At 59.0% G+C, this 57,304-nt stretch carries 52 protein-coding genes, 1 tRNA gene and 2 pseudogenes (1 of these 55 cut by a window edge); 26 read left to right on the top strand and 29 right to left on the bottom strand.

Annotated elements, in window-relative coordinates:
* Positions 1–562, top strand: partial view of a PfkB family carbohydrate kinase gene (locus tag G9X68_RS29040; protein WP_171605331.1) — the 3' portion only. 368 nt of this gene lie to the left of the window's left edge; the window shows 562 of its 930 coding nt (coding positions 369–930); the start codon falls outside the window, past its left edge; its stop codon occupies positions 560–562.
* The gene (locus G9X68_RS29035) at positions 559–1,632 is read left to right on the top strand and encodes an ABC transporter ATP-binding protein (RefSeq protein WP_171605330.1); all 1,074 of its coding nucleotides are present in this window, start codon (positions 559–561) and stop codon (positions 1,630–1,632) included. The genes G9X68_RS29040 and G9X68_RS29035 overlap by 4 nt, the downstream gene beginning before the upstream one ends.
* 132 nt (positions 1,633–1,764) lie before the next feature.
* On the opposite strand, the gene G9X68_RS29030 is transcribed toward G9X68_RS29035, so the two are convergent.
* The 5 genes from G9X68_RS29030 to G9X68_RS29010 all read right to left on the bottom strand — a co-directional run bounded on the left by G9X68_RS29030 (position 1,765) and on the right by G9X68_RS29010 (position 7,529).
* Positions 1,765–2,592: a glycoside hydrolase family 16 protein gene (locus G9X68_RS29030; RefSeq protein ID WP_171605329.1), complete on the bottom strand. Its 828-nt coding sequence runs from the start codon at positions 2,590–2,592 to the stop codon at positions 1,765–1,767.
* A 50-nt stretch (positions 2,593–2,642) separates the two neighbouring features.
* Positions 2,643–4,124, bottom strand: a complete 1,482-nt coding sequence (locus G9X68_RS29025) for a lipopolysaccharide biosynthesis protein (protein WP_168311728.1) — start codon at positions 4,122–4,124, stop codon at positions 2,643–2,645.
* 80 nt (positions 4,125–4,204) lie between these two features.
* A complete protein-coding gene (locus G9X68_RS29020) occupies positions 4,205–5,449 on the bottom strand; it encodes a glycosyltransferase family 4 protein (RefSeq protein WP_171605328.1) in 1,245 nt (414 codons plus the stop codon).
* Complete coding sequence (locus G9X68_RS29015) at positions 5,446–6,795, bottom strand: glycosyltransferase (protein ID WP_171605327.1); 1,350 nt, start codon at positions 6,793–6,795, stop codon at positions 5,446–5,448. Before G9X68_RS29015 ends, G9X68_RS29020 begins: the two co-directional genes overlap by 4 nt.
* Positions 6,792–7,529 (bottom strand): Crp/Fnr family transcriptional regulator, encoded by a 738-nt coding sequence (locus tag G9X68_RS29010; protein WP_171605326.1) that lies wholly within the window; start codon positions 7,527–7,529, stop codon positions 6,792–6,794. The genes G9X68_RS29015 and G9X68_RS29010 overlap by 4 nt, the downstream gene beginning before the upstream one ends.
* 469 nt (positions 7,530–7,998) lie before the next feature.
* Between G9X68_RS29010 and G9X68_RS29005 the strand changes: the two genes are divergently transcribed.
* The 5 genes from G9X68_RS29005 to G9X68_RS28985 all read left to right on the top strand — a co-directional run bounded on the left by G9X68_RS29005 (position 7,999) and on the right by G9X68_RS28985 (position 14,586).
* Positions 7,999–8,700: a sugar transferase gene (locus tag G9X68_RS29005; protein WP_171605325.1), complete on the top strand. Its 702-nt coding sequence runs from the start codon at positions 7,999–8,001 to the stop codon at positions 8,698–8,700.
* Between the two features lie 118 nt (positions 8,701–8,818).
* Entirely contained in the window at positions 8,819–10,585 is a 1,767-nt protein-coding gene (locus G9X68_RS29000) for a GumC family protein (protein WP_171605324.1), read from the top strand.
* Entirely contained in the window at positions 10,582–11,604 is a 1,023-nt protein-coding gene (locus G9X68_RS28995) for a glycosyltransferase family 2 protein (RefSeq protein WP_171605323.1), read from the top strand. Before G9X68_RS29000 ends, G9X68_RS28995 begins: the two co-directional genes overlap by 4 nt.
* A 6-nt stretch (positions 11,605–11,610) precedes the next feature.
* Entirely contained in the window at positions 11,611–12,996 is a 1,386-nt protein-coding gene (locus G9X68_RS28990) for a polysaccharide biosynthesis/export family protein (protein ID WP_171605322.1), read from the top strand.
* 123 nt (positions 12,997–13,119) lie between these two features.
* Positions 13,120–14,586 (top strand): hypothetical protein, encoded by a 1,467-nt coding sequence (locus G9X68_RS28985; protein ID WP_171605321.1) that lies wholly within the window; start codon positions 13,120–13,122, stop codon positions 14,584–14,586.
* A gap of 188 nt (positions 14,587–14,774) precedes the next feature.
* On the opposite strand, the gene G9X68_RS28980 is transcribed toward G9X68_RS28985, so the two are convergent.
* Positions 14,775–15,074, bottom strand: coding sequence for a hypothetical protein (locus tag G9X68_RS28980; protein WP_240605274.1), 300 nt, complete (start codon positions 15,072–15,074; stop codon positions 14,775–14,777).
* Between the two features lie 307 nt (positions 15,075–15,381).
* On the opposite strand from G9X68_RS28980, the gene G9X68_RS28975 reads away from it, so the two are divergent.
* Together G9X68_RS28975 and G9X68_RS28970 are read left to right on the top strand one after the other, a co-directional pair.
* A complete protein-coding gene (locus G9X68_RS28975; RefSeq protein ID WP_171605319.1) occupies positions 15,382–16,293 on the top strand; it encodes a glycosyltransferase family 8 protein in 912 nt (303 codons plus the stop codon).
* A 133-nt stretch (positions 16,294–16,426) separates the two neighbouring features.
* Complete coding sequence (locus G9X68_RS28970) at positions 16,427–17,449, top strand: glycosyltransferase family 2 protein (RefSeq protein ID WP_171605318.1); 1,023 nt, start codon at positions 16,427–16,429, stop codon at positions 17,447–17,449.
* A 287-nt stretch (positions 17,450–17,736) separates the two neighbouring features.
* Here the strand turns inward: G9X68_RS28970 and G9X68_RS28965 are convergent, their stop codons facing one another.
* The gene (locus G9X68_RS28965; protein ID WP_171605317.1) at positions 17,737–18,486 is read right to left on the bottom strand and encodes a Crp/Fnr family transcriptional regulator; all 750 of its coding nucleotides are present in this window, start codon (positions 18,484–18,486) and stop codon (positions 17,737–17,739) included.
* 452 nt (positions 18,487–18,938) lie between these two features.
* Between G9X68_RS28965 and G9X68_RS28960 the strand changes: the two genes are divergently transcribed.
* Positions 18,939–19,595: a sugar transferase gene (locus tag G9X68_RS28960; RefSeq protein WP_171605436.1), complete on the top strand. Its 657-nt coding sequence runs from the start codon at positions 18,939–18,941 to the stop codon at positions 19,593–19,595.
* A 148-nt stretch (positions 19,596–19,743) separates the two neighbouring features.
* Here G9X68_RS28960 and G9X68_RS28955 read toward each other — a convergent pair whose 3' ends face one another.
* Complete coding sequence (locus G9X68_RS28955) at positions 19,744–20,040, bottom strand: hypothetical protein (protein ID WP_168311741.1); 297 nt, start codon at positions 20,038–20,040, stop codon at positions 19,744–19,746.
* A gap of 589 nt (positions 20,041–20,629) precedes the next feature.
* Positions 20,630–21,850: an acyltransferase family protein gene (locus tag G9X68_RS28950; protein ID WP_171605316.1), complete on the bottom strand. Its 1,221-nt coding sequence runs from the start codon at positions 21,848–21,850 to the stop codon at positions 20,630–20,632.
* A 142-nt stretch (positions 21,851–21,992) separates the two neighbouring features.
* Between G9X68_RS28950 and G9X68_RS28945 the strand changes: the two genes are divergently transcribed.
* The 3 genes from G9X68_RS28945 (at position 21,993) to G9X68_RS28935 (ending at position 28,607) form a co-directional block, all read left to right on the top strand.
* The gene (locus G9X68_RS28945; protein ID WP_171605315.1) at positions 21,993–24,311 is read left to right on the top strand and encodes a membrane-bound PQQ-dependent dehydrogenase, glucose/quinate/shikimate family; all 2,319 of its coding nucleotides are present in this window, start codon (positions 21,993–21,995) and stop codon (positions 24,309–24,311) included.
* A 140-nt stretch (positions 24,312–24,451) separates the two neighbouring features.
* Positions 24,452–26,239 (top strand): tetratricopeptide repeat protein, encoded by a 1,788-nt coding sequence (locus G9X68_RS28940; RefSeq protein ID WP_171605314.1) that lies wholly within the window; start codon positions 24,452–24,454, stop codon positions 26,237–26,239.
* 196 nt (positions 26,240–26,435) lie between these two features.
* The gene (locus G9X68_RS28935; RefSeq protein ID WP_171605313.1) at positions 26,436–28,607 is read left to right on the top strand and encodes an adenylate/guanylate cyclase domain-containing protein; all 2,172 of its coding nucleotides are present in this window, start codon (positions 26,436–26,438) and stop codon (positions 28,605–28,607) included.
* Positions 28,608–28,623: 16 nt separating this feature from the next.
* Here G9X68_RS28935 and G9X68_RS28930 read toward each other — a convergent pair whose 3' ends face one another.
* From G9X68_RS28930 to G9X68_RS28910, 5 genes are all read right to left on the bottom strand, one after another.
* Positions 28,624–29,130, bottom strand: a complete 507-nt coding sequence (locus G9X68_RS28930; protein WP_276314928.1) for a YHS domain-containing (seleno)protein — start codon at positions 29,128–29,130, stop codon at positions 28,624–28,626.
* Positions 29,131–29,147: 17 nt separating this feature from the next.
* On the bottom strand, positions 29,148–29,738 hold the full coding sequence (locus G9X68_RS28925; protein WP_171605312.1) for an ankyrin repeat domain-containing protein: 591 nt from the start codon (positions 29,736–29,738) through the stop codon (positions 29,148–29,150).
* A 133-nt stretch (positions 29,739–29,871) separates the two neighbouring features.
* The gene (locus G9X68_RS28920) at positions 29,872–30,654 is read right to left on the bottom strand and encodes a FadR/GntR family transcriptional regulator (RefSeq protein WP_017961838.1); all 783 of its coding nucleotides are present in this window, start codon (positions 30,652–30,654) and stop codon (positions 29,872–29,874) included.
* Between the two features lie 194 nt (positions 30,655–30,848).
* A complete protein-coding gene (locus tag G9X68_RS28915; RefSeq protein ID WP_171605311.1) occupies positions 30,849–31,835 on the bottom strand; it encodes a substrate-binding domain-containing protein in 987 nt (328 codons plus the stop codon).
* Between the two features lie 48 nt (positions 31,836–31,883).
* Entirely contained in the window at positions 31,884–32,864 is a 981-nt protein-coding gene (locus G9X68_RS28910) for an NAD-dependent epimerase/dehydratase family protein (protein ID WP_168311747.1), read from the bottom strand.
* Between the two features lie 257 nt (positions 32,865–33,121).
* Here G9X68_RS28910 and G9X68_RS28905 point away from each other — a divergent pair, with 257 nt between their 5' ends.
* Together G9X68_RS28905 and G9X68_RS28900 are read left to right on the top strand one after the other, a co-directional pair.
* Entirely contained in the window at positions 33,122–33,862 is a 741-nt protein-coding gene (locus G9X68_RS28905) for an ATP-binding cassette domain-containing protein (RefSeq protein ID WP_012758785.1), read from the top strand.
* A gap of 40 nt (positions 33,863–33,902) precedes the next feature.
* A complete protein-coding gene (locus tag G9X68_RS28900; protein WP_171605310.1) occupies positions 33,903–34,901 on the top strand; it encodes an ABC transporter permease in 999 nt (332 codons plus the stop codon).
* A gap of 777 nt (positions 34,902–35,678) precedes the next feature.
* Here the strand turns inward: G9X68_RS28900 and G9X68_RS28895 are convergent.
* Positions 35,679–36,602 carry an AraC family transcriptional regulator gene (locus G9X68_RS28895; protein WP_171605435.1) on the bottom strand — a complete coding sequence of 308 codons (924 nt, stop codon included), beginning with the start codon at positions 36,600–36,602 and terminating at the stop codon, positions 35,679–35,681.
* 162 nt (positions 36,603–36,764) lie between these two features.
* On the opposite strand from G9X68_RS28895, the gene G9X68_RS28890 reads away from it, so the two are divergent.
* The 6 genes from G9X68_RS28890 to G9X68_RS28865 all read left to right on the top strand — a co-directional run bounded on the left by G9X68_RS28890 (position 36,765) and on the right by G9X68_RS28865 (position 42,510).
* Complete coding sequence (locus G9X68_RS28890) at positions 36,765–38,078, top strand: MFS transporter (RefSeq protein ID WP_171605309.1); 1,314 nt, start codon at positions 36,765–36,767, stop codon at positions 38,076–38,078.
* Between the two features lie 54 nt (positions 38,079–38,132).
* Complete coding sequence (locus G9X68_RS28885; protein WP_171605308.1) at positions 38,133–38,984, top strand: SDR family oxidoreductase; 852 nt, start codon at positions 38,133–38,135, stop codon at positions 38,982–38,984.
* A 71-nt stretch (positions 38,985–39,055) separates the two neighbouring features.
* Positions 39,056–40,105: an aldo/keto reductase gene (locus tag G9X68_RS28880; protein ID WP_171605434.1), complete on the top strand. Its 1,050-nt coding sequence runs from the start codon at positions 39,056–39,058 to the stop codon at positions 40,103–40,105.
* 141 nt (positions 40,106–40,246) lie between these two features.
* Entirely contained in the window at positions 40,247–41,230 is a 984-nt protein-coding gene (locus G9X68_RS28875; protein WP_171605307.1) for an oxidoreductase, read from the top strand.
* Between the two features lie 3 nt (positions 41,231–41,233).
* Positions 41,234–41,875 (top strand): DedA family protein, encoded by a 642-nt coding sequence (locus tag G9X68_RS28870; protein WP_171605306.1) that lies wholly within the window; start codon positions 41,234–41,236, stop codon positions 41,873–41,875.
* A complete protein-coding gene (locus G9X68_RS28865) occupies positions 41,872–42,510 on the top strand; it encodes a class I SAM-dependent methyltransferase (protein WP_171605305.1) in 639 nt (212 codons plus the stop codon). The genes G9X68_RS28870 and G9X68_RS28865 overlap by 4 nt, the downstream gene beginning before the upstream one ends.
* Before the next feature lie 107 nt (positions 42,511–42,617).
* Here G9X68_RS28865 and G9X68_RS28860 read toward each other — a convergent pair whose 3' ends face one another.
* Positions 42,618–43,298: a TetR/AcrR family transcriptional regulator gene (locus G9X68_RS28860; protein WP_244956264.1), complete on the bottom strand. Its 681-nt coding sequence runs from the start codon at positions 43,296–43,298 to the stop codon at positions 42,618–42,620.
* Positions 43,299–43,377: 79 nt separating this feature from the next.
* On the opposite strand from G9X68_RS28860, the gene G9X68_RS28855 reads away from it, so the two are divergent.
* A complete protein-coding gene (locus tag G9X68_RS28855; protein ID WP_171605433.1) occupies positions 43,378–44,118 on the top strand; it encodes an SDR family NAD(P)-dependent oxidoreductase in 741 nt (246 codons plus the stop codon).
* 187 nt (positions 44,119–44,305) lie between these two features.
* On the opposite strand, the gene G9X68_RS28850 is transcribed toward G9X68_RS28855, so the two are convergent.
* The 3 genes from G9X68_RS28850 to G9X68_RS28840 are packed head-to-tail and all read right to left on the bottom strand — an operon-like array spanning position 44,306 to position 47,039.
* Positions 44,306–44,890 (bottom strand): dioxygenase family protein, encoded by a 585-nt coding sequence (locus G9X68_RS28850; protein WP_171605303.1) that lies wholly within the window; start codon positions 44,888–44,890, stop codon positions 44,306–44,308.
* A gap of 48 nt (positions 44,891–44,938) precedes the next feature.
* A complete protein-coding gene (locus G9X68_RS28845) occupies positions 44,939–46,021 on the bottom strand; it encodes an aldo/keto reductase (RefSeq protein ID WP_171605302.1) in 1,083 nt (360 codons plus the stop codon).
* A gap of 25 nt (positions 46,022–46,046) precedes the next feature.
* A complete protein-coding gene (locus G9X68_RS28840) occupies positions 46,047–47,039 on the bottom strand; it encodes an MBL fold metallo-hydrolase (RefSeq protein ID WP_171605301.1) in 993 nt (330 codons plus the stop codon).
* Between the two features lie 173 nt (positions 47,040–47,212).
* On the opposite strand from G9X68_RS28840, the gene G9X68_RS28835 reads away from it, so the two are divergent.
* Entirely contained in the window at positions 47,213–48,154 is a 942-nt protein-coding gene (locus G9X68_RS28835) for a LysR family transcriptional regulator (RefSeq protein WP_171605300.1), read from the top strand.
* Positions 48,155–48,173: 19 nt separating this feature from the next.
* Here G9X68_RS28835 and G9X68_RS28830 read toward each other — a convergent pair whose 3' ends face one another.
* Entirely contained in the window at positions 48,174–48,611 is a 438-nt protein-coding gene (locus G9X68_RS28830; RefSeq protein WP_425328651.1) for a winged helix-turn-helix transcriptional regulator, read from the bottom strand.
* A 100-nt stretch (positions 48,612–48,711) separates the two neighbouring features.
* Here G9X68_RS28830 and G9X68_RS28825 point away from each other — a divergent pair, with 100 nt between their 5' ends.
* Positions 48,712–49,623 (top strand): NmrA/HSCARG family protein, encoded by a 912-nt coding sequence (locus tag G9X68_RS28825; protein ID WP_171605299.1) that lies wholly within the window; start codon positions 48,712–48,714, stop codon positions 49,621–49,623.
* 200 nt (positions 49,624–49,823) lie between these two features.
* Here the strand turns inward: G9X68_RS28825 and G9X68_RS32440 are convergent.
* The 3 genes and pseudogenes from G9X68_RS32440 to G9X68_RS28810 all read right to left on the bottom strand — a co-directional run.
* A pseudogene (locus tag G9X68_RS32440) lies at positions 49,824–49,961 on the bottom strand (MBL fold metallo-hydrolase); the annotation flags it as partial.
* 379 nt (positions 49,962–50,340) lie between these two features.
* Positions 50,341–50,835: a lipocalin-like domain-containing protein gene (locus G9X68_RS28815; RefSeq protein WP_171605298.1), complete on the bottom strand. Its 495-nt coding sequence runs from the start codon at positions 50,833–50,835 to the stop codon at positions 50,341–50,343.
* A gap of 49 nt (positions 50,836–50,884) precedes the next feature.
* Complete coding sequence (locus G9X68_RS28810) at positions 50,885–51,718, bottom strand: SDR family oxidoreductase (protein WP_171605297.1); 834 nt, start codon at positions 51,716–51,718, stop codon at positions 50,885–50,887.
* Between the two features lie 93 nt (positions 51,719–51,811).
* Here G9X68_RS28810 and G9X68_RS28805 point away from each other — a divergent pair, with 93 nt between their 5' ends.
* On the top strand, positions 51,812–52,711 hold the full coding sequence (locus G9X68_RS28805) for a LysR family transcriptional regulator (protein ID WP_171605296.1): 900 nt from the start codon (positions 51,812–51,814) through the stop codon (positions 52,709–52,711).
* A 103-nt stretch (positions 52,712–52,814) separates the two neighbouring features.
* Here the strand turns inward: G9X68_RS28805 and G9X68_RS28800 are convergent, their stop codons facing one another.
* The 3 genes from G9X68_RS28800 to G9X68_RS28790 form a co-directional block, all read right to left on the bottom strand.
* A complete protein-coding gene (locus G9X68_RS28800) occupies positions 52,815–53,144 on the bottom strand; it encodes an Atu4866 domain-containing protein (protein WP_171605295.1) in 330 nt (109 codons plus the stop codon).
* 84 nt (positions 53,145–53,228) lie between these two features.
* Positions 53,229–53,783, bottom strand: coding sequence for a nuclear transport factor 2 family protein (locus tag G9X68_RS28795; protein WP_171605294.1), 555 nt, complete (start codon positions 53,781–53,783; stop codon positions 53,229–53,231).
* A gap of 98 nt (positions 53,784–53,881) precedes the next feature.
* Positions 53,882–54,940 carry an aldo/keto reductase gene (locus G9X68_RS28790; protein WP_171605293.1) on the bottom strand — a complete coding sequence of 353 codons (1,059 nt, stop codon included), beginning with the start codon at positions 54,938–54,940 and terminating at the stop codon, positions 53,882–53,884.
* A gap of 95 nt (positions 54,941–55,035) precedes the next feature.
* Between G9X68_RS28790 and G9X68_RS28785 the strand changes: the two genes are divergently transcribed.
* Positions 55,036–55,926, top strand: coding sequence for a LysR family transcriptional regulator (locus G9X68_RS28785; protein WP_171605292.1), 891 nt, complete (start codon positions 55,036–55,038; stop codon positions 55,924–55,926).
* A 74-nt stretch (positions 55,927–56,000) separates the two neighbouring features.
* On the opposite strand, the gene G9X68_RS32250 is transcribed toward G9X68_RS28785, so the two are convergent.
* The 3 genes and pseudogenes from G9X68_RS32250 to G9X68_RS28770 all read right to left on the bottom strand — a co-directional run bounded on the left by G9X68_RS32250 (position 56,001) and on the right by G9X68_RS28770 (position 57,286).
* The gene (locus G9X68_RS32250; RefSeq protein WP_276314923.1) at positions 56,001–56,132 is read right to left on the bottom strand and encodes a hypothetical protein; all 132 of its coding nucleotides are present in this window, start codon (positions 56,130–56,132) and stop codon (positions 56,001–56,003) included.
* 96 nt (positions 56,133–56,228) lie between these two features.
* Positions 56,229–56,932 (bottom strand): annotated as a pseudogene (locus G9X68_RS28775) (IS6 family transposase).
* 277 nt (positions 56,933–57,209) lie between these two features.
* A tRNA-Met gene (locus G9X68_RS28770) sits at positions 57,210–57,286 on the bottom strand.
* Positions 57,287–57,304 lie beyond the last annotated feature (18 nt).

Below are 57,304 nucleotides of genomic sequence, written 5' to 3'. Positions count from 1 at the left end.
CGAGGGCGCAAGACTGCAGGACGGCTACGCGCTTCTTTGCGGCTCGTTCCTGACCGACGATCTGACAGAAGAATACGGCAAGTTCTTCGACTGGGCCGACAGCCATGGCATCACCGTCGCGCTCGATACCGGCTGGCCGCTCGACGGCTGGACAGACGAGAATTGCGCAGCGACACGCGCCTGGCTCTCCCGCAGCGGTGTCGCGCTGCTGAACGAGGTCGAATCGACGACGCTTGCCGGCATCGCCGATCCGATCGAGGCCGCGCGTCACATCAGGTCGCATATGCCGGCGGGTGCGATCGTCGTCGTCAAACGCGGCCCGGACGGCGCTCTCGCGATCGGGCCGGACGGCAGCTCCGTTTCGGTGGCAGCGCCCGTTGTCGAAGTCGTCGATACGATCGGCGCCGGCGATGTCTTCAACGCCGCCTTTCTCGCCGCGCTCGCAAGCGGTGAGCCGCTGGTTTCCTGCCTGATGGCGGGAACCGAGGTTGCCTCGCGCGCCATCTCCACTCTTCCCCGCAACTATGGCGGCCCGACATCTCTTCAGGAGCCCTTGCGATGAGCGCGCTCGAAATTCAAAACATCCGCAAGACCTATAGCGACGTCGAGACGCTGAAAGGCATCGACATCTCGTTGGAAAGCGGCGAATTCCTGGTGCTGCTCGGCTCCTCCGGCTGCGGCAAGTCCACGCTGCTGAACATCATCGCCGGCCTTGCCGAGGCGACGAGCGGCGATGTCAGGATCGGCAGCCGCTCGGTGCTCGGCGTGCATCCGAAGGACCGCGACATCGCCATGGTCTTTCAATCCTACGCGCTCTATCCCAATCTGACTGTGCACCGGAACATCGGTTTCGGCCTGGAAATGCGCAAGGTGCCGGCGCGGGAGCGCGACAGGGCCGTACACGATGCCGCCAAGCTCCTGCAGATCGAAAACCTCCTCGACCGCAAGCCGAGCCAGCTTTCCGGCGGCCAGCGCCAACGGGTCGCGATCGGCCGAGCGCTGGTGCGCAAACCTGAGGTATTCCTCTTCGACGAGCCGCTCTCCAACCTTGACGCCAAGCTGCGCATGGAGATGCGTACCGAGATCAAGCGGCTGCATCAGATGCTGAAGACCACGGTCGTCTATGTCACCCATGACCAGATCGAGGCGATGACCCTTGCAAGCCGCATCGCCGTCATGCGCGACGGCCGCATCGAGCAGCTGGGCACGCCAGAGGAGATCTACAACCATCCGGCAACGCTCTATGTCGCGACCTTCGTCGGCGCGCCGCCGATGAACTTGCTGCAGGCGACGGTGCGCGACGATCGCCTGGCGCTTTCCGGCTCCAATGCGATCCTGCCCCTGCCCGCTCGCTTCCGCCAGACGGCCGGCGATGGCCGCGACCTTATCCTCGGGATCCGTCCCGAGGCGCTTCGCACGGACGGTGCCGGCCCGTCGATCGAGGGATGCCTTGAGGTCGCAGAGCTGACCGGCCCGGAACTCGTCGTCACCGCCCTTGCCGGAAATCAGCGGCTGATGGCCTGCCTGCCGCCACGCACACCGATCCGCGATAACGAAAAGCTCACCCTCTTTTTCGACGAGGAAGCAATGCATCTCTTCGACCCGGAAACCGGTCTCAGCTGCGGCCGCTAGAGTATGTCGCGGGAAAAGTGTGCAGGGGTTTTGCGACAACGACATGCGTAAAAACAAGGACCTAAAGCGCGAGGAGCGAATCTGAAAGATCGCGACGCGCTTTAGCGACGGAACGCTATCCCCGACAGTTGTTCAATTCGCCGCGTCAGTAGGCTTCCGCTGGTAGACGTGAATATAGTCGACGAGCAGAATGGAAGGATTCGGCGTTTCATCGATCGGCCAACCCGAGCCAAGTGCCAGGTTCACCAGCGGATAGAACGGCATGTGGAATTCCTTCGGCGTGTCGAAGCTCCAGATGAACTGACGGTCGAGGTAGAAGCTCGTCTTGTCGGCTTGGATATCGACGCCGTAGGTGTGATATTCGCTGTTCAGAATTCCGTCCTGGACGGTTTGCCAGTGGCCGCCGGTCGTGTTCTGGCCGCCTTGGCTCTGACGCCAGATATGAAAGCCCATGCTAAATTCGTAGGGCGCGCGCCCATAATATTCCAGGACGTCGATCTCGGCGGTGTATTTCGACCGGTCGAGCCCGATAAGCCAGAAGGCCGGCCAGACGCCCCTGCCCGGCGGCAGCTTCATCCGTGCTTCGAAATAACCGAATTGCTGCGAGAATCCTTCGCCTTTCGGGTTCACCGACGACAGCAGGCCTGAGCGCCAGGTTCCATCGGCCTCCTTGCGTGCTTCGATCTTCAGAATTCCCTGATCGGTGGTAAATGGAAAGCCGGGGGCCGGATCTGTGAAACGGGCGTCACCGAAATCGCCGTTCCAGGGCGTATGGGCGATCCAGCGGGAACTTCTCTCCCCCCAGGCCGAGACGTCGAGACTGTCGAAACTCTCCTCGAACGTAAGCTGGTAGGCATTGATATTGAGTGGTTCCTGAGCCACGCTGGGCTGGCCGGGCAACGCCCCCAGACCAAGAACGATTAGCAAACCCAGAGCCTTAGAAGATATCCCGTAACGCATTCTGCTCCTCCGAAAACGCCAAACCAATCGTTGGGCTGCACTTGTTTCGATCATGAGATGAGAACTCCGTTTCGTCGCGGCATGAGCCTTTGGACGACGATGGTCTCTATGCCGTCGGGCCTTCCGACAATTTGCCACACGAGCAGCGCGAAGGCCCAGAAGATCGCCACTGCCGCCCCGCCGCAAAGCGCCAGGCTGACGATCAGGTTGAGGCCGACAGGCATGGCGGCGAGCATCGGCTCCATCCACAGCAGGAAAGCGATCATCGGCAAGCTCGCGGCCAGCGGCCGGCAAAACGAATTCAGCTGCGCGGCAAAACTCGCGCCGATGAGCCGCCGCGTGATGACCAGCGATGCGCCATAGGCGACGAGGACTGCCACGATCCGTGCGCCGATCGCACCCGCTACCTGAAAATAGGCGATGCCCAGGATGGTGACTGGAGCCCTGACGGCGAACTCGACAAACATCCTGAGGGCGACATAACGGGTATTGTTCATGACCATGGCCAATGGCGGCATCATGTTCGTGGGAAGACCGAGTAGGCTGACAAGACACAGCCATTGCAGGATCGGCGCGGACGATGCCCATTTCTCGCCGACGAGGATCCGCACGGTCGGCTCGGCGAGAAGAGCAAGCGCGATGAGAATGGGCGCCGCGACGAAGGTGATCGCATTCGTCGCCTTTAAATAGGCGACGATCAAGTTGCGGCGGTCTTCGACAGTGGAGAATGCCGCCATCAGCGGGCGCAGCAACGGGCCGACGAAGGTCTGGTATGGAATACCCGCGATATTGTCGGCAACGCTGAAGGCGCCGAAGGTCGATAAGCCCGTAAAGCGCGGCAAAAGCAGTCGGTCCAGCTGCCAATTGATCGAATTCAGCACCTGCGAGACGGTATTCCAGCTGATCATGTCCTGAAAATGCTTCCATTCGGAGAGGCTGAATGTCGGTCGCATCGGCGCGAAGACATAGGACGTGATCATCGCCGCAGTCGGGCCGGCGACCGCTCCGATCGCCAGCCCCCAATAGCTGCCTGTTGCCACAGCTACACCTACCCCGAACAGCAATGTCGATCCCTTGGCGATAAGATCGAGCGCGAACTCGCGTTTGAAGTCGAACCGCTGCATGAAAAGAACCATGCGCGGACTGATCATGCTGCGCATGGCAGGCGCGATCGAGAGAACGGCGACAAGGGCGAAAAGCCGGGAATCGTCGTAGATCAGCGCCATCGGCCAGGAGATGATCATCATCAGCAGGCTGATGGCGAGCCCCCTCAGCAGGCTGAGGGTGAAGGCCGTGGCGAACATCTCGTTCGAAGGCGAAGGCTGGCGCATCAGGGCTTGCGTCAACGGCAGGTCCAGGATCGCCTCGACGATGACCAGCACCGAGGTCGCGATGGCGACCAGGCCGAAATCCGCAGGGCTCAAAAGCCTTGCCAGCACCAGAAGGCTGACGAAATCGAGCATCCGCGCCAGGAATTTTCCGCTGATGGTCCAGATGCTCGCCGTCGCCGTCCTCTGAGATACGCTTGACATGATCTGTTTATCTATTCCTCGTCGAGGGTTTGAGACGGTTTCGGTCGCAGCGGCAAGACAGGCAGCTCCGTTCCTTGCCCTCAGCCTGGCCGTCTTCTGAAGGCCTCGGCGGGTCGGTCGCCATGGGTGGTCAGTTGCTGCTCGATCAGGCTGGACAGACGGTCGCGGAACACGGCGGAAGAGAATTTCAGCGAGTGCGCGCGGATGGCATGCGGATCGATATTGTCCTCCACCTCTTCGAACGCCGCCATCGTTTCCAACAGAGCTTCCGTGGTCTGCTGCGCGAAGCGAAACCCGACCTGCGGCGAGGAAACGGTTTCCCTGGCGCCGCCGGCGTCGAAAGCCAGGACCGGCCGCCCTGATGCCATGGCTTCCACCGGCAGGATGCCGAAATCCTCCGTCCCCGGAAACAACAGGGCGCGGCATCGCGACAGGTGGTCGCGCAGAACGTTGAAGGGCTGATGGCCGAGAAACTGAACGGTCGGTCCGGCGATCGACTTCAGATAGGCCAATTGATCGCCCTCGCCGATCACGACCAGCTTCCTGCCGGCCTCGGTGCAGGCGCGAACGGCGATATCCGGCCGCTTGTAGGTGGTCAGCTGTCCTGCATAGAGATAGAACTCGCCCTTCCCCTTCCCCACAGCAAAATCGTCGGTCGCAACCGGCGGATGGATGACGATGGATTCTCGGTCGTAGAAGCGGCGGATGCGGCTTGCGACATAATCGGAATTGGCAACGAACACATCGACCCGCGAGGAGGTCGTCACGTCCCAGGCGCGCAGCATCGGCGCGGTGATCGACATCATTGCGCGACCCACCCAGGGCAGGCCATGGCGGTAGACATGGAACTGATCCCAGATGTAGCGCATCGGCGAATGGCAGTAGCAGATATGGAGGGCGTCGGCGCGCGTGATGATGCCCTTGGCGGGTCCGGATTCGCTCGACAGCACGAGATCGTAATCCTGCAGATCGAACTGCTCGAGCGCGAAGGGCATCAGCGGCAGCATCTTGGTATAATGCCGCTGCGCACCGGGGATCTTCTGCAGGAAGGATGTGCGGATGTTCCGCGTCTTCAGAAAATCGCTGATGCGATCCCGGTTGCAGACGAGGGTGAAAATGTCGGCCTGCGGAAACATGCGGCACAGCTCTTCGACGACCTTCTCGCCGCCACGCATCGAAACGAGCCAATAATGCACGATGGCGACACGAAGCTGCTTGGTATCGCTCACGCTTCCGGCCTCGGAGACACGTCTTTTCGCCATGACAGGCGCATCGCCGAGAAATGCCCTCGCGTCGGGAAGAGAGGTTGTTGCCTTAAGGGTCAACTCAATACTCCTTGTATCGCCACACCGTCTGTCAGCTCGGGAACCGCATTCTTCGAAATCAGGCTGTGGTATTCGGAAAGAAGCGCGTCGCGCCATTCCTCGTGTGTCGACGCAAGATCCGGCGACAGCCGGAAAGCCCGCTCGCTCATGGCGCGGACCTCGTGCCTCGGCATTTGGCTAAATCTCGTCAAAGTATCGGCAAAGGCGCTTTCGTCAGCCGTATCGCAGGCGATCGCCATGCCGGCTCTTTCCATTTCCTCGGCAAGAAAGGCGCTGCGCGACATGATGACCGGCAGCCCGCTCCTGGCCGCTTCGATAGCGACGAGGCCGAATGGCTCGGGATAGCGAGACGGCATCAACAATGCACGCGCCTTGCGGATGGTCGGGCCGATCTCCGCATGCGACTGCCAGCCGAGGGCCCTGACGTGATCTCCCGAAGCCGCAACCAGCGGCATCAGCGGCCCGTCCCCGATCACGCAGAGCCTGACGCCGGCTTTGCGCGTGGCGGCCACGGCGTCCTCTATGCCCTTCTCCTCGTCCAGCCGCCCGATGAAGACGAATTCGTCGTTGGCCTCCGCCTCGATGCGCTTGATGGAGAGCGGAGCGACGGGATTGCGGATCGTCGTCAGTCGCTCGGGCCGATATCCGGCGCCGACGAGGAAGCTTGCCATCTTCTCGTGCAGCAGGATGATGCGGCCGAAATCGGCCTGATCCTTCAGCCGCCGGAGGATATTGGAGCCGCGGGCAACCCGCCACAATTTGTGCGAATAACTTCTCTTGTCGCAGGCCGTCGCAATGCAGCCTCCGCCGAGCGGGCGTCGAAGGCAGACTTCCTGCGCCTGATAATCGAAAAAGGCGCCGTTGGGGCAGGCCGTGAAGAAATCATGCGCGTGCACCGCACATCGTCTGGCGACCGGCATCAACGCCCTGAAAATCGCCGGAGACAGGATCTGGTGCCAGCCATGCACATGGTAGACGGTGTTGGCGGTGTCGTTTGCGGCAATCCAGTTCGCGACCATACGGACGGCGGCGCCATTGTGAATGCCGGTCACGAAAGCCTTCGCACGCTCGGCACTGAGCAGATCGCGGCTGTTCAGCCCGACCATTACGACCCCGAGTGCAGCGAGCTCCGCATTGGCGGCGTCATCCCCGCAAATATAAGTCACAGGGATGTCGAGGCCCCGAAAAAGCTTGGCGGACAGCACCGCCAGCGCCGTCGCACCGCCTCTGGCCACCGAATAGTCGTCGATGATGACCACGCGATCGATCTTTGTCGTGCCGGGGCCGGGAAACCGGCCGACGCTTGCGGCGGATCGGAGGGCCTCGGGAAGCGACGGGCGCATCACTTCACCGAAACCGCGCCGTTGGCACAGGCCTCCAGCGCCTTGCGGTTGAGGATGCGAATCCTGCCCTGTCCCCCGTCGATGATCTTGCCTTCCCGCAGGCGCCGCAAGCATTGATTGACCTTCTCGCGGGACGCCGGCAGCGTCGCGGCCAGGTCATTTTGCGAGATGATCAGTTCGTCGCCGCTGTTTGCCGCATCTCTTCCATAAACAGCGGAAAGCCGCAGCAGCGTGCTGGCCAGCCTCGACTGCAGGCCCGACGCCGCATTCGCAATGATCCGGAATTCAAGCTCCGAAATACGCGCCAGCGCCCTGGAGAAGACCTTTTCGCGAAAGCAGGGATCGCTGGCGTACATGTCGCGCAGCAGCCGGCCTTCGAAGAAATGCAGTTCGCAGGCGGAACCGGCGCGGTATTCGAGACTCAACGTCTGCCTGCGCAGAACCTCGAGCTCGCCGATGAGGCCGGATTTCGGAATGATCTCGACAATGAATTCCCTGCCGTCGGGCAGCATCGTGCTTGCGCTGACCACCCCCGAATGGACGCGCGCGAACGTATCGACGAGGACGCCGGCCCCGGCGATGATCTCGCCGCGCCGGAAACGCCGGACGCTCGACCGGCAGGAAAGGAATTCGTCGTCGATGACGATGCGGCTGTTCAGATGAATGCCGCCGTTAGCCGATATCGCCGCCTTGCCGATGCCGGCCCTGCGATCTGATGCCTGTGTCGCCCCATCCATGCGCATAACTCCACTCGATAACCATAGGCAATGCTGCACTGCATCATTTATATTGTCTTAATATGAGAGTCAAATAACATCACGGAGGTATGACGTAAAGATAAAGTATATATTTAGCTTCAAAACAAAAATAGACACCATAAAAAGGAATCAAAATCTCAACGAAGCCAAAAAACCGCCACGCGACCGAAGATGGATGCCTATTAAAATGGCTTACTGAATAAAAAACGGCAACAATCGAAATGATGATATCAAAACTTATAAATAAGTTTCAGCAGATAATCAGCACGAATTAGATTAGATTGTCGTTTGAAATGAAAAGAAGGCCATCAAGGTGTAATCCGAATTCTCGAATGCCCGTTAGTAGCATAAAGAATTTGTTAAGGATTATGACCTTGGTAACAGACAACCAGAGTGCGGCGCAGCAAACTTTGAACGGTTCTTAATCGGAATGTTTTGGAGACCAGCGATGACATGGGAAGCACATAGTTTCGAGGCTTGGTCGCGTGTCGGACGGTCCGCAAAAGGCGACGATCTCCATTCGTCCCGGCCTCGTGCGGCAGGCAGATCGTCCAAGCGCGCGCTAGACCTTGTCATCGCAGTCACGGCCCTGATCCTGCTTTCCCCGCTTCTGTTGATCGTCGCAATGATCGTGAAGATGAGCGACCGCGGCCCGGTCTTCTATTCCCATACGCGCATCGGCGTCGGCGGAGCGCCGTTCGGATGCCTCAAGTTTCGCACGATGAAGACCAATGCGAGTGCTCAGCTTGCCGAATTGCTGCAAAACAATCCGGCTGCGCGAAGCGAATGGGAAGCGACTCGCAAGCTGAAGGACGATCCGAGAATCACGGCTGTCGGTGATATCCTCAGGCGGTCGAGCATCGACGAGCTCCCGCAGCTGATCAATATCGTGCGTGGCGACATGAGCCTTGTCGGCCCCCGGCCGGTCACGGCCGAGGAATTGCCGCGCTACGGCGAGCATATATGGGCCTACATGGCCGTCCGCCCCGGCCTGACCGGTCACTGGCAGACCAGCGGGCGCAATGATGTCAGCTACGAGTATCGGGTTTCCCTCGACGTTCACTATCTCAACAACTGGTCGCTCGGCCGGGACTTCATCATCATTGCCAAGACCATTCCCGCTCTGTTTTCGCAGCGTGGCTCGTATTGAGCATTCATGGGGAGAGCCGCCGATCATGCCTGGAATCGGAAGACACGCCACTCCCCCGTCCCTCCAAGCTGCCACTACCCGGTTACTCCGTGATCTCGCCATTTTGGATTAGGACGACATGACCTCAAGCACGATCTTCAGCGGTGTTTCTCCGATATCTCTGCCCGCCGCAGCCGCTAGCGGGAATTCGCCGCTCACCTTGCGGGATATGCTCTTCTTTCTCAGAATGCGCTGGCTGTGGATTGCGGCGACGATTTTCGCTTTCCTGCTAATGGCAGGGAGCTACGTGCTGACCGCCGAACCGACGTTCGTTGCCAGCACACAACTTGTGATCGTCCCCCAGGTCAGCGGCTCCGAAGCGCAGAGGGCTTTCGCGGAAGACGCGTTCATCGAGGGACAGTTGGAGATCGCCAAATCCAGCGATGTCGTCGGCGGGACGGTAACGGCACTGGGTCTCGATACCGATCCCGACTTTGTCGATCAGACACCTTCGCTGCAGGATAGGGCAAAGAACTGGTTGATGGGGGTTTCTTCCGAACCGGATACGGCATCGCAGGAAGCGGCCGGCCCAGGACCGCGTGACACACAGCCGCGACAGCAGATCGAGGACGGGCGGATCCATGACCGGGCGGTCGCCACGCTGCTGAACATGATGGGAGTACGCCGGGTCGGGAGTTCGACGATCATCGAGATATCGGCTGCGGCGTCGACCCCGCAGCAGGCCGTCGATATCGCCGACACGCTGGCCAGGCAGTATATCCAGAAGAATATCGCGATGAAGGCCAATGCGTCCCGGCAATACAGCGAATGGCTGACCAGATTCGTAAGCGAGCAGCAGCGCGGACTGGCCGAAGCTGCCAGGGCCCTGGCCGGCTTCACGAGCAATCCGCGCGATCAGTTCAAGCTTGCGGAGCTGCAGAGCGCGACTGACGCCCGCCGCACCCTTTATGAAAATACCTTGAATCAGCTGACCGAAGCCAAGCAGCGCATCACCTACCCGGTGTCGGACGCTACGATCGTCTCTCGGGCCACCCTGCCTCTTTCGAAAGCCAGGCCACGCAGCACGCTCATCATCGCCTTTGCGGCGGCGGTTGGTCTTGGGGTCGGCTTCGCACTCGCCATGATACGGCACGCCGGCGATCGCCGGATCGTCCGGCCCCATCAGATCGCGGAAGCCGGTGGGCTGCCCTTTGTCACTTTGCTGGCGACATCGAGGACCCGCAATGGTCACTTTGCGCGTTTCCTCGCCGCCGGTACCGGCAGCAGCAGCACCGCAGCCGCCTATCCTGTTATTCCAGGCATGGCGGAGCTGAGCGCGACGGTCGTTGGTCTTCGGCGCAAACGTCGGGTCGTCATTGGAATCGTCGCCGTCAATCCTGGCAGCGGGGCATCGACCATAGCATGCGAACTTGCGGTGCTCTCGTCGATATCAGGAGCGCAGACGCTGCTGATCGATGCGGCTGCGCAGAAATCGTCGCTCAGCAAATCGATTGCGCCCCATAGTTCCACAGGCCTCGTCGATGTTCTCGACAATGGCGAACTGATCCAGACGGCGGCATTGCCCCTCACCCCGACGCTGAAATTCCTACCCCTCGGCAAAGTCGAAACGGTGACGCCGGCCATTCGCCTCAGTTCCCGCCGCACGCAGTTGAGCTTCGCCGACCTGAAAAAGGAGTTCGACGCCATATTCGTCGACATTTCCGCATTCTCCGCTTCGCCGGATGCCAATGCGATCGCGCCGGAACTGGACGGTGTCCTCGTGGTCACGTCGCACGGGCACACCTCGATCGACGATACCATGCACGTCATCGAGACCCTGCGGAATGTCGGCGCCGAGATCCTCGGCGCGATCATCAACTATGCACCGAAAAGAATAGAGTCATGACTTCACTTTCGGCAGAAGCAACCAGGCGGGACAGCCCGATCGGACCAGCGCCTGTTCATTGCGGCGCTGAAGCCATGGAGGGCCCCGCGCGCCGCCCATTGCGAATGGCTGTGGGAATTGCTTCGGCAGGCCGCCCCTCGATACTGCGGGAGACCGTCGATTATCTCACCGCCCTGCCGGACCAGGCCGAGCGGCTGATCGTCTGCGTGCCCGTGATCGACGACGTCGCCGGCCTCGCCGACCGCCTCGATGTGGAAGTCATCGTCGGCAGCCGTGGCCTGACCTCCCAGCGCAACAGAATCATCCAGGCAGCCGCCGCCGATACGGATATTCTGATCTTCCTGGACGACGACTTCATTCCCGCAGCGACCTTCCTGTCGCGGATGGCGGCTGTCTTTGCGGCAAACCCCGACGTGGCGATCGCCACTGGCGAAGTCCTGGCCGACGGCATCCTCGATGGCGGCCTTAGCATGCCAAAGGCCCTGCAGGTTCTTGAAACTGCGGGCGAAAGAGCCGGGCAGGTGGCGGAGGTTTATAACGCCTACGGATGCAACATGGCGGTTCGCCTATCACCCGTTGTCGAGCACGCGCTGGCCTTCGATGAACAGCTGCCGCTCTACGGCTGGCTCGAAGACGTCGATTTCAGCCGGTCCATCGCCCGTTACGGCAGGTCCGTGCGTGTCGAAGGCGCTCGCGGCGTGCATCTCGGCGTCAGATCCGGGCGCCAGCCCGGCCGAAGACTCGGCTATTCGCAAGTTGCCAATCCTGTCTACCTGATCCGGAAGGGCACGATGTCGAAGGGCCGTGCTGTCGCACAGATCGGCCGCAACATCCTGGCGAATACGCGGGGCCTATTATTCAACGACCGCTTGATCGACCGATGGGGACGTTTGAACGGCAATTTGCTGGCGTTATCCGATCTTCTTGTCGGCCGCGTCTCTCCGTCCCGCATCCTGGAATTCGGCAATCCCGCGCCGCGCGAGATGCCTTCGCCGTCGATCGCAACGAAACGGAGATAGCAGACAATGCAGCGCACATCCTTGTCCGGTCGCCTCATCTCCATCGCCCTTGCCTTGCTGGTATTTTCCGGCGTGACCGGCTGGAGCGTCGCCCATGCGGAAAACTATACCCTCGTGCCGGAAGATCAGGTGAGACTGCGTGTCGTCGAATGGCGATCGTCGGATTCCCGGTATGCCAGCTGGGAAGCCCTCGGGGGAACATATACAGTCGACGATGCTGGTAATCTGGCGATTCCGATCGCCGGCCAAGTGCAAGCGATCGGCAAGACGACGGAACAGGTTTCCGATGCGATCGCCACTGCGCTCTCCGAAAAGGCCGAACTGCCGGGAAAGCCGTTCATCGCAGTGGAAATTGCCCAGCATGCACCGATCTTCGTAACCGGGACCGTGCAGACCCCCGGGCGCTATGCTTTTGAAGCCGATATGACGGTCATGAAGGCCGTCAGCATCGCCGGCGGCTTCCTTCGGGAGCGCGAGGAGAATACCGTCTTCGAGCGCGACCGGATCCAGGCTGCCGGCGCCTACCGAACGGCCATTCTCAACCGGCGCGATCTTCTGATGCGCCAGGCGCGGTTGCGCGCCGAGATCGCCGGTGAACAGAGTTTCGATATCCCTGCCGAACTCGCCGGAACACCCGATGTGGACAAGCTGAAGGCGCAGGAATTAAACCTGATGCGGCTGCGACGCGTCGATATCGAAAGCCAGGTCGAAGCGGCGAGCGACCTCGCCCGTCTCTACGGCCAGCAGGTCCAATCACTCGAGGCCAAGATCAATTCGCAAAAGCGGCAGATCGACCTTGCGCAAAAGGAACTGGATAATGTCAACAGCCTGGTGAGCAAGGGCCTGGTCAGCAATTCCCGTCAGGTCACGGTCGACCGCGGCGTTGCGGATGCACAAGGCACCCTGATCGATCTCGAGGTCGCACTGACCACGGCTCGCCAGGGGCTCAGCGAAGCCGATCGCTCGAAGATCAATATCGTCAACCGGCAAAACAGCGAAAACCAGGAGCTGCTCAACCAGGTCAATCTCGCGATCGGCAGGGCGGCGATCGACATTCAGGTGGCCCAGCTTCTGGGCGAACAGGCTGGCTACAGCGCTCAACTCGCCCAGATGAATACGGACATGCCGGGTCTTGGCAGAACGCAGAAGAACTACAGGATCGTGCGTCGCAACGACGATGGCACTTATCGCAACATCGAGGCGGACGAGACGACCACCTTGCGGCCGCATGATGTCGTCGAAATCGGCATCGACACGGATCTCCAGACGCCGTCGCCTCCGCTGCAGCTGCAGTCCGCACCACAGCAGCAAAGCTCGGCAGTTCCGCTGTCTGATATAGCAGGCGACAATCAGACGGCTCCCGCCTGGATATCCCAGACGGGATCGAATTAGGGGGCGGTCGTGACCATTAACGACAGCTGGCGGCTTTCGCTTCGGGCATTGCGTCGGAAGGCGGATGCCGGTTTTCAGCAAACCCGATGCCTCCCGCTCTCCGTCCGGATCGGGATCTGAAGCATGTCGATAGAACCGATCGGCTTCATCGTTCTGCTGCTTGGCCTGCTCAGCATGGTCAACGGGGCGCGTTTTGCGGTCACGACCCTTTGCCTGTCGACGCTGCTCGGTGCCGCAGCGGCTCTCCAATTGCCGGCGCTTGGCGGCAGCAGCATCCAGCCAAGCCATCTTCTCGTGCTTTTTCTCGTGGTGGCCGCCCTGCTGCGTCCGGCTCAAACACAGGCGACGCTCGCCAGCATCGCCTATCCGGGTCCCGGTTTCTGGTTTGCCGCCTACATCCTGTTTTCCGTGGCATCATCTTTCTTTTTGCCGCGCATCTTTGCAGGCGCGACCCTCGTCTACTCCTCTGCGCGAGACGCCACGGGCATGATGTCGACCGTGGCCGCTCCACTGTCGCCGGGTTCATCCAATCTCAGCCAGTCTGTCTATCTGCTCGGCGACCTCGCCTGTTTTGCCGTTGTCTCGGGACTTGCCAGGCTCGGCTATGCCCGCTTCATCGCACTGCAGTTAATCGTCGCCTCGATCGCATGTTTTGCCCTGGCGTTGATTGACATCGGAACATTCCTGACCGACCAGTCCTACCTGCTCGATGTCATCCGAAATGCGAATTATACGATGCATACGGCCGAGACGATCAGCGGCTTCAAACGCATCGTCGGACCGTTCCCCGAAGCAAGCATTTATGGCGCGGTCGCATTGGCCTATTTTTCCTTCACGCTTCTGCTCTGGCTGGAGCGCGTCCAAAGCCGCATAGCGGGACTTGCAACGCTTTTCATCGGCCCGACGATCGTCCTCTGCACATCGACAACCGCCTATATCGCCGGCATTTTCGTTGTCTGCATGTTCGTTCTGTTTTGCCTGAAACGACTGATCAGCGGCCCCGCCACGACCCCGCATGTGACTTTCCTGGTGATCACGCTGTTTTTGATTCCCTGCGCCATCGTCGCACTCAGCCTTGTCCCCGATGCGTGGAATTCCCTCGCCGGTCTGATGAGCACCACCTTGTCGGACAAGCTCCAATCGCAATCCGGTGAAGAGCGCACCGCCTGGAATACACTGGCATTGATCGCATTCGTCGATACCGCCACCTTCGGCGCCGGGCTCGGCACGGTTCGGGCCTCGAGTTTTATCGCTGCGTTGCTCTCCAATGTCGGATTGACCGGCACTCTTCTCTTCGCCACGTTCCTGTACAGCCTTGCGAGGGCCTCCGGCCGGCACATGTCAGGCGATCGGGAAACGCACGCGATCGGAACCGCTGCGGTTATGGCATCCATCGCGCAGGTCGCCTCGGCGGCGATATCGGGGAGCGGCACAGATCTCGGCTTGCTGTTCAGCACCACGGCAGGTCTGGCGGCCGGCTGCCTGGCTACCAATACCTCCCCCCGGCGCGCGACCCGATCGCTTGCTAATCGAACCCCGCTGGAGACATCGACATCTCTGATGAGAGCGCCGATGTTTTCAACACGATGACGCCCGCCTTGGAACTCCGCCCCGGCGCGGGATGGCAATCTCGTCGAGCCATCGGCGTGCCCGCATTGGGCCGAAGCCGGCCGACCGCACCGCATCTTTCAAGGATCGCCTGTAAAAGCAGTCCATCGGATAAACTCCGTCCTGCGAGGCCAGCCGCAGAAGACTATGCTGCGGGTTTTATGTCGACATCAGCCTTGCGGGCGCTCCCTGGTGGTCGCGACGCTATCTGCAACGGAATTGTTTTCGCGCAGCCTGGCACTGCGCCGCAAAAGCCCCGACAGGAACACGCCTGCCAGATAGCCGATTTCCATGAGCACGAGGATGGCGATACCGGAGAGCACGGCCGCGATCACGGAAGACCCGCCGGCGAAAGCCACGCCGCCGAAGCCGATTGCCACCAGGATTGCAAAAATTGCGAAAGCCCAGGCGCGGATGGAAGCCCCGGCAGCGATCGAAATCACGGCTGCCCCGAGTGTGGTGATCAACATGACAATCCCTCTTCCGTCGGCATTCCGACAAGGGTCCCGGCACCAATCGCCGTACCGCGAAACAACATGTCGAAACATAGCCTTTTGACAGGCAAGGCACTCTTCATGGTGAATATCTCAACAATGAAACATACAAAAGCCGCCAGCAGCCAGACCCCGATCCAGCACCACCGCGCTGGATACTGGCTATATATACCGAACAGGGCCTTCATATGACAGACCCGTCGGCCCAATTCACAACTGTTCCCTCGCCTCGCAAAGACAACACCGATTCATTTGTATTGCGCACACTCGGAAAGGTGATGACATGAACAACCAGTGCATCGTCTACGTCACGGATGTCGAGTATTCATTTCCGACCATTCTCTCGGCGCTTCAGGCTCGCAAATTCGCAAGCCCTGCGACCGACGTCTGCGTTCTGATGTCGGAACATCTCGACAATTTCGAAGAGCTGAAAGCCCTGCTCGCAAGGAGTGGGGTCATATTGACCGATGCGACCGAAGCGCTGCAGGACTCGCTCGGCAAGCTCGACAGTTCGCATTTCCAGGGACGCATCAGCGTCAGCACGATGGCCAAGCTGGTCCTTTGCGAGATCCTGCCTTCCAACTATACCCAGATCATCTACCTCGATGGGGATACCCAGATCGTCAGCGATCTCGGTGCGTTCGAAAGTGCCGCTGTTCCCGAGGGCAGGTTTTTCGCGGCGCGCGACTACACGGCGATCCATGACTTCCTCGACACCGGAAAGGACAGCCACTATTTCAACGCAGGCGTCCTGAAATTCCATCGAAATGGCTGGATCGGGCAGGAGGCGCTCGAGCTCTTTGCTAGAAATCCCGAGGCCTGCGAGGGCAAACATGATCAGGGCGCATTGAATTATGTCTGCGGTTCATCGCTCATCCTGGTATCGAACCGCTGGAACTTTCCCAAACAATTCCTTCATCTGGTGAACATCTCCTCCTTGTCGATCGTCCATTATATGGCGCATCCGAAGCCATGGCATGGAACCTTCTTTCCGTGGACCGATAAGGAAAGCCAAGTATACGTCGACCTGCGCAAAGCACATCCGATTTACAACTCGTTGTATCGCGGAATAAGCCTCGATCGGAAGATGCTGTATAAATACCGGTCGATACGGGCGCGCATCGAACACGCAATCGAGAAAGAAGGACCCAATCCTAGGGTTCAGAGCTTGCTGGTTGGCGACTACGCCGTATGATGATGTATTGTTGGTCCGACTTGAATGTCCGCGTGACTGAACTCAGCGTCGCCGGTCGAGCCGTGGATTTGCAGACGGAAGCGCAAAGTATTCATCCATTCATTCCAGGAATGAATAATCTTCGGGACAGAGTATGAGTTATAGGGCTTCCGCCGCCAGTATCTCGCATTACGTGAAAGCCCGCCTGCGCCGGTCGCTCAAGGCTCGGCAGGTTCGCTATGACCTGCTGCGCAACGGGCTCAAGCAGGCGCGCCACGTCGTCATCTGCGTCATCCGTGACGAGGGCCACCGGTTGGCCTTCTTCCTTCAGTATTATCGCGATCTCGGCTTCGAGCACTTCATCTGTATCGACAACGGCTCGACCGACGGCACGGCCGAGTTGCTGTCCAGCTTCGACGATGTCTCCCTTCTTTCGGCTCATGGTTCCTACAAGGCGGCGAGGTTCGGAAACGACTGGATCAACGAAGTCATCAACCGCCACTGCCGGGAGAAGTGGGTCCTGTATGTCGATGCAGACGAGTTCCTAGTCTATCCGCATTGCGACACACGTCCGATCGATCAATTGACTTCCTATATCGATTCCATGGGCGGCCATTCCCTCCGCTCGGTCATGATCGACATGTACAGCCCGCATCCCGTTCTCGATAACATATGCGAACCCGGCCGCAACCCGCTCGAGGTCTGCAATCTCTTCGACCGGTCCGGTTATGTCGCGCATTTCGACGAACGCAACTGGACGACATGGATTAAGGGCGGCGTTCGCGGGCGCGTCTATTTCCGCGACCGGCTCTGGGACGGTCCCGCGCTCAACAAGATACCCCTCGTCTATGTGGCGGGTGAACGTCTGTTTCTTAAATCATCGCACCAGGTCTGGCCGCTCTCCCTGAATTTGGGCGACATGCGCGGAGCGCTCGGCGTATCCGGCGCCCTTCTGCATTTCAAGTTCCTGTCGACCTTCGTGCATAAGGTTGCCGATGCGGCACACCGGTCGCAACATACGGAGGAATATACCGTATACTCCTCGGGCAGAGACATGGATGACTTCGTCTATGACGATACGGGCACCTACAGAAGCTGGAAGGACCTGTCCGATCACGGGCTCATACAGGGTGAAGGCTGGAAATACTGGAGGAATGCTTCCGAGAGCGAAGTCTAGAGCAATTCCAGGAAAAGTGCGAAGCGGTTCTCCGTCCGGAATTGCGTAAAACAAAAAGGTAGAGCGGTCCTGCGTTTCCATGAAAAGCTGAACCGCTCTAAGTATGCCGGGCCAAAATGCGCAGCGATTTTGGGACCACGTGCATGAAGACAAGCGCTAACACGCCAACCTGATCTTTCAGCCTGCTTCCCCTGACTATCAATCCTACTGTCATCAAACACAAAACCCGCCGGCGACGGGTTCGGTCGGGGCATTCTGCCGTTCCGTTTTTTTATCGCGACGACGCCTCAGGCGAGACCCGCCCCCTCGGCATAAGCCTCCAACGCCTTCCGATTGAGAATGCGGATTTTGCCCTGTGTCCCATCGACCACTTTGTTCTCGCGCAAACGCCGCAGGCATTGGTTGACCTTTTCACGCGACGCCGGAAGTGTCGCGGCCAGCTCATGCTGGGAGATGATCAACTCGTCGCCGCTATTCTGCGCGTCCATTCTATAAAGGGCAGAAAGACGCAGCAGCGTCCGGGCCAGTCTCTGCCTTAGGCTCGATCCGGCATTGGAAATGATCCGCAGTTCGAGTTCGGAAACACGAGCCAGCGCCTTCGACAGTATCTTCACCTGAAATTGCGGATCGTTCGCACATAAGTCCCGCAGCAACCGACCGTCGAAGTAATGCAATTCGCAGTCCGACGAGGCCCGATATTCCAGGCTGAGAGACTGCTTGCGCAGCACCTCCAATTCGCCGATCAAGCCGCCTTTCGGAACGATTTCCACGATGAACTCTCGTCCATCGGCAAGCGGGGTGCTTGCGCTCACCATTCCGCGCTGTACGCGGGCGAACATGTCGAGGACGACGCCGGCGCCGGCAATAACCTCACCGCGGCGAAACTTTCGAACACTCGAGCGGAAAAACGGGAACTCGTGATCCAAATTCGCCCGGCCGTCGTAAACAATACCTACAGACCCGCAAGTAACCGCTTCGCTTATTCGCTCGGCGTTTCCTTTAGTCCTATTGTCTCTGGTTCTAATCGCCCCGTCCATACGCGTAACTCCACGCAGACTAATTGATCTATTGTCTTGAGCGACATTCGTAATAGGTTAAATTAGAAAGTCAAACAATAATAAAATAAAACTTTCGTGTTGAAACTATACGTAATTATGAAGATCCCTCACGTTTATATATCATAAAATTCATATTGAATTCTATCGCAAACAACGCTTTGAGGCTGCTTGACGATTTTTATACAATTTATGACAATTGCCTATCTGTAGAATACCCCCGACAAGCACAACAATAACATTACAGTTTAAAATAAAACAAAATAACATTTCTGACATATAGTCAAAAACAAAAGTAATATTTTAAATATTCTCAAGAATTTCTTAAGAGCATAAAGAATTAATTCATAATTATGACCTCGGTCACAGACATCAAACTTGCATTAAAACAAGCTTTGGCTGTGATTTCTGGAATTCGTCTAACGGAGACACGGGTGGCGGGGAAAAATCAGGGCATGAACCAAACCAAACCTTGGCGGGATTTCGCCACGACCTATCAGGGAAGGCGTCCATTCAATTCGTCACAACCCCGTCTGATCAGCAGATTTCTGAAGCGCGCATTGGACATCATCATTGCGGCAAGTTTCTTATTCCTTCTGTCGCCGCTCCTTCTGTCGGCGGCAGTCATCGTCACGCTAAGTGATTGGGGCCCTGTTTTCAATTCCCATCGCAGGATCGGTTACAAGGGAAAAGAGTTTGGTTGCCTCAAGTTTCGGACGACCGGATCCGACGCAACGACCGACGCGCACGTCACCGTCGTCGGCAATATTTTGAGGCGATCGAGCCTCGACAAGCTTCCGCAATTGATCAACGTGTTGCTGGGTCAAATGAGTCTCGTCGGCCCTCGCGCCATTACCAAAGAAGAGCTGCCGCGTTACGGTGAACATGCCTATGCCTACATGGCCGTCCGTCCCGGCCTGACGGGCCATTGGCAAACCAGCGGGCACAACGACGTGAGCTATCGGAATGGAATTTCCCTCGACGTCGAATATTTGTCCAAATGGACGCTCACGCTGGATTTCGTGATCATGGCAAAAACGCTCTCGGCGCTGCTTTCCAGGCACGCGTTGCTGCCCAAAGTCGACTCCTAAAGCATGTCGCGCAAAACTGGGTAGCGGTTTCGAGATAAAGACATGCGCAAAATCAAAGGCTAAGACGCGGCAAGCGAATCCAAAATATCGCGCGCTTTAGACACCCTGACACAGCGCAGCCGAGCATCCTGCCGCCTCGGCCATGTCACTACCCATGAGGACGCTTGCCCGTGACATGGGAGCGCTCAGTAATGGAGTTCTTTTTCCGGCGCTTTTGAATATGCCACAAAGAGAAGGCGAATAGACCCGCCAGATAGCATATCTCCATCAATACAAGCACTTCGATGCAAGAAACGACCGCCTCCGTCAAGGAGGAACCCTTCAGCAGGATCACGCCGCCCAAGGCCGTGACCACCAGAAATGCAAAAATTGCAAAGGCCGAGGCGCGAATGGTCGCTCCGGCGGCGATAGAGACGGCAACCACGACGAGCGTGCTCTTCAGCATTATTCTGATCCTCTCTTCACACCTCCTTCAAGCCACCGTCAGCCCTCGATGACATGACAAAACCCAAAGTCGAAACGAAGTCCGATCAAAGTATTTTACCTATTGCGGTTAAAATATTGCTAATGCCAGCCCAGCAAGTCGACGGAACAATGCCGGAGAATATTCGACTATTCATCCAGCGGGGCCGTTCTACCGATTAAACCCAAGAAATCCTTGGATATTGCGACCAAGAAAGATCTAGGTGTCGGAGGCTTATACAGGAGAGAGCAATGCAGCTACGGCGTTCTCTCGCAGAACTGAACGTTTATTTGTTGTTCCTGAAAGATGATTTTGGCCATAGGCTTACGCTCGAGCGCATGTGCGCCGGCAACGATCGGGCTTACGCTCGTCCGGCAAGCGTGACATCGACCGCATCAGGGTTGCTCACGGGCCTTCGGAAAATTCAGCCCCTGCGATGGACCCGGATATCTATCTGAGATCGGTCAGCCGACAACGAAACAGGGCCCGCCGCTATGGCGAACCCTGCTGATGTCCTTGCCGGTTGAGCACCTGCGATGGAATTGCCAGCCCGAGGCCGATATCGACAAACCTATTTCGAAACCGCGCCGGCCAGTTGCCGTTTTGCGCCGAGTTGGAGACCGAGGTTTTCCAGCCAGGTGACTTGTTTCCTCAATTTCAACGCCGGCTTTTCGATGAATCTCCACGAGAAGGCGGCAAAGCAAGCGGCAACAATGCTGCAGACGATGCCGTTCAACCACCAATTATGCGCCCAGGGGCCGAGCGCTACGAACGCCTGTTGGATCGGATAGCCATAGAGGAAGACGCCGTAGGAGTAGTCGGCCCCACGCAGGACGCCGAGCTTGCGGGGCGAGGTGAGACCAAGGAAGACCGTGACATACCCCATGGCCGGAATGGCAATGAAGTCCCCAAAGGAGGTGAACCAGTATGCCCACAATATCACGGCCACAGAGGCGAGGAAAATTCGGATATCCCACAGAACCTTGTCCTTGTAGAGATAGAAGGTCACCCCCACAAGAAAAGCACAAATGAGCAGATTGCCCGACGCGGTCGTCGGCATAGTTGCCCAATTACTTTCATGTTTCCAATATCTTGCGATACCGAAGGCTATGATCAAAGCCGGCGTGGCGATAAGGGCAATCACCCGCCGCCTGACCACGCCGAGCAGGAAGAGAACGGCGATCACAGCATAGCACTCAAGCTCGAAGGGCACCGTCCAGAGCTGCCCGTTCACCATTGCGGCGTCAGGATTATCCAGGAATACCCCGGGGAGATTGAAGTGAATGTGCCCTGTGACATTCATCAGATAGGTAAAGAACTGAGGATCGGTGAAATAGTCACGCAGGTCATACTCAGTGTAGATCGCTCCGAGTATAAAGGCAGCCAACAATACCTCTACCGCGAGAGCGGGGTAGATCCGGATAAATCGATTACCGAGAAAGGAGATCAATGTCTTCGATCGTTCAAGACTGCCAGCCACCAGGAACCCGCTCAGGACAAAGAACATGGGCAGCACTGATTTGATAAAAGGACGGAATGGCGATTCCCAGAGAAACAGGTCGTCGCCATAGGTGACGCGGGCCGTATGTATCCAAAGCACTGAAAAGGCTAACAGTAATCGCATATAGTCGAATCCTGTCGGTCGCCCGTTCGCTAGATTAAGCTTTTCGCCGAGAACCATCTGTGCCCCTTTCAGAAGTATTGACTCGATTTGGAATGGCAAGCCGTTGCCGCAGAGCGGCGGCGGCATCATTGCCGGGTCGGGGCCGCGTGTCAGTGACCACAGGTACATCAGGTAAAAATTGAACGAGAGAGCAGCCCTCTCCCGAAGACGCGTCTCTGACCATCAACCCATGGCCCTGTGCTTCCCGAGGGCCATGCGACGGTCGGAGTTGAAATCCAGGTGATCGGGCGGCGGATTGGATGAGGAGACTATGAAATTTCTGGCTACCCTGTTCTGTGTTGTTCTCGCCCTTATCGGATTGGGGCTGATCGGAGGCGGCGCCTGGCTGCTCAGCCTCGGCGGATCGCCCTATTACGCGATCGTCGGGCTTGCCTATCTGGTTGCGGCGCTTCTGCTGTGGCGCCGGAAGACGTTAGGCGGGCTCATCGTTCTGCTTGTCGCCGTTTTTACCCTTCCCTGGGCGCTATGGGAGTCGGGTCTCAATTTCTGGGCGCTGTTTGCCCGCTTGATGTCCCCCATCGCGCTGGCGGGCTTTGCCCTTCTCTTTGCACCATCGCTTTCCCCGGCCGCCAACCGGAAGCTCCTTTATGGCGGCGCCTTGGTGGCCGCTCTCATCTTTGTCGCGGGTTTCGGTCTCAGCTTCGTGCCGCATGGGATCATCCACCCCTCCGCCGACATCACCGCCTATCAAGCCGCCAAGGGCGACAACTCTCCCTCCGACTGGACATCCTATGGCCGCACCACGGCAGGAGATCGTTATTCCCCATTCGATCAGATCAACCGCGGCAATGTTTCCAAGCTCGATCTCGCCTGGACATATCGCACCGGAAAGAGTGATGGCGCCGATCAGAACACGCCTCTGCAGATCGGCGATACGATCTACACCTGCACGCCGACAGATGTGATCGCAGCGCTCGATGCAGATACCGGCAAACCCCGCTGGACTTTCGATCCGAAGGCGACGGCGCCTTATTGGCAACGCTGCCGCGGCCTCGGTTACTACGAGGTGCCGACGGAAGCCCAGTCCGCCGATGGTCTCTGCAATGAGCGCCTGGTGCAGACGACGATCGACGCCCGTCTCCTGGAGATCGACAGCGAGACCGGCGCGCCCTGCAAGGACTTCGGGGACAATGGCACCGTGCAGCTTTCCCAGGGCATGGGCGAAGTCAAGACGGGCTATTATTTCCAGACATCGGCGCCGCTGATTGCCCGCAACCTGATCGTCGTCGGAGGCTGGGTGACGGACAATCAGGAGGTCGGCGAACCCTCTGGCGTTATTCGTGCGTTCAACGTCGTCACCGGCGAGCTCGAATGGGCATGGGATCTCGGCAATCCGGAGATCACCAAACTCCCGCCGGAAGGCCAGACTTATACGCGGGCCACGCCCAACATGTGGACGACGGCCGCATTCGACGACAAGCTTGGCCTGATCTATGCACCGCTCGGCAATACCACGCCGGATTATTACGGCGTCAATCGCCCTGCTTTCGCCGATCAATACAATGCGACATTGGTAGCACTCGATGTGACGACCGGTCGGGAGAAATGGAAATTCCAGACCGTGCATCACGATATCTGGGACTATGATCTGCCGGCCCAACCGGTTCTGATCGACCTGCCTGACGGCAATGGCGCCACCGTGCCTGCTCTGCTGCAGACCACCAAACGCGGGCAGCTTTTCCTGCTCAACCGTCAGACCGGCGCACCGCTTGCCGAGGTTCAGGAGAAGCCGGTGCCGCAGCATGGCGGCGCGCCGGAAGAGAAACTCTCCCCCACGCAGCCCTATTCCGTCGGCATGCCGACAATCGGTGCGGACCGCGTGACGGAGCAGACGGCCTGGGGCCTGACGATGTTCGATCAGCTGGCCTGCCGCATCGCCTTTCGCAAGATGCGCTATGACGGCGATTTCACCCCGATCGGCACGCAATATGCGATCCAGCAGCCGGGAAATCTGGGTGGTCTCAATTGGGGAAGCGTATCGGTCGATCTGCCCAACAACAGGGTCTTCATGAATGACATCCGCGTCCCCAGCCTCTTCGCACTCATCCCACGCGAGGAGTATGTCGACTTTGCCCTCACCACGACCGCGCACGGCCCCTCCGCCCCGCAGCGCGGTACGCCTTACGCCATGGCCACCGAGATGTGGACATCGAGGCTCCGCGTTCCCTGCACGCAACCGCCCTTCGGCACCGTCACTGCAGTGGATCTGAAGACGCGCAAGATCGCATGGCAGGTTCCGGCCGGCACGGCCGAAGAGCTCGGGCCATTCAAGATCAAAACCAAGCTGCCTATGCCGATGGGCCTGCCGAGCTACGCCGGCACGTCTGCAACCGCCGGCGGCGTCGTCTTCTTCGCCGGCTTCCAGGATTATTATATTCGTGCCTATGACGCCGAGAACGGTGCCGAGCTCTGGAGGTATCCCCTGCCGGTCGGCTCGAGCGCGACACCGATGACCTACGTCTCACCGAAAACAGGCAAGCAATATGTCTTGATATCGGTTGGCGGCGCACCCTATTCGAAGGATATCGGCGACTACGTCCTTGCCTTCTCGCTGAAAGACGGAACTTAGCCGCGGATATCGCATAAGCTTCACCGACCATCTTCAAGCCCACGGCCACGGACCGCTTCTCAGCGGAGGCAATCGGATTTGGCGGCGCTGCCGGTCACACTGTGTTATTTTGATCCGACGAGGAATTGGGACTTACGAGCGTGACGCGAAAACTGGCGGCGATCCTGGTCGCAGATGTGGTCGGCTACAGCCGCCTCGCCGGTGCGGACGAGGATCGCATCCTGGCGCGGCTGAGAACGCTCCGCAGCGACCTGGTCGATCCGACCATCGCCGTGCACAATGGCCGTGTGGTCAAGCGTACCGGTGACGGAAGCCTCATCGAGTTTCGCAGCGTCGTGGACGCCGTGCGCTGTGCGATCGAAGTGCAGACTGCCATGGTCGAGCGCAATATCGGCGTGCCGCCCGAGCATCGCATCGAGTTCCGGGTCGGGATCCATCTGGGAGATGTGGTCGAGGAGAACGACGGCGATTTGATGGGCGACGGCGTCAATATCGCCGCGCGGTTGGAGGGAATTGCCAAGCCCGGCGCCATTTGTCTTTCCGAAGATGCCTACCGCCAGGTGAGAGCGAGACTGGATCTTGCCGTGACCGATCTCGGCAAGATCCAGCTCAAGAATATTGCTGAACCGATGCAGGTCTATTCGCTTCAGATCGGAACTCCGCAGCCAAGCCCGGCACGACAGGCGCGGCCCGCAATCAAAATGCCGTCAGTTCCGGCCGTTCCCGACAAGCCGTCCATCGCCGTACTGGCGTTCAACAACATGAGCGGCGATGCCGAACAGGAGTATTTCTCCGACGGTATCAGCGAGGACATCATCACCGATCTCTCGAAGCTGTCCGAATTGCACGTGATCGCCCGCAACTCATCCTTTGTCTACAAGAATGTCACAGCCTCCGTACCTGAAATGGCCAAGGCGCTCGGCGTCCGCTATGTCCTAGAAGGCAGCGTGCGCAAGGCTGGCAACCGCGTGCGTGTCACCGCCCAATTGATCGACGCGAGCAATGGCGGGCATATCTGGGCCAGCCGGTTTGATCGGGACCTCACCGACATTTTCGCGGTTCAGGATGAGCTCACGCAGGAGATCGTGGCCGCGCTCAGGCTGAACCTCACGCATGGCGACCAGGATCGATTAGCCCAAGGGCGCGCACTCAATGTCGACGCTTACGAGTTGCTATTGCGTGGCCGCGAGCAGGCGTCGGCCCATACCCGAGCCGGAAATATGGCCGCCCGCAGCCTGGCGACCGACGCCCTCGCCATTGATCCGCAATATGCGGCCGCCCAGGCACTCATTTCCTTCACCCATGTGCTCGACTACGTCAACGCCTGGAGCACCGATCCGGAAGGCTCGCTGCGAATCGGCATGGATCTCGCGCAGCAGGCCGTGGAAATGGCCGAGGAACAGCCCAACGGCCGCTTCGCACTGGGCATGGCTTGCATGTGGAACCGGGAACTGGACCGGGCGCGGGCAGAAGTGCAGCGGGGCCTCGCACTTTCCCCCAACTCCGCAGATCTCCTGATACTGCTGGCCCATATCCAGATATTCTCCGGCGATCCCGCCGGCGCCCTGGAAACACTCGATGCATCGATGCGGCTCGACCCGCACCATCCTGAAATTCTCTTCCAATTTCGCGCCGATGCGCACTTTTCTCTTGGCGAGTACGAACAAGCGATTGTCGCGATCGAGCAGCGGCTCCAACAAAACTCCCAGTCGGAGACCGCCTACGCCCTGCTTGCCTCATGTTATGGGCACCTCGGCCGGCCGGAGGAGAGCCGGCAGGCCTGGGAGAAGGCACTTCGGATCAATCCTGATTTTTCTGTCGAGCGCCGCCGGCGGGTTCTTCCATTCCGAAACCCCGAGGACTTTAACCGCCGTGTGGAAGGGCTACGTAAGGCAGGACTTACAACGGCGGATCTTGGCCCTTGCTGAGGGAACCTGCCGTCGAGCCGATACGGCAAACAGCTCATTTTATGGGCGGACGCGCGAGAAGCCTCTCAGATCACGCCTTCTCCACGGGGGAATGTGGCCGGCGAACATGATGCCACCTTGGACAACTGTAATGGCAACGGCACGGCACCTGCTGTAAGATATCGGTTAGCGGATCGGACACCGGGAAAGAGCTGGTATGGAGCGCCGTCTTGCAGCAGTCCTGATTGCGGATGTGGTCGGTTACAGCCGCATGAGCGAGATCGACGAAGAGGGAACGCGTATCCGCTTCCACTCCGACCTCCACGAGCTCTTCGAACCGAAAATCGCCACGCATCACGGCCGCCTGATCAAGACTATGGGCGACGGGATTCTGGTTGAGTTCCATAGCGTGGTGGATGCTTTGCGCTGCGCCGTCAAAATCCAGCAACAAAAGGCGGAACGCAATGCGGCCCTGCGGCCCGAGCAGCGGATGCTTTTCCGCATCGGCGTCAATCTCGGCGATGTCATCGTCGAAGGGGAGGACAATCACGGAGACGGCGTCAACATAGCCGCGCGGCTGGAGAGCCTTGCCCCACCCGGTGGAATTTGCATATCCGGCACCGCATTCGATCACACTGTACACAAGGCTGAGGTCGGCTTCTCGGCTCTCGGTGAGCAGCAACTGAAGAACATAGCCGATCCGGTTCGCGTCTATCGTGTTCTGTTAGATCCCTCTGAGGCAGGCAAGGTCGTCGCCTCTCGTCGGCCGCGCCGCCGGTCGATCATTCTGGCCACGCTTGCAGCCCTGTTGATCGCGACCACTGCGATTGTCTTCACATGGCCATGGTCGTTTGTGCCGCAACGTCCATCTGTCGCGGTGATTCCTTTTGCCAATTTGAGCAGCGACGCCGGCCAGGATTATTTCACCGATGGCATTACAGACAGCCTGATTGCCGATCTGACCATGCTTTCGGATCTTGACGTCATCGGCCATAATTCGGTGTTTGCCTACAAAGGCAAGCCTCTCGTTTTGGCCGACATCGGACGCGATCTCGGCGTGCGTTTTGTCGTTGAGGGCAGCGTACAACGGATCGGCGATCAAATCCGCGTCAATGCACAACTGAGCGATGCCGCAACCGGCGACCACCTGTGGGCAAACCGATTTAACCGCGCCGCGGCGGATGTCATGGCTGTGCAGGATGAGCTCAGTCGGCAGATCGCCGAAGCGCTCGGCCTGAAACTCACTCAATCTGAGACGGAACGGATTACCCGTCCGCCGACCGCCAATCTCGAGGCATACGACTACTACCTTCGCGCCGAGCAGGCGACGCGTACCGGCCGCCGTTCCCGGCTGCTCGAGGCACTGGCGCTCTTTGACAAGGCGGAGGCGCTCGACCCCGGTTTTGCAGAGGCCTTCGCCGCCGACGCGCACGCGACCGCCTATGTCTGGCGAAGCGCTTACGACGACGTTCTCCAGAGCGCGCTGGCGCGAAAAAGGGCCTACGAGAAGGCTAGTCGCGCGCTGGCGCTCGACCCGGCTCTTTCATCGCCATACGCCGTTCTTGCCGTCATGCAAGTCGTGGACCGCCGCTACGAGCAGGCGGTTGCCTCGGCGCAGCAGGCGGTGTCGCTTGGGTCTGCCGATGCCGAAGCTCATATGGCATTGGCATACGTTCAACTGTTCTCCGGCAATCATGCCGAGGCCGGCGCGGCCGTCGAGGCGGCGATCAGGCACGATCCGAACCTCTCAGCCATCAATCGATACACGGCTGGCCTGGTGTTTTATTTGCAGCGCGACTACACGAAGGCCATCGAAAACTTCGAACGCGCGCGCGATGGTTCTCCGGGAAATGGCGATTTCGTTACCCCACTCGCTATGGCCTATGCCCGTGCCGGTCGCCTCGATGCTGCTCGTGCGACTGTCGCCGAAGGACTTCGCTTTCTAGCTGGGCGCGATTCCCTGGCGGCCTGGCGTATCAGCAATGCCCATTTCCGCAACGAGCAGGATTTGGCGTTTATCCTCGATGCTCTGCGCGAGGCCGGCCTGCCGGAATGGCCGTTCGGTTTCAGGGGCAATGAGCAGGATCGGCTGCACGGTGACGAAATCGCAAGCGCCGTCATGGGCAAGCTCCTCCGGGGCAAGACCGAGCCCTCAGGAAGCCCTGCACTCATGCAAATCGAACGCGACGGCAAGGCAGCCTTCCGCTCGGCGACGCAGATGATCACCGGAACGGTTTTCGTCAATGGGGACATGCTCTGCGAGCAGAGCGAAAACGCATTTGGACGAGCCGATTGCGGACCGGTCTACAGACCTGAAAACTTGCCCGCTGAAACCAGCTATGCTTATGTGAACTCCACCAAGGTCTTCTATTTTTCGCCCGTCAAATAGCCGCGCTCCACTTGCGTCAGTGATACTGATCCCGCTCGAGATCGGCTGCGACCTTCGGCCAGTTTCTATCGGCTTTCGGCACTGCTTCGGCCACGTGAGCGGCAAACCCCTCCGCCGATCCCTTGTCGTAGATCAGGTAAAGCTTGCCGTCGATGATCTTGAATGCCTCTGGGTCGACGTTGATCGTCACCGATCCGAGAGCCACCTCGCCCGCGCAGTAGCCGCCATACTGAGGCGCATATTTGATCGGCTCGCTGATGAACATTTCGCGGTGTTTGGCATTGGCGAAAAGCCACGGTGTCCCCAGCCATTCGTGGGAGAATTCCTCGGAGCCTTTCACAGCCTTGCCTTCGGTGAAATAAGCAACGGGGTCGTATCCCATGATTGCCACGCCGCCGAAGTACCCCGTGTTTACCGAGTCGTCGGCGAAAGCCCGCGATCCACCGACAGCGGCCAAAGCCAGAAGGAACACCGCCATAGAGCGACCAATTCCTCGCGCACCGCTTCTGGTCCCTGCATACATCCGTGCCTCCTGTTCAATCATTGGATTTCCATGCACGTCGCGTATTCTTTCTCCCCGATGCGGCTGGCCGGAGGGCAAGGCGCGCCATGCCGCTTGAAAAGCCGCACGATGTCCGTGTTGCCCTTCCAGATCGCTCGCGTGATTGGCGTGTAGCCGTGAACCTCGGCATGACCGACGTCAGCCCCCTCAGCCAGAAGAAACGTGGCGAGAGCGACGTGGTTTTCCTCACCGGCTACCATCAGCGGCGTTACACCCGCTTTATTGGCCGCGTCGTCGAGCGTTGCGCCATGGTGGAGCAGCAGCTTGCTGATCGGCACGCTGCCGGAAAAGGCTGCCGCATGAAGCGGCGTAAAGCCGCCCGAGTTCCGAGCCATGACGTCGGCGCCTTTGCCGATCAGCAATTCGGCTATGGCAAGCTGGGCTCCGAGCGCGGCGTTGATAAGAGGTGTTGCCTGATCGCGTGCCCGGCTGTCGACATCGGCACCGGTAGCCAGAACCTGCTCGACGACGGCGGTGTTTCCAGTGGCAACGGCATCAAACAAAGGGCTCCCCGCAGCGGCCACCGTCCCTGTGAAAATCAACGCCACCGATGCAAGCAGCCCACGCATGGCTCAGCCCCCGAAGGTTGCCAAGGACAGTAGCACAAGCCGCGGGTTTTGGGTAGGCATCGAGGACTCTAGGAGGTTGAATTCCCCTGCATCAAGCTATCGTCAACCCGACAGTCGGACAGGATGCAAAAATCTATCGTGACCACCGGGCGATGATTTCGTCGGTATTTGCCAACGCCTTGCGGACTGCGTTGCGCGCCATGGTCGGTCGCTGCAGTCGAATGCTTTTCTCAATATTTTCATGAAGTTTCAGCGCGTACCGCAAATTGTCTTCCTCCCGCGTCACATGGGCGAAGAGGTGGTTCAGCGCCGATTCGATCAAGACGCCGAGCGGCACCAGCAGATCATTTCCCGAGGCGCGTAAGATCGCGATATGAAATCGCGCATCGGCTTCTGTTCGCTGCTGGAGCGATGTCGCCTGATCCATGTCATGCAGGGCCTGGTTGATCGCGTTCATTTGCTCGTCAGTTCGGCGTTCCGCAGCAAGCGCGGTCGCTTCCGGCTCGATCATATGCCTGAGTTCTTGCACGGCCCTCAGAAAGGATTCGCGATCAGGAGATGCCGCATACCAGCCCAAGACATCTCGATCCAGCAGGTTCCAACGTTCCTTGGGTTCGACCCAGCTGCCGATTTTCGGGCGGGAAGAAAGCAGGCCCTTGGCCATCAACATCTTGATCGCTTCGCGCACCGCCGATCGGCTGACCTCAAAGACTTCCGACCATTTTGCTTCATTTGGCAGGATCGTGCCCGGCGGATAGTCGCCGCGCACGATTCGCAGACCGATCTCGCCTGCTAAAGACACATGAACACTCGCCCCAGTCATGCGGGGAGAATTTGGGCGCCTTGTGGTGGCCGAGCGGTCAACCATCACCACCTCGAGCGCAGCCGTTGGCTTTCCCGATTTTTTGTCAGGCATTTATTTCTACTGCCTCAGCATTCTTTCGACTGTCTGCACGTATGATCACAACAATCGTAATAACGAGGAAGTCGCCTGCGATTGACGCTGGCACAAAGCGCGGAATTCAGGGCGCGTCAAGCCCAGCGGATCTCTCGATCCGTCTCGTGAGGACAGTCGGCGCACCCTTGAACCGGGTGCGCCAAACCGTGAAGCTACTTTTGAATGCAGGTGTCGACTGTATCCTTCGTGCACTCATCGAGCCCGGTGAAAACCGGATCTTCAACCGGCTTGCCGGCAATCAGATCCATCATTACCGACGGTGCCTTGTAGCCCATCTCGAACGGTCGCTGGCCGACGAGCGCCGTGACCAGTCCTTCCTTCGCAATGGCGACCTCGTCGCCGATCGTGTCGGCGGCACCAATGACGAAATCGTTGCTGGCGATCTTGCCGGCCATCGGCTTGAACAGATCGCGATAAGGTTGCGGCGCGCCGAACAATGGCCAGCCACCCATAATACCGAATGCGTCCAAGTCGGGATTGGCCGCGAGAATATCGGTCATTGCCTGAACACCCTTCGCACCATCGTCATTGGTGAACACCGGGCAGCCGGCGACCTCGGTCCAGCCACCCTCGCCTTTCAGCTCGGTCAAGCCTTTCTGACCAGTAAGCGTGTCGCGCATCCCTTGTGCGCGGCGTAGAATATTGTCTGCTCCCGGATTGCCTTCGATCGTGCAGATCTTGCCGCCCTTCGGCTTGCCCTTCTTGATATATTCGCCGATGCGGGCGCCCATCAGATAGTTGTCGGTGCCGAGATAAGTCTTGCGCAACGCTGCATCCTCGGCGGCAAGATCGGCATCGAGCGTCATCACCGGAACCGTCGGATTGGCCGTCTTCAAGGTCTGGGCAATGAGCTTTGCATTTGACGGCGAGATTGCGATCGCAGCCGTGTCCGCCTTGCCCAACATATCCTGAACGATCTGCGCTTCGCCGGCTTCATCGGATGTCGATGCCGGACCGGTGTAGAAGCATTCGTATTCAGAAGTGGGGTTCTCCTTGTTCCATTTCTGGCAACCTTGATTGATTGCTTCGAAGAACGGATTGTCGAGGCCTTTGACGACGATGACGAGTTGCTTCTTGGCCAGGGCCTGCCCGGCGGTCAGTGCTAAAACTGCGGCTGTAAGTAGTAGTGCCTTCCTCATAGTTTCCTCCCTTGAAACAGACGGACACCGCGTGCCCGCCACACGAAATCAACCCGGATACCAGACGATGCGAGGCTCCTCCTTCGAACGCTCGTATTGCCAGGCCGAGTCGATAAGCATTTCGAGATCGTAGTTTGGCTGCCAATCCAGCAGGTACTTCGCCTTGCTGTTGTCCATCCAATTGGAATGGAAGCGGCTCGGTATGTCGACAGAGCCGAGATTGCGCGTGCGCAGGAGATAGGCGGCGACTTCAGCATAGTCGACGGGGCGATCCATGCAGATATTGAAGAGCTGCCGCTCCGCCCGGGGATTGTCGATCGCTGCCAATATTGCCGATACAAGATCGTCGACATGGACGAAATTGCGCTTCAGTGCACGTCCGTCGGCATCCAAGAGCAGCGGCACCGTACTCATCGCCGCATAGCGCCGTGCCGCGTCTTCCGGAACGAATGTCTTCCAGTCCGGGCCACCAAAGACGTCGTCTCCAAAAGACAGCGAATACTTGAAATCGTCCTTTTCCATGATCCAGGGCGCGCGCAGACAACAGCCATTGAGGCCATACTGAATGCCAAACTGCTCCAGCATGACCTCTTCCAAGACTTTGGATAGCGCATAGCTTCCCGGATAGGCACAATGGCGGGCGTTCTCGGTGATCGGGCCGTCGTGGCGATAGTGGAAATGTCCAACACCCGCATCACCACCGATCAGGATGAACTGGCGTGCCGTAACGCTCGTACGGAACTCCTCGAGCAGCCAAAAGAGACCTTTGACCGTGACATCCATGATGTCTTCAGGCGTTTCCTTGCATGTGGCGAGATGCACAACATGGGTAACGTCAACCAGCGCCGCTGCCACAACATCGCGATCGGCGATCGAGCCTCGGAAGACATCGACACGGTCGGTCGCCTCGTACAAACGATTATGACAAAGCGCACGAATACGGGCTTTGGAAAATCTCGGATCGTCAAGCAGCCCAGCAATGAAGCGCCGCCCGACCTTGCCCGTCGCTCCGGTCACAAGGATCAGCATACCGTTTCTCCCCCATCAATAGCTAATATCTGCGCGCCACTCTCGTCAAATGATATTTGTCTGACAAAACAGATTTTTGCGACAATAAGGTCAATTGCCGGGACAATGAGTTGACGCTGTCGCAGGGTTTTGCGTAAATGCTCCCGATCGCTTTTCCTGGGAGGATACTGGAAGCGAACTCGCCGGAGCCTTGCCTTCAAGACAAGCAGGGTTCGGTGCGATGGATAGCCCGCAGGTTTTGGGAGGCGAGAAGGCTGGTGGCGGTTCTTGAGCTCAGCAATATTTCCAAACATTTCGGTGCCATCCAGGCAGTCAACGATGTTTCGTTCTCGCTCGAAGCGGGGCAGGTTGTCGGCCTCATGGGCGACAACGGGGCTGGCAAATCCACCCTGGTAAAGATGATTGCCGGCAACTTTCGACCGAGCCATGGAACCATGCGGCTCGACGGCGCTGACCTCGTGCTTCATCGGCCGAAGGAAGCACGCCAGCATGGCATCGAGATCGTTCACCAGGATTTGGCGCTCTGCAACAATCTGACGGCGGCAGCGAACGTGTTCCTCGGACGAGAATTGCGCCGCGGCGTATGGCCTCTTCGCATCCTCGACCACAAGGCCATGTACAAACGCGCCGGCGAGATATTTCGCGAGCTCAAATCCGAGACGCGGGCGCGCGATCTCGTCAAGCAAATGTCAGGTGGCCAGCGCCAAGCGGTCGCGATCGGCCGCACGATGCTCTCGGAAGCGAAAATCGTATTGATGGACGAGCCGACCGCAGCCATTTCCGTGCGCCAGGTGGCTGAGGTTCTCAATCTGATCCGCCAATTGCGTGACCGGGGCATTGTCGTTGTCCTGATCAGCCACCGCATGCCCGACGTCTTCTCGGTCGCCGACCGCGTGATCGTGATGCGGCGCGGCAGAAAAGTAGCCGACAAGCAGATTGCGGCAAGTTCGCCGGAGGAAGTGACAGGGCTTATCACCGGCGCCATCGAACAGGTGTGATCGATGCTGTCCATTGCAACAGGAAAGAAGAAGGTCGACGATGGCGATCACACTTGACCAGACGATCGGACAGAAGCAACGGAGCTGGCTTGCGACGATCATGGGCGGCCAGACATTCTGGGTTCTGATTGCGGTCATTCTCGCCTGCATTTTTCTGTCGACGGCGACAGACTCTTTTGCGACCGCGAAGAACATCTACAACATCACCCGCAACGTCACCTTCGTCGCCATTATCGCGCTCGGCATGACGCTGGTCATCATCACCGGCGGCATCGATTTGTCCGTCGGCTCCGTGCTTTGCCTCTGCAGCATGGTGCTGGCGGTGGTCATGCACGCAGGATACAGCATTGAAGTCGGCATCGCCGCTTCAATCGGTACTGCTCTTTTGGTCGGCGCTTTTAACGGCGTATTGATTGCCTATCTCGGCTTCCCGCCTTTCGTCGTCACGCTCGGCATGTTGTCGATTGCGCGCAGCCTTGCGATGGTTGCGTCCAACAACACTGTCGTTTTCCAGTTCGGACCCGATCACGACAAACTACTGGCGCTGGGTGGCGGCGCCTGGGTTTTCGGCATAGCCAATCCAGTGCTTTACATGGTCATACTGGCACTCATTACCGGTTTCGTGCTGCGCTGGACCAAGTTCGGCCGCTATGTCTTTGCCATTGGCGGCAATGAACACGCCGCGACACTGACGGGCGTTCCCGTGCCGAGGATCAAGGTCATCGTCTATATGATTTCTGCCCTGTCGGCGGGGGTTGCCGGCATCATTCAAACCGGCTGGCTCGGCGCTGTCACCACAAACATCGGTGCCGGGATGGAACTTCAGGTTATTGCCGCCGCAGTTATCGGCGGCGCCAATCTGGCCGGCGGCGTCGGCACCGCCTTTGGAGCCTTGGTCGGCGCTGCACTTATCGAAATCATCCGCAACAGTCTTGGCCTGCTCGGCATCAACGCATTCTGGCAAGGATGCTTTATCGGCGGGGCAATCGTGCTAGCCGTCCTTTTCGACCGACTTCGCAACTTGCGACAGGGCGAGTAGGCGAATCCGGTTCTTCAGAGCACGCTGGTCGAGTGAGCGACCGGATTTGTTAGATTGTCCCGAAGCGTGTCCTATTAAACGCTCTGCGGTTTGCGCCCGGCCAAGAGCGGCCGCGTTCAATCAATCCAGCCGCACTCGATTATGCCGCCAAGGTGGGTGTTGCGCTCGATAGCCAAGCCAGCCCCCCGAAAGACGGACGCCGTGCTGGAGACCATCGCCCGCTGGAACCGGGGACGGCAGCTCAGCGAGCGACGTCGGCGTTGACCAGAACGTCGAGAGGCGAGACTGTCGCATCTCTAACTGGCCCAACTGTCGCATTACTAAATAGCCCTTACACACAGCTGCGGCGTAAGCATATTTATGGAACGGGTCCGTGTGTGCGAGAGGAAAATCTCCGGGGCGAAAGCCAAATCAACGGTGCAGGCCCATCATTTTGGGCGGCTAAGGCATGACCGAGATCGCTTTCCACATGCCACTTGTCATCCCTGCATCGGATCAAAGAGGCCTCTCGAACGCCGCGTTATAAAGTCGATCGACGCGTTTTGACCGATGCGCAAGAACCAAGCTTCGGAAGTGTCCGACGCAGCTTCGGGCAACAACGCTTTTGTCAGAACGTCCTGAATGTCCTCGCCAGATACATCGACCTACGATCTCGTTTTTCATCCTGCGCCAGTTAGATATGGCTCTTGCCTGTCTGGGCCGATTGGGCCTAGGAACCAGAGGTGTCGGCTCAGCTCGACCCGTTTGCACTTTAGCCGCAACCGCTTCCTGTTGAGATCACGCGGATCGAATGGTGCGGCTCGCATATTCACTGTGGAGGCGCTGTTGGTTTAGAGCATCCTGTTTAGGCGCGATTCCAAAAGTTCTTGAATACTCTCGGCTGAATTGCGACGCGCTCTCATACCCGACCTTGTACGCAGCTTCGGCAACATTGGCGGCTTTCGTGACCATGAGGCGGCGCGCCTCCAACAGCCGTAGTTGCTTCTGGAATTGGAGCGGCGTCATCGAGGTCAGTGCCTTGAAGTGCTGGTGAAACGAAGATGGGCTCATCCGCGCAACATCAGCCAGTTGATCGACGCGCAAAGTTTCCGCGAAGTTGGTGTGCAAAAGGGATACGGCCCTTACCACACGTTCGATGTTTGATTCCGGGCAGGCAAGTTTGCAGATCTCGCCGCCATGCGGGCCGCTCAACAGCCAATAGCAAATCTCGCGCACGATCGAAGGCGCCAGGATCGGAATCGCCTTCGGAGTTGCCAGAAGTCGAACCAGGCGGAGAATGCAATCGGCTAGTGGTTGATCCACTTTGGCGATAAAAGCGCAAGGACCGGTCGTATCCGACTGCGCTGGCGGTATATCCAATTGTTCGAGGACCTCCCGCACGGTTGCCACGTCGAAATCGACCATGACGCCGACATAAGGCGTTGCAGCACTGGCCTCCACGATCCTTCCGGTCGCCGGGACGCCGACACTGACGACCAAGCACTCCATGCTGCGGTAGTTGAGATGTTCATCGCCAAACTGCAACTCTTTCGCTCCTTCCAGCACGACGCATAGCGACGGCCGATAGATGTTGCGCATGGGCATCATCGACTGAAACGAGCGGACGATATTGAAGCCTTCTATGGCCGTCGGGAACAGGCCTTGGCCGCCACCTTGGTCTTCGATGTAGGCGGTGACGGCAGAGAGCAATGGCGTATTCAAGCGGGGCTCCGGTTGCTTCAGGGGCCACGGCAAGACGTGGCTCCTCGCCGGCATCATCGCCTCTCCTGCAGGAATAGGCAAGTTTCTTGAAGGTTCGGGCATTCTGGTCATTGGACACTCCATCTAGCTTAAGGGTGCAACCAAGCGAGGAGTGACCCCAAGATGACAGAAATTGTCGCCCGGTCAATAGACCCGTCAGAGACACGAGCGCCGCCCGCTGCCTCCAGCCGGGAATACGCAAAGGGCCTGCGAATGGCCGCCATATGCATCGTGCTTCTCCTGATTAACGCGTTCTCGCAGATCGATCGGATACTTCCCTTCATCCTCGCGGAAAAAATCAAAGCAGACCTGTCGCTGACCGACACCCAGATGGGCCTACTCACCGGGCTTGCGTTCGCGGTTTGCTACGCACTTCTCTCATTGCCGCTTGCCCGTGCAGCAGATCGGGGATCACCCCGGTTCGTACTGGTGTCCTGCGTCCTGGTCTGGAGTGTCATGACCACACTCGGTGGTTTTGCAGCCAGTTTCATGTTCCTGGCCCTCACACGCTTCGGTGTCGCATTCGGAGAGGCTGGCGCCGTCCCGGCTGGCCATGCTCTCATCGTCCGCAAAATTGGCCTCGAGCGGCGCGGTCTTGCAATCGGTCTGTTCGCAATGGGCATCCCATTAGGCACGATGGTAGGATTTGCGGCAGGCGGCGCATTTGCGGATGTCTTCGGCTGGCGCGTCGTTTTGATCGGTGCTGGAGCCATCGGCATCTTGATCGGGTTGTTGACCATCCTTGTTTCCGGCGCCACTCCTCCTCTTCCAACAACGGCCTCTCGCGGCGAACCCTTTCTGCGAACCAGCCTTGACCTGTTATCGTCTCCGGCGTTCCGCTGGTTGTTCACGGGTACCATTTTCCTGGGCTTCGCAGGCGCGCCTTTCTATGCCTTCTCCATATCGTTTCTGATCCGCAGCTACGGTTTTACCGCGACAGAGGTCGGCGTTTCTTTCGGCATGTTGCAAGGGTTGATGGGGATCATCGGTACATTGGGCGGTGGACGCTGGTTTGATTTTGCTGTTCGCTCAGGCTCCGGCAAGGTGCTCGGCCCGCCGGCAATTCTGTTCCTGATCGCCAGTGTAACGACAACTGCGGCGCTGTTTGCACCGACCGGCTGGATGTCCATTGCGCTCTTCGTGCCCGGAATGCTGTCATTTTCATTCATGTTGCCCTGGGGCTTCGGAGCCGCGCATCTGATCGCCGGTCCTGGACGTCAGGCACAGGCGACCAGCCTCGTCATGATCGGAAGCGGCCTCCTCGGCCCCGCACTTGGCCCTCTGATCGTTGGTGTTGTCAGCGATGCTGCCAGCGCAGCCGATATTTCAAACGGCCTCGGCCTCGGCTTGTTGATCGTGCCTTTCTCGACCGTCCTGGCAGGCATCACTCTCCTCATTGCAAACCAAAGAGTTGGCGCCTTGCTTCGCCAACCCTGACCGCAAACCGCCGTTGCAGGCTGAACCATTCGAAACTTCTTAGGAGATGTTCCAATGTCCAACACAGACAATTCCCGGCGCACATTCCTCGCCCTCGCGGCAGCCGTGCCATCCGCTATCGCCATGAGCGGCATCGCATCGGCCCAATCGTCCGATACTGGCGCTATCGCCCAACCAAGTGACAAGCGTGGCGCGATCGTTACCGGCTCTTCCCGCGGCATTGGTGCAGCCACCGCCCGGCGTCTGGCGCGGGACGGTTTCGCCGTGACTGTGAACTACCTTACCAATCGCGAGTTGGCCGAGCAGGTCGTTCGCGATATCGAGACCGCTGGCGGCCGTGCCATCGTTCGCCAGGCAGATGTGGCGGATCCGGCTGCGGTCAAAGCTCTTTTCGACGCCAATGACGAAGCCTTCGGTGGCGTCGATATCGTCGTCAATAATGCCGGCATCATGAACGTCGGTGCTTTCAGTCAGATGACCGACGAGGCCTTTGACCGGATGATGGCCACCAATATCAAAGGGAGCTTTAACGTGCTGCGCGAGGCGTCACGACGCGTCCGCGATGGTGGCCGGATCATCAGCCTGAGCTCAAGTATCATCAAAATGAGTCCTCCCGGCACGGCAGCCTACGCCGCAACCAAGGCGGCGCAGGAGATCTACTCCAGCGTTCTTGCCAAGGAGTTGGGCGGTCGCAACATTTCGGTCAATGCGATATCGCCAGGCGCCGTCGATACCCAACTCTTGCGTCAGCACGGGGAAGAGGCGCTTCGCGGCATACCGGAAGCAACCCCGCTTCGTCGGCTGGGCCAGCCAGAGGATATCGCAAATGTCATAGGCCTTCTCTGCTCGCAGGACGGGGCGTGGATCGATGGTCAAAACGTCTTCGCGAATGGCGGAATCGCCTGATGGATGCCCGCTGCGGCGTACATGCGCCGCAGCGGATTCGCAACCGGACCCTCTCTCAGGACACGCTCGTCATGAAATACATCACATTAGGAAACACGGGCCTTTTTGTCTCGGAGCTGTGCCTGGGCACGATGACGTTCGGCGGCAAGGGGATCTGGGCTAATATGGGTAACGTCCAGCAAGACGACGCTCAGGCTCTGATCGCCCGCGCACTTGAGCACGGGATCAACTTTATCGATACCGCCGACATCTATTCAAATGGCGTATCGGAAGAGATGATCGGTAGATCACTCAAAAACCTGGGTGTCCGACGAGAGGACGTGGTTATCGCAACCAAGGTCTGCGGGCCCATGGGCCAAGGGCCAAACGACGCCGGCAATTCCCGGGGCCACATCTTGGATAGCGTCAAGGCCAGTCTAAGGCGACTACAGGTCGATCACATCGATCTCTACCAGCTTCATAACGTCGATAACATAACTCCGATCGAGGAAAGCCTTGCTGCGTTGGATGCGCTGGTCCAGCAGGGTCTGGTTCGTTATATCGGCGTGTCGAACTGGTCGGCCTGGCAGATGGCGCGGGCGCTGGGCCACAGCGAGCGCCTTCAGATCGCGAAGATCGCCACCTCGCAAAACTACTACACGCTCGCAGGTCGCGATATCGAGCGGGAAATCGTTCCGCTCATCAAGGCCGAAAGACTCGGTCTTCTGGTTTGGAGCCCGCTTGCAGGCGGGCTGCTTAGCGGCAAGTTCGGACGCGACAAGCAGGGTGAGGAAGGTAGCCGGCGGACAACTTTCGATTTTCCGCCGGTCGCCATGGATCGAGCTTATGACGTGATCGATGTGATGGAACGCATCGGCGCCGACAAGGGTGTCAGCGTTGCAAGGATTGCGCTGGCGTGGCTGCTGCACCAGCCGCACGTCACAAGCGTCATCGTCGGTGCGAAGACGATCGCTCAGCTCGATGACAGTGTCGGAGCTTCGGAAGTCACGCTCAGTGCGGATGAGGTCGCTGAATTGGAAGCTGTCAGTAAGATCGCTCCCGAATACCCTGCCTGGATGCAGCGAACGCGCGAGGTCGCGGCAAGGCCACCCCTGAGCAAACCGATCGACGCCATCGAATAGGCTCGGACCCGGAACCGCCCCGCTCCGGATCCGTGAAGGGTCGCCTCACCCCACGGCGACCATCTGTCCGCCGAAGACGTGCCTCGAACAATGCGTCTTCGGCGGACGACTCTTGCACCAGCAGAACAGAAGGATTTGACGATGTCACAACCGTGGACACTTGACGACATGCCCTCTCAGAAGAGCCGGACGATCCTGATCACCGGAACCGGCGGCTTGGGCTTCGAAGACGCGCTGGCGCTGGCCCGAGCAGGAGGCGACGTGATTATCGCAGGGCGCAATCCGACAAAAGGTGCCGACGCTATTCGGCGCATCAAGGAGAAGGTACCCCAAGCATCGGTCGCACTGGAGATTGTCGACCTCGGTGACCTCGCGTCGATCGAAGCTCTGGCCATAAGACTGAAAGAAACGCGCGATCATATCGACATTCTCATCAACAACGCCGGCGTGATGACGCCACCAACGCGCCAGACGACCAAAGACGGTTTCGAACTGCAGTTCGGCACCAATTACCTCGGGCATTTTGCTCTGACGGGCTACCTCCTGCCGTTGCTCATGCGGGCACAAGACCCGCGCGTCGTGACGCTTTCCAGCATTGCTGTGCGAGGCGCAAACGTCGCGATCAACTTCGACGATCTGCAAGCGGCGCGGGGCTATCAGCCCATGCCTGTCTACGGTCAGTCGAAGCTGGCATGTCTGATGTTTGCTTTCGAACTGCAACGACGGAGCGAAGAAGCGGGCTGGGGTATTACCAGTATCGCAGCACACCCGGGAATATCGCGCACAGATCTGCTTCACAACGGCCCCGGTCGCCGCAGCGCTCAAGGCCTCCTCAGGTCGTTCATGTGGTTTCTGTTCCAGCCGGCTTCGCAAGGCGCGCTGCCGACCTTGTTCGCGGCTACATCTCCAAAAGCTCGTGGCGGCAGCTATTACGGCCCCGATAAACTGGGCGAAACCCGTGGACACCCGACAGAAGCGCAGATCCCGCGACAGGCGCTAGAGAAGCATGTGGCGCATAAGCTGTGGGAGATTTCGGAAAGGCTGACAGGGATATCGTTCGATGCACAAGTTCCTCCTCCCGAGCTCTCCGGTCTGGACGCGACAACGATCAGACGGGAGGGGTGAGATATGGACCCCCTTGGAAACCTTGTCGACTGGATTGCGGTCTACGGCATATTCGGTCTGTTTGCGATCGGGCTGGCGGAACGTTTCTTGCCTGCCCTGCCCTCTTATGGGGTTCTCGTTGCCATAGGTATCGCGGCCGATGGCGCCGTCTGGTCCCCCCACACCGCTGTCATCGCGACTACGGTCGGGAGTTTTATGGGGGCCCTCGGTCTCTATCTTCTTGTACGCGCCGTCGGAAGAAAAGGGTCCGTAACGCTTCTCTACTCGGTCGGCAGCAGATGGGTGGGTCTATCGCAGTCACGCATCGACTGGATATTGTCCTCCCTGCGTGCCCGGGAACGAGCGCTTACGATCCTGTCGCAACTCATTCCCACCGTGCGGTTGATCTCGCCCATAGCGGCCGGGCTTTTAGGCACGAATACGCTGCGGATTGTATCCGGCATGGCAGTCGGCATCGTTCTCTGGAACGGCTTGTTCATCTCCGCCGGCTACCTGGCTGTGCTGGTCATTCCTGGCATCAATTCGTCCGCGCTCGCCCTGAAAATACTGGTCCTGCTTGTTGTCACGGAAGTACCCACAGCCATGGTGTGGCGGCTTCAGCGACGACATTCGATGCGCCTGAATCCGGGAGCCAGCAAGCGATGACGAATAGGACTGCTGATGCGTTTTTGTTTTTTCGGGCGTGGCTTTCCGCTCCCCTCCGTGTCGCGTCCGTTATACCGTCGGGGCGTGCGCTGTCTTCTCTCATGACAGCCGAGATTTCCGCCAAGACGGGCACCGTCATTGAATTAGGTCCGGGGACAGGCGTTTTCACAAAGGCCTTGCTGCATCGAGGTGTCGCTGAAGAAAACCTCGTGCTGATCGAATATGGCGCGGACTTCGCGACGCAGCTTAGTCTTCGTTTTCCAACTGCAAGAATCATCGAGATGGATGCTGCCAAATTGAGAAAGTTGCCGCTTCAAGGATCGGCGCCTGTAGGCGCTGTCGTGAGTGGCCTTCCTCTTTTGTCAATGCCGATGCGGAAAGTGCATGCCATCCTGGAGGGCGCATTTTCGCACCTTCGCCATGATGGAGTATTCTATCAATTCACTTACGGTCCACGATGCCCGATCGCCAGACCTTTGCTCGACCGACTGGGCCTGAAGGCAAGGTATATCGGCTGCACCCTCGCCAATATTCCACCTGCAGCCGTCTATCGCATCAGTCGACGAAGACCGCGCAGGGCATTCGAACCGGCGCATCAGGATCTGTTGTTCGATGGTCAGAAAAATCCATCCTAGCCAGCAGCAGCTCGACCTGCATGGCTATTCTTGTTCCGGCTGAATCCGGCAGGCACCGGACATTCCATCACAGCCCGACGCGTTCCTTCAGCACTCGGCCAAAGAGTTCAAGCCTTGCCCTGCATCCTGTGATCGATGTTGCCGGTGATATTGTCCCAGCCGGAAAGCGCAATTTCCGCCACAGCGTGCAGTTCGGCGCGGTCCGCTCCATCGCGGGCGCGGATAGCCATGCCGCTCTGGACGATCTGCACGAACCTCGCCAGTTTGGTCGTGTCTGCCGTGGCCTTAAGGTCACCGTCGCTCTTCGCTCTGTCGAAACGCGCCTTGAGGAGATCGAAACCGCCTGCACGAGTCGCTCGCATGAGTTCGCCCAGTTCGGAATGTCCTTCGCTGCCCACGGTGGCGAGCGTCGCCATGCACCCGTGCGGTAGATCGCAATCTCCACCGGTCATGGCGATGGCGGAATCCTGAAGAAATACCAGCGCTGCGTCTCTCGCGGTCGAAGCAGCCCTGAAGCGCGTCCAGACCAACCCCTCGTAGGTCGTGTAGTAATATCGGAGGGCCTCCGCATAGAGTGCGTCCTTTGAGCCGAAGGCTGCATAGAGGCTCTTCGTGCCGATCCCCATCGCTTCCGTTAGATCTGCGATGGAGGCGGCCTCATAACCCTTGATCCAGAACAGTCTTGTCGCGGCGGCAAGCGCAGCCTGGCGGTCGAATTCCCGCGGTCGGCCGCGTGAGCGGTGGGTCGGCTCTGAATGGTCTGGAGAGGCCAAAACGTAATTTTGCATCGACCACTGCATAAATCAGTTGACGGCAATTTGCAATGACCCTACGTATTTATGCATCGATCACTGCATAAAGGTAACAATGATGGAATTGCTGGGAAAACGTGCCCTGGTGAATGGCGGCTCGAGGGGAATAGGCGCCGCGATCGCAATTGCGCTGGCTGAGAATGGCGCGGATGTCGCGTTCACCTATCAGCGCTCCGCAGACAGGGCTGCATCGGTCGTTCACACTATCGAGGAAAAAGGCCGGCGTGGGCTTGCCATTCAGGCCGACAGCGCCGACCCGGATGCCATCCGTCGCGCCGTCAGCCAGACGGTCGACACACTTGGAGGGCTTGATATTCTAATCAACAGCGCAGGCATCGGAACCGCCGGCATGACCGCGGATCTGGCACTCGCCGACCTGCAGGCCATGCTTGATGTGAACGTTCGTGCGCCCGTCCTGTTCTCACAGGCCGCGATCCCGCATCTCTCATCGGGGAGCCGGATCATCTCTATCGGCTCCTCCCTGGCGGAGCGTGTGCCTTTCCCGGGTGTGACGGCTTATGCCATGTCGAAGTCGGCGCTTCTGTCGTTCACGCGGGGCCTTTCGCGCGAACTCGGGCCTCAGGGCATCACCGTCAATCTTGTTCTTCCCGGTTCAACGGACACGGACATGAACCCGGCCAATGGCGAGAATGCTGATTATCAGCGCAGCCTCACATCGCTCGGCCGGTTTGGCGAGCCCCGTGAAGTCGCCAGCGCGGTGGCGTTTCTGGCTGGTCCCGCTGCTAGTCTGATTACCGGCGCAGTTCTCAGTGTAGACGCCGGCTTCAACGCCTGATTTGCCCTTCGCGTTGTCCGGACGTCTTGCTTTACGGCGTCCCGCAGCCGATTTTCAATAGCGGCCGTAAGATGCGTTGAGAGCGATTTGTATCTGTCAACTGCGCAAATAGGCGGAATGCACGTCAACGCAAGTTGAGAAAGTCGTAGGGCAATTAAACCCTCCCCTCTCCCGCGGCCTTCCTTGGTCAGATCACAAAATCAAACCGTCCGAACTTTCCGTCACCGGTTTGCTTCATGTCGAGGAGTAGCGCCTCGTGAAACAGCCCGTCTCCGGCGTTTCTGGGCTCTCCGGGAAAATAGAGTTGGGTGGTGAGGACGCTCCCACCTGGGTCCTGGACGTTGAAATGGAAATGGCGCGTGCGGCCGGGATAAAGCGCGGGCACGATGGTATTGAACCACCAGCGTCCGTGGGTGTCGGTGAACTGGTGTCCGCGCAGGCGGAAACCCACGCTGTCGTAGTCACCGTTCGCATCGGCGTGCCAGATTTCAACGAGGCTGCCGCCAAGCGGTCGGCAGCGATTGTCGAGCACGAAACCGGCGACGGTAATTCGCTCGCCTCCGGGCGCATCCGGATAGAGATCCCGATTGAGCGGCGAGTGTGGCCTGAAGAATGGACCGGCTTCCCGTTCAAGGGTCGGTTCGTCTCCATCGTCACATGCAAGAGTAAGCGGGAGTTCGGGAGCGGCCTGCGCAAACGCCTTCATTCTCGCCACGTCGATGAGAGGCAGCGTCAGAAAGGCCGCCAGAAGCGAGCGTCTGGTGGAAAGCACAGTCGGTCTCCCGGTTTTTAAGTGGTGTCGAATTAGAGCAAGGCGACCTTACCGCAGGCGCTGCGCGGCGTTTGCCTGTGCCTCCCGGATCAGGCCGGAATACATATTCTCTTTGCCGGGATACCAGGGCATCGTGCCGATGGAGCCGAAGCCGGGAATGGTCTCCATATGTGCGACCATGCGGGCACGCATGCGCTCATCTGGAAGCGAGCCTGTCATCGCCTGGACATTATCACTCATGTGGTCGGGGTTGGACGTGCCGCAGAGCACGCTTGTGACGGCCGGGTGCGCCATGACCCATTTCAGGAAGAACTGCGCCCAACTCGTCGCCCCGAACTCCTGCGCAAAGCCGGGGAGCGGCTGTCCTTCGACGATTTTCATCAGGCGCGCCTTTTCAAGCGGCAGGTTGATGAGCACGCCGACGCCCTTGTCGGCCGCCGCCGGAAGAAGGCGGCGCTCGGCATCCCGGTTGAAGATCGAGTAATTCGTCTGGATGAAGTCGACATCGTCGCGTTGGACGATCGCCAATAGCTGGTCCTGCGCCGCCGACTCGTGATGGGTGACGCCGACATGGCGTATGAGGCCTTCCTTCTTCCATGCCTTCATCAGCGGAATGACGACCGGCGCATTGGTGATGCTGTGGCATTGCATAAGATTGATCGTGTCACGCCATGTCCGCATGCGCGATTGCCGGAAGCTTTCAACGGCGTGGCTTTCGTCGCCGAGATATTCTCCTGTCGACCAGACCTTGTTGGCGAGGAACATCTCGTCGGATCGTTCAAACTCGCCCATGAACTGGCCGACGCTGACTTCGGCCGAGCCGTAGAGAGGCGATGTGTCGACCACGCGACCGCCTGCAGCGACATACCGCTCGAAGACCTGACGGAGAGCGTCGCGGCGATCACCGGGCTTCAGGTCGAAGGTCAGGAAGGTGCCAAGACCCAGGGCCGTGACCCGTTCGCCAGTGCGTGGCAAGCTGCGGGTCAGCACATCCGGATTTGATCCAGTGGCTGGCGACGCCACGTTCGTTTCCTGGGTCTGCGCCGTAGCGTTGGTGGCGAGTGCCAGCCCTGTTGCCGCGGCACTTATCGTGCCGAGGAAGCCGCGTCTATTGATCTTTGATTGGTCCATGGGATCTCTCCTGTTTCGTTAACCGTCAGAACTGCCAGTTGGCGGGTACCCAAGCGTAGCCGCCGTCGGTCTTCAGCATCCGGCCAAGACCGGGGAATGGATAGTGGAAGCCGAGTACGGGCATGCGCTCGGCGGCCGCCCTATCGAAAATGCGCCGGCGGGAGGATAGGGCCGTCTCCTTGTCGCGGTCTGGGCCTGGAAGCCAGGGCCTATCGACGTTGACAATGGGGTGATAGGCAAGATCTGCCGTCAGCAGCAACTGGTCGTTCCCGGAATGGACGAGGAGGGTCGCCATGCCCGGCGTGTGGCCGGATGCGACGATCGTCGTCAGACCCGGCACGATCTCGGCGCCGGCTTCATAAAGTTCGACATCGTTCATGAACGGCTCGAGGCTGTTTTTGATGTTCGCCGCGAAGCGCAGACGGAATTCCTCCGGCACCGGCATGTAGGAGAGATCCGGATCGGTGCGGACGAAGAAATCCCAGTCGGCCTTCGGGACGAAGACCGTGGCGCGGGGAAACGCCTTGCCGCCGTCTGCGGCTCTCAAGTTACCGACATGGTCGGGATGGGTGTGAGAGATGACGATCGCGTCGATGTCCGCAGGATTAAGACCGATCGCCGCGAGATTATCGAAGATCCGGCCGCCATTCGGGCCCATGGTCTTGCCTGCGCCAGCTTCGATCAGAATCCGCCGGCCACCGGTTTCGATCAGCAGCGTGTTGAGATTAAGCGTCATGTGGTCGGTCGGAAGAAACGCCTGCCGCAGGACCTCCTGAAGCTCGGCTTCCGGCGCGTCGCTTGCATACACACGGGGCGGGCCACCGATCACGCCGTCGCTCAACACTGTCGCGCTAATTTCGCCGACGCGGAAGCGGTAGTGACCGGCATTGCCGGCCACCGGGGACGCGGCCTGGGCGTTGGCTCTGCCGGAGCCACCCAGGCTCGGAATGAGCATGCTTGATGCGCCCGCGACAGCGCACAGCATGATGGCACGTCGGTTGAGAGTGAAAGCATTCATCGGTCTTCCCTTTTGCGTTTGGTACGTTTTCGCTTCGCTCGATCGCACGGGTCGACGTGACCGGAAAAGGAAGCGGATCAAGCACAGCGTCAAACTCTGCACTCACCATGACACGGGTCGATTGATCTGATAACCTGCGTTAAGTTTATCAGCTTGGTTAGAAATACTTCTCAATGAACCCTATTCGCCTGGACAGTTTCGATGTCTTCGTAGCCATCGTGCGCTGTGGCGGTTTCCGCGCAGCAGCACTCGAGCGAGGGGTCTCTTCATCGGCCTTGAGCCAGACGATGAACGCCCTGGAAGAGACTTTGGGTATCCGGCTCCTCAATCGAACGACGAGGAGCGTGTTTCCGACGGAGGCAGGCCAGCGCCTCCTCGAACGTTTGGCACCTGCGTTGAGCGACATCAGGCTCGCCATCGCAGAGGTCGACGAGTTGCGGGATAGCCCGTCCGGAACACTTAGGATCAACGCGCCGGCACCGGCCGTCGATCATTTTCTCTGCCCGCTGGTGTTCGACTTCATGGATACCTATTCCGAGGTGAAGATCGAGATCATCAGCGATGCGGCCGTCATCGATATCGTGGAGCAGGGTTTCGATGCCGGCGTCAGGTTCGGCAAGCAGCTGGCCCAGGACATGATTGCGCTGCCGCTTGGACCCGCGCTCCGTTATGCAATCGTAGCTTCGCCTGATTATATCAAGAGGTGCGGGCAGCCGCAGACACCGCACGAACTTGTTGGTCACGACTGTATAAGACGCCGTTTCCCTGGTGGCACGCTCGTCACCTGGCGCTTTGATGAGGGAGCCGAAGAGATCGAAGTCACTCCAACTGGGCGCTTGACGGTGAGTTCCGCACACAACGAACTGCAAGCTGCACTGGCGGGCGGAGGAATCGCCCATGTCTTCGATGACTACGCCAAGCCGTATATCCAAACCGGCCGGCTAGTGGAGCTTCTCTGCGACTGGAGCCCCACCTTGCCGCACTGGTTTCTATACTACCCCAGCCGCCGCCTCCCGAGCGCAGCCATGCGTGCGTTTCTCGATTTCATGAGGAGCTACGACTGGAAGGCGAAGGATGCCCTCGACCTAAAGCGATTTGACCAGCAGCTTGCGTAGAAGCAGATCGGAGCTTCTTTTAAATCCGGCGCTGTTCGGCCGCATCGAACTCGAGACGCGACGCTTCGATGTCTTGCCATGTGTCGCGGATCCAGTCGGTGAATCCCGCTAGCGGCTTCAGCATCGACTTCCCGCGATCAGTCAGCTCATACTCCACGCGTGGTGGCAGTTCGGTGTAATAGTGCCGTGCGACGAGCCCATCCCTCTCAAGATTGCGAAGGGTAAGCGTCAGCATACGCTGCGAGATATCGGGAATGCCGCGTCGAAGGGCGCCGAACCGCATCGGTGCATCGGGGGAAAGTGAAAGCATCGAGATGATAAGGATCGTCCATTTGTCGCCAAGGCGAGCCAGCACGCTGCCCGGGGCGCAAGGTGTCAAAACCGGTCCCCGCGGAGTTTCAATCACAGGTCGTCCATTTATCTCGCGTGGCATTACATCTCCTGCATTCACTTCCATTGGTTATCTTCGTGTGCCCGAGGACCAAAATTGTGCCGTCTTGCGCGCATTTTCCGATTGTTCCACATGGTAACTGCGTAAGTTACCAAGGAGAACTAACATGTCAAATGCGCCAGAGTTTCTCGTGTTCGGAGCGACAGGCCAGCAAGGGGGAGCGGTGACACGGGCGCTGCTCGAGGCGGGCCGAGGAGTTCGCGCCTTCGTTCGTGACCCATATAGCGAAAAGGCAAAGTCACTCGCCGCGGACGGGGTCAGCCTGGCGGTGGGTGACCTGTTCGATCGCGCATCGATCGACCACGCGATGAAAGGAATCCGTAGCGTGTTCAGCGTGCAGACGAGCTCCCCATCGGGATTGCTTACGGATGAACAGGAAGTGGAGCAGGGCAAGTCTGTTGCTGACAGCGCGGTGTCCAATGGCGTTGCTCATCTTGTCTACTCCTCAACCGGAGCTGCGGGCAAGGGCCACACCGGGATGGGTCATTTCGACAGCAAGTCTCGCATCGAGGACTATGTCCGCAGCTTGCCCATCACCACGACAATCACCCGCCCAGCCAGCTTCATGGAAATGATGATGCTCCCGGGAATGGGTTTGAACACCGGCGTTTTCAATTATTTCATGCGGCCGGATCAGTCGATGCAGATGATAGCACTCCATGATCTTGGTCGCATCAACGCGCAGATCCTTTGCCAGCCAGACCTCCATGCCGGCCGGGTGATCGAACTGTCGGGACAGGACATCACAGGCAAGGATCTGCAAGACGCCTTCTCACGTGCGGCAGGCCGCCCTATTCACTACCAGCGGTTTTCCGAGGAACTGCTGAGCGAGAATAACTTTCTGAAACGGCTGACTGCTCTCGTCGATAACGGCGTGGTTGCAGGGATCGCAGACATTGCTGCCCTCGAACGTGAGTTCGGACCCATGTTGAGGGTGGAACAGTGGCTTTCCGGTCCAGGAAAAACGTTGTTCGAAAACGCACTCAGCGCCGAACCGTCAGGTATCGGATTACGATGACGCGTGAAACAGCAGGAGGGATCTTTCCCTCCTGCTGCGGCGAGTAGGCCCAGCTGCCCTCTGTCAGTTGAAGTCCAGAAGTCCCATTCAGCTTGGCCGACGACATATCGTGCCTGGCTGAACGCCGGATGATCACCGTCCATGAGCCCGTTGATGTGATCGGCATGAAGATGGGAAATCGTCACGATTGTCACATCGGACGACGCATAACCCGATGCCGCGATGCGGCTCGCCAGTTGCCCGGTTCCAAATTCCCTGCCCTCCGGCCCATTGCCGGTGTCGAACAGGATGACGTCGGTGCCCGTGTTCACAAGCACCGGGTTGAATTGGCCGATCATCCGATCCGACGGCAAAAAGTTGGCTTTCATCACAGACACGACTTCGTCGGCATCCTGATCGGCGCCGAAGGTCGGATGTGGTCCATTAAATGTCCGTATGCCATCGAGAATGACGGTGATCTCGAACTCACCGAGCATGAAGCGGTAAAAGCCGGTGTTGGTGATTTCCGATTTCGGTGGAGCGGCCGCAAAGGTAGCGCGTGTCATGATCTGAGGTGTTGAAAGGGCCAGCGCAGTTGCGGCTCCTGCCCTGAACATGGAACGACGATTGAAGAGCATGGCTCTTTCCTCCGGATAGCTCAACTTCGTTTTTGGTCATGCTCGAAGGGCGGGCACTCGCAAGCTCGAGACCTTATGCAGAGGACCGCCCTCCGGTGCCTCATTTGACGCGCTGCCATTCGATCCTGATTTCAGTGCCTTCCGGCCTACGGAATTGTTCAGTCATGCGGTCGCCGTCAACGACCAGCCTCAGATCATCACGTGTGCGCACGCTGCCAACCCAGTTCGGAAATGTCGCCCCTTCGACACGGTTTCCGCTGAATTCTCCCTTCTCATCAACGGTGTAGGTTCCGAAAAACCCGATGCTGCGTGACATGGCCATACGATTTTCATCATCTGTCCCCTCGCCGCGAGCATTGGAGGCAAACCGCGGAACGTCGGCATCGGTAAGGACTTCCACGAAATGCAGGTCGGGCGTGAAGACGAGAAGACCGTTGGGTTTCTCTCCATAGGCGGCGATATTTTTTCCACCGGGGTCGATCGTCGCCGACATCATCCGCCAAGTGCCTGCTACCTGATTTTCTGCGGCAGTCTGCGCGAAGGCAGACGACGAAATGTTGAGGGCAAGGGCCAATATAACCGGTCGAATGGACATGTTTTTTCCTTCCTGTTCATGAGGTCTGTGTTTCCGCCGCTGCCGCGGTTCACGGATCCTGCCGGTCGGCGGAATTCGCCACTCCACGCTGCGCCTCAAGGGCAGACAGGCGTGCGGAAAGTGCCTGTGAGATAGAGGAATAGGCCGTGCTACCCAGCGCCAGCCGCAATGGCGGCGTCTCGCTCTCGGCGGCTGATATGATTGCGGCTACGGTGCGCACTGCATCTCCCTTGATCTCGAAGCTGCCCTCGGTGATCGCCCGGCGAACGGCCCCGGCAGGGGTTTCATCGTAGGCATCCATCGGTGTCGCACGGACGAGATTGGCTCCGAAATTCGTGCCGGTCGGTCCCGGCTCGGCGATAATGAAGTCGATACCGAAAGGCGCCACTTCCTGTGCCACGGCTTCGACGAAGCCCTCGATGCCCCACTTGGTTGCGTGATAGAGGCTGAAGCCCGGATAGGCGATCTGCCCTCCTTCGGACGAGACCTGGACGATCCGTCCCCCGCCTTGCTTTCGAAGAAGGGGCAGTGCTGCACGGATCAGATGGATGGATCCGGTAAGGTTGGTGGCGATTTGCCGGTCGATCTCTCCATTCGTGAGCTCTTCCGCAGCACCGAACAGGCCGTAGCCGGCATTGCTGACGATCACGTCGATCCGGTCGTGCCGCTCGAATGCGCCTTCGACGGCCGAGCTTATACTCTTCGGCTTGACCAGATCGAGTTGAACGATATCGAGGCGATCGCCGTATTCCTGCGCAAGTTTCGCCAGCGCCCCAAGGCGGCGGATCGTTGCGACCACCTTGTGTCCCTGGGTGAGCAGCTGTTGCGTCATCTCGAGACCAAGCCCCGAGGAAGCGCCGGTGATGAACCAAGTCTTTGGCATGGGAACTCCTGTTATGTTCATGCGAATGTAAAACATCAACATTGGTGATATAAGGTCTTCAATTTGAGATGAGATGGTGAGGACATTTCACGAATGGCACGCCCTAGTTTGAACGATCTCGCGGCCTTTGCGGCGGTGGCCAGTCACCAGAGCTTCCGCAGAGCGGCCGACATCATGGGCGTTTCGCGCTCGGCTCTCAGCCACGCAATCATCGGACTGGAGACAAAACTGGACGTGCGGCTCTTCAACCGGACGACACGCAGCGTATCGCTGACCCAGGCCGGTGCCCGCCTGCTCGCGCGCCTCGATCCGGTCCTCCAGGAACTCGATCAAGCGCTCGATACCTTGTCGGAGGAGCGCGGCACCCCGAGCGGCACACTGAGGATCAATGCAAACAAGAGCGGCGCGCGCATCCTCCTCGCAGAGGTCGTCCCGCGCTTTCTGGATCTCTATCCCGACGTCGAGCTTGATCTGGTTTCGGAAGGTCGGCTCGTCGATATCGTGGAACAGGGTTTCGATGCCGGAATACGCCTGCGGGAAACCGTCCCGAAAGACATGGTCGCGGTAAAATTCGGTGGCGACGTGCGTTTCATCGCCGTGGTGGCGCCTTCCTATCTGGACGGGAAAGCAATACCGTACACGCCCGACGATCTTTATGCGCATTGCTGCGTCCGCCAACGTTTGCCGAGCGGAAAGCGCTATCGCTGGGAGTTTTCCAAACGCGGCGCCGAAGTCGCGATCGATGTGCCGGGCAACCTCACACTCGATGACAATGATCTTCTCGTGCAGGCGGCGGCGGACGGGCGCGGTATCGCCTATGTCCCGGAATACTTCGCCCAGCCGTTTCTGGGGTCCGGTCAGCTGGTGACCGTGCTTGATGACTGGTGCCCGCCGACGCCTGGTCTGGCCCTCTATTACCCGCGCAGCCGGCACGTCCCATTCCCGCTTCGGGCCTTCATCGACCTCTTGCGAGAGGTGGACAGAACACGATGACGGGGCGATGGTGAATGGCATCCGACCCCGTCAGATGGATGAGGTAGACCTGCGGAACCCATCGCTTTTAGCCGTTTCGCATTGCGGATGCTCGCCTGGTATGTCAGGGCGTCGCTGGCTTGCGACGCAAGATCATGCCGCCATGGTGCAATGTGTTGGCATCGACGAAATCGCCGTCGGCAGTGAAGCCCGTGTCGTCCCAGTACTCGATATGCGTCCCATCGACTTCGTAGCGGCCCTCATAGGCTCGCTCACGCTGACCGCGGGCCTCGACATAACGACCGCTCGGCAGAAGTTCATGGCGAACACGGTTGTCGTCGGTGACCCACATGCCAACGTAGGGATGGTTCGGCTGCAAGTTGGTCTCCTGTGCTTCTGCGGGTTGGATCGAAAGGGTGGCCGCTGTGATGAGTACTGCAAATGGCTGTCGCATGGTCGGGCTCCGTTAAGCGTTACTGTTCCTGCGCGCGGTCTCGGTTCGGCAGACATTCAGTTCTGCCGAAGCCGCAGGCGTCGGTCATTGGGAACGGGGGGCGTTGTTGTCGACGACCTGCTGATAGGCAACGAGGTCCAGGAAGGCTTCCGCATTAACGACGAGGCCATCCTTCATCTTGAATATCCAGACGAACTGGTTGCGATAGGGTGCGCCCGAGGTCGTGGTCGCCGTTCCGTCGAAGCGGATGATGATCGTGCCTCCGTCGGCAAAGATGCCGTGAACCTCCGGCACGATTGGCGTCGCGAGGCGGCTGGTCAGAGGACGTGATGCCTGTTCGATGAAATCCTTCTGGTTGCGATAGGTGCCGGCGACCGGCCCGGAGCCATGGATCGTCCACACGACATCGGGAGCGAGAAGTTCCGCGAAGACGTAGGTACCCCCGCGCCATTTTTCGAAGGCGGCTTCAACGATCGCCCGGTTCTGCCGTTCGATCGCGGCACTGTCCGGAGCCTGCATCTGCGTTGCCACAGTGGTGGCAAAGGCTGCACCCGGCAGGGCGAGCGACAACAATCCCAGTGTGACAAGAGCTGTTCGGCTTGCGTCGGCGACCCACCGGCGTGTCGGAAGAATGGTCATGGTATCGGTCCTTTCCTGTTGCTGAGAGCTTGTTCGGGGCCCATCGACCGGCAATGAAGCTGCGTGCTCCGTCGACAGGCGTCACCTCGTTTGAACGGTCAGTCGCGGCGTTCGGTCGCGGCGCCGCCGAAGATCAGTTGCTGGACGAGGGGACGTTGTGTGAAACGAGCGGGAAAGACGGGGCTCGGTGCGCTGATCCGGTTCAGACGATCCAGTTGTTCCGGCGTAAGCACCAGATCCAGAGCTCCGAGATTGTCCTCGGCCTGGGCGAGTGTGCGGGCGCCGATGATGGGGGAGACGACGGTCGGATTGGTCAGTGTCCAGGCAAGCGCCACCCGCGATGGCGTGGAGTTGGCCTCTTCGGCGACTGCTCGAACCTCGTCCGCAAATTCGATCGCACGTCCGTTCAGATGCCCGGACGAAGCTATGACACCCTTCCGGCTGGCAGACACCGTCGCCTCTTGCGAATCCTCCACGTCGGCACGGGAATATTTGCCTGTGAGCACACCACCGCCGAGCGGTGACCACGGAAGCACTCCGAGGCCCAAAGCCGCAGCCGTCGGCAGGAGCTCATGCTCGACGGTCCTCTCCACGAGGCTGTATTCGATCTGTAGCGCCACGAAAGGAGACCAGCCGCGGATGTCAGCGAGCGTCTGCATCTGTGCAACCCGCCATGCAGGCGTATTGCAGATGCCGAGATAGAGGACCTTCCCGGTCCGAACGAGGTCATCGAGCGCTCGCATGACCTCGTCCGGCCGGGTCGTCATGTCCCATGCATGGAGATAAAGAAGGTCGATGCGATCCGTGCCGAGCTGCGTGAGGCTCTGCTCAACGGAGCGCACCATGTTCAGGCGGTGGTTGCCTCCGGAGTTCGGATTGCCCGGTTCCCGCGCCATCGCAAATTTTGTCGCAAGGACGATCCGCTCGCGCTTGTCGCCGATGAAGGTCCCGAGCAGGCGCTCGGCGCGGCCGTCGGTGTAATTTACCGACGTGTCGACGAAGTTGCCGCCCCGGTCGACATAGAGATCGAAGATACGGCGGGCCTCGTCGCCGTCCGCCCCCCATCCCCAGTCGGAACCAAAGGTCATCGTTCCGAGCCTCAACGGCGAAACTCGCAGGCCCGACCGTCCAAGAAGTTTGTAGTGATCAAGCGTCATATCGCTTTCTCCTGGTTGTGAGATCCAAGATAGACGCGCCAAGGAGAGCGAACAACTTGCCCAATGATGACCACGATGGTAACCAATTCTAACCAATGGCGATCGATCTGAATGGCATCTCTGTTTTCCTGGCAGTCGCCGAAGCGCGGAGCTTTCGCGTGGCCGCGGAGAATTTGGGCGTCACAAGGCCAGCCGTCAGCCAGACCATCCGCCGTCTCGAGGATCGGCTGGGTGTAGCGCTCGTACAGCGCACCACGCGCAGTGTCAGTCTCACAGAGGCCGGTGAACGGCTGTATCAGCGGGTGGCGCCGGCTATTTCCGAAGTCGGACTGGCGCTCGACGCGACGGTGGACCGCGACAGCGCACCGAGCGGACTGTTGAGGCTGGCGGTGTCATCCATCGCCGAACAGTTCATCTCAGGGCCGCTTCTGGCGCGTTTCGCGGACGCCTTTCCCGCCATTCAGATCGATGTGACCGTCACGGACGAGGAATTCGACATTGTCGCGGAAGGCTATGACGCGGGGGTACGTTTGGGCGAAGTCATCGATCAGGATATGATTGCCATTCCGGTGTCGGGCGACCAGCGTCAGGGCGCCTTCGCTGCGCCGTCCTACATTGAACGTTTCGGCAAGCCCGAGCATCCCTCGGAACTTTCTGCTCATCGGTGTATCGGCTGGCGTCCAGCGCCACACAGCGCGCCCTATCGCTGGGAATTCGGCCAGCATGGACGTGAGTTCGACGTGGCTGTCGACCCCCAGATCACCACCAATGACATGTGGCTTATGATCCGCACAGCCTGCGCCGGCGGCGGCATCACCTTCGGGATGGAGGACACCTTCAAGCCCTATCTCGAATCCGGTCAGTTGATCCCTCTCCTTCAGGAGTATTGCCCTCCCTTTGCCGGCTTTTTTCTCTATTACCCCAGCCGGCGCAACCTGGCGCCAAAACTTCGGGCGCTCGTCGACCATGTTAGGCGGCGGCGATAGCATCCGACCGTCAGATAGCCGTCCTGACAGGCAGTGCCCGGCTGGCCGGGTCGACGCGGATCCGAGGGGAGAGGCTACCTTGAAGCTGTGGTCGCATCGCGGATGGTCGCCTGGATTGCCCGCTCCATCGCGTCGCTTTCGTCGAAGACGGCCGTCATTAAAGTCGCGCCCTCGATCCGCACCAGCGCGTCCGTCGCGAGTTGCACGGCTGTTTCGTTCGTTCGGCAACCCCTTGCGATTATGGCTGTAAGGGGTGTTGTCACATTATCGAGGAGAACGAACGGCCGCGCTGCCGCCTGAGATCAGGCAATGGCACCCGTCACTATTTTCCAATGCGCCATGGCGCGGAGACGATGAATGTGAGTGGCGAGAGCAGAGCGGCTGCGATGCATTGCGACGAAGAGATTTCGGATGGCGGAGAAGGTCGTTATGAAACGTTGCAGACCTCCGGCTGATCGGAATCCGTGCATCTGGTGCTCCCGTTTTCGCAGCGGCAGATGAGAATTCTCCGCTCGATTGTTGAGAGCCTTATGGGACCGGTGGTCAACCGTTGGCATGAGGTCACGTTTGGCCGCACTATAGGAGCGGAGTTTGTCGGTGATGATCCGCTTGGGTGGCATGCCCTGCTTCTTCAGCAGCCTGCGCAGCAATCGCCTTGCAGCCCTGGTGTCGCGCCGGCTTTGAACGATTTCATCGAGAACGTAGCCGTCTTGATCGACGGCACGCCAAAGCCAGTGCTTTCGGCCGGGATGGAAACCACAACCCCATCGAGGTGCCAGACGTCCTGGCGCGAAGGCTGCCGGCGACCGAGTTGCTTTGCGTAAGTCGGCCCGAACTTCCGGCCCCATCGCCGGATCGTTTCATACGAGACGATGATCCCGCGCTCCAGCAGTAGCTCCTCCACCAGCCGCAGGCTCAAAGGAAATCTGAAATACGGCCAGACCGCATGGGCGATGATCTGTTGCGGGAAACGGTGACGCTTGTAACTGATGGACGAATTCTTCATCCCACCAGTTCTATGCCCTACCCACTGACATCAGGTTTATGTGACAACCCGCTTCGTAGTTCTGCGAACGACGAGCTACCATCGCCAGGGAAAGCGAAGCTTTTCCGCCAGCGATAAGAAGGTACATGCTGATCTTTGAAGAGTGTTGGTTGCGGGGGCAGGATTTGTTGTTTTCTGTCCCGCTGCGTCGGCTTTTCCTTCTTGCTGGCCCCTGATTAGGCGTTAAATCCTCGACCCGTTACCAAACAAAAAGCCCGCGCGAGGCGGGCTGTTTGTTTGGTTGCGGGGGCAGGATTTGAACCTGCGGCCTTCAGGTTATGAGCCTGACGAGCTACCGGGCTGCTCCACCCCGCGCCATTTGGCAAATCGTTG

This window comes from Rhizobium changzhiense, from assembly GCF_013087625.1.
Classification (GTDB): domain Bacteria; phylum Pseudomonadota; class Alphaproteobacteria; order Rhizobiales; family Rhizobiaceae; genus Rhizobium; species Rhizobium sophorae.
This window is presented reverse-complemented; position numbering and strand designations above follow the sequence as displayed.

Coding starts and splice junctions, on each gene's coding strand:
- G9X68_RS29035 (WP_171605330.1), top strand. CDS start 559: ATGAGCGCGCTCGAAATTCAAAACATCCGCAAGACCTATAGCGACGTC.
- G9X68_RS29030 (WP_171605329.1), bottom strand. CDS start 2,592: ATGCGTTACGGGATATCTTCTAAGGCTCTGGGTTTGCTAATCGTTCTT.
- G9X68_RS29025 (WP_168311728.1), bottom strand. CDS start 4,124: ATGTCAAGCGTATCTCAGAGGACGGCGACGGCGAGCATCTGGACCATC.
- G9X68_RS29010 (WP_171605326.1), bottom strand. CDS start 7,529: ATGGATGGGGCGACACAGGCATCAGATCGCAGGGCCGGCATCGGCAAG.
- G9X68_RS29005 (WP_171605325.1), top strand. CDS start 7,999: ATGACATGGGAAGCACATAGTTTCGAGGCTTGGTCGCGTGTCGGACGG.
- G9X68_RS29000 (WP_171605324.1), top strand. CDS start 8,819: ATGACCTCAAGCACGATCTTCAGCGGTGTTTCTCCGATATCTCTGCCC.
- G9X68_RS28995 (WP_171605323.1), top strand. CDS start 10,582: ATGACTTCACTTTCGGCAGAAGCAACCAGGCGGGACAGCCCGATCGGA.
- G9X68_RS28990 (WP_171605322.1), top strand. CDS start 11,611: ATGCAGCGCACATCCTTGTCCGGTCGCCTCATCTCCATCGCCCTTGCC.
- G9X68_RS28985 (WP_171605321.1), top strand. CDS start 13,120: ATGTCGATAGAACCGATCGGCTTCATCGTTCTGCTGCTTGGCCTGCTC.
- G9X68_RS28980 (WP_240605274.1), bottom strand. CDS start 15,074: ATGTTGATCACCACACTCGGGGCAGCCGTGATTTCGATCGCTGCCGGG.
- G9X68_RS28975 (WP_171605319.1), top strand. CDS start 15,382: ATGAACAACCAGTGCATCGTCTACGTCACGGATGTCGAGTATTCATTT.
- G9X68_RS28970 (WP_171605318.1), top strand. CDS start 16,427: ATGAGTTATAGGGCTTCCGCCGCCAGTATCTCGCATTACGTGAAAGCC.
- G9X68_RS28965 (WP_171605317.1), bottom strand. CDS start 18,486: ATGGACGGGGCGATTAGAACCAGAGACAATAGGACTAAAGGAAACGCC.
- G9X68_RS28955 (WP_168311741.1), bottom strand. CDS start 20,040: ATGCTGAAGAGCACGCTCGTCGTGGTTGCCGTCTCTATCGCCGCCGGA.
- G9X68_RS28950 (WP_171605316.1), bottom strand. CDS start 21,850: ATGTACCTGTGGTCACTGACACGCGGCCCCGACCCGGCAATGATGCCG.
- G9X68_RS28945 (WP_171605315.1), top strand. CDS start 21,993: ATGAAATTTCTGGCTACCCTGTTCTGTGTTGTTCTCGCCCTTATCGGA.
- G9X68_RS28935 (WP_171605313.1), top strand. CDS start 26,436: ATGGAGCGCCGTCTTGCAGCAGTCCTGATTGCGGATGTGGTCGGTTAC.
- G9X68_RS28930 (WP_276314928.1), bottom strand. CDS start 29,130: ATGTATGCAGGGACCAGAAGCGGTGCGCGAGGAATTGGTCGCTCTATG.
- G9X68_RS28925 (WP_171605312.1), bottom strand. CDS start 29,738: ATGCGTGGGCTGCTTGCATCGGTGGCGTTGATTTTCACAGGGACGGTG.
- G9X68_RS28920 (WP_017961838.1), bottom strand. CDS start 30,654: ATGCCTGACAAAAAATCGGGAAAGCCAACGGCTGCGCTCGAGGTGGTG.
- G9X68_RS28915 (WP_171605311.1), bottom strand. CDS start 31,835: ATGAGGAAGGCACTACTACTTACAGCCGCAGTTTTAGCACTGACCGCC.
- G9X68_RS28910 (WP_168311747.1), bottom strand. CDS start 32,864: ATGCTGATCCTTGTGACCGGAGCGACGGGCAAGGTCGGGCGGCGCTTC.
- G9X68_RS28900 (WP_171605310.1), top strand. CDS start 33,903: ATGGCGATCACACTTGACCAGACGATCGGACAGAAGCAACGGAGCTGG.
- G9X68_RS28890 (WP_171605309.1), top strand. CDS start 36,765: ATGACAGAAATTGTCGCCCGGTCAATAGACCCGTCAGAGACACGAGCG.
- G9X68_RS28885 (WP_171605308.1), top strand. CDS start 38,133: ATGTCCAACACAGACAATTCCCGGCGCACATTCCTCGCCCTCGCGGCA.
- G9X68_RS28880 (WP_171605434.1), top strand. CDS start 39,056: ATGAAATACATCACATTAGGAAACACGGGCCTTTTTGTCTCGGAGCTG.
- G9X68_RS28875 (WP_171605307.1), top strand. CDS start 40,247: ATGTCACAACCGTGGACACTTGACGACATGCCCTCTCAGAAGAGCCGG.
- G9X68_RS28870 (WP_171605306.1), top strand. CDS start 41,234: ATGGACCCCCTTGGAAACCTTGTCGACTGGATTGCGGTCTACGGCATA.
- G9X68_RS28865 (WP_171605305.1), top strand. CDS start 41,872: ATGACGAATAGGACTGCTGATGCGTTTTTGTTTTTTCGGGCGTGGCTT.
- G9X68_RS28860 (WP_244956264.1), bottom strand. CDS start 43,298: ATGCAAAATTACGTTTTGGCCTCTCCAGACCATTCAGAGCCGACCCAC.
- G9X68_RS28855 (WP_171605433.1), top strand. CDS start 43,378: ATGATGGAATTGCTGGGAAAACGTGCCCTGGTGAATGGCGGCTCGAGG.
- G9X68_RS28845 (WP_171605302.1), bottom strand. CDS start 46,021: ATGGACCAATCAAAGATCAATAGACGCGGCTTCCTCGGCACGATAAGT.
- G9X68_RS28840 (WP_171605301.1), bottom strand. CDS start 47,039: ATGAATGCTTTCACTCTCAACCGACGTGCCATCATGCTGTGCGCTGTC.
- G9X68_RS28835 (WP_171605300.1), top strand. CDS start 47,213: ATGAACCCTATTCGCCTGGACAGTTTCGATGTCTTCGTAGCCATCGTG.
- G9X68_RS28830 (WP_425328651.1), bottom strand. CDS start 48,611: ATGGAAGTGAATGCAGGAGATGTAATGCCACGCGAGATAAATGGACGA.
- G9X68_RS28825 (WP_171605299.1), top strand. CDS start 48,712: ATGTCAAATGCGCCAGAGTTTCTCGTGTTCGGAGCGACAGGCCAGCAA.
- G9X68_RS28815 (WP_171605298.1), bottom strand. CDS start 50,835: ATGTCCATTCGACCGGTTATATTGGCCCTTGCCCTCAACATTTCGTCG.
- G9X68_RS28810 (WP_171605297.1), bottom strand. CDS start 51,718: ATGCCAAAGACTTGGTTCATCACCGGCGCTTCCTCGGGGCTTGGTCTC.
- G9X68_RS28805 (WP_171605296.1), top strand. CDS start 51,812: ATGGCACGCCCTAGTTTGAACGATCTCGCGGCCTTTGCGGCGGTGGCC.
- G9X68_RS28800 (WP_171605295.1), bottom strand. CDS start 53,144: ATGCGACAGCCATTTGCAGTACTCATCACAGCGGCCACCCTTTCGATC.
- G9X68_RS28795 (WP_171605294.1), bottom strand. CDS start 53,783: ATGACCATTCTTCCGACACGCCGGTGGGTCGCCGACGCAAGCCGAACA.
- G9X68_RS28790 (WP_171605293.1), bottom strand. CDS start 54,940: ATGACGCTTGATCACTACAAACTTCTTGGACGGTCGGGCCTGCGAGTT.
- G9X68_RS28785 (WP_171605292.1), top strand. CDS start 55,036: ATGGCGATCGATCTGAATGGCATCTCTGTTTTCCTGGCAGTCGCCGAA.